The sequence below is a fragment of the Sorangium sp. So ce176 genome (genome assembly GCF_051519835.1).
Lineage (GTDB): Bacteria > Myxococcota_A > Polyangia > Polyangiales > Polyangiaceae > Sorangium > Sorangium cellulosum_G.
Map to the genome: position 1 here is coordinate 7,016,242 of NZ_CP150371.1, position 57,671 is coordinate 7,073,912.

General features: G+C 71.8%; 41 protein-coding genes (2 of these 41 only partly in view). 13 read left to right on the top strand and 28 right to left on the bottom strand.

The window, feature by feature from the left end; translation table 11 throughout:
- Positions 1-353, bottom strand: partial view of a CBS domain-containing protein gene (locus WMF42_RS26235; protein WP_061610184.1) — the start only. It extends 769 nt beyond the left edge of the window; 353 of the gene's 1,122 nt are visible here — the first part of the coding sequence; its start codon is at positions 351-353; its stop codon lies off the left edge, out of view.
- Positions 354-748: 395 nt separating this feature from the next.
- Entirely contained in the window at positions 749-1,930 is a 1,182-nt protein-coding gene (locus WMF42_RS26240; protein WP_437685461.1) for a mechanosensitive ion channel family protein, read from the bottom strand.
- A 397-nt stretch (positions 1,931-2,327) separates the two neighbouring features.
- On the opposite strand from WMF42_RS26240, the gene WMF42_RS26245 reads away from it, so the two are divergent.
- From WMF42_RS26245 to WMF42_RS26260, 4 genes are all read left to right on the top strand, one after another.
- Positions 2,328-2,918 carry a hypothetical protein gene (locus WMF42_RS26245; RefSeq protein ID WP_061610186.1) on the top strand — a complete coding sequence of 197 codons (591 nt, stop codon included), beginning with the start codon at positions 2,328-2,330 and terminating at the stop codon, positions 2,916-2,918.
- Positions 2,919-3,448: 530 nt separating this feature from the next.
- Positions 3,449-9,307 carry a HAMP domain-containing protein gene (locus WMF42_RS26250; protein ID WP_437685463.1) on the top strand — a complete coding sequence of 1,953 codons (5,859 nt, stop codon included), beginning with the start codon at positions 3,449-3,451 and terminating at the stop codon, positions 9,305-9,307.
- Between the two features lie 257 nt (positions 9,308-9,564).
- Entirely contained in the window at positions 9,565-10,065 is a 501-nt protein-coding gene (locus tag WMF42_RS26255; RefSeq protein WP_437685465.1) for a hypothetical protein, read from the top strand.
- Positions 10,066-10,348: 283 nt separating this feature from the next.
- Positions 10,349-12,145, top strand: coding sequence for a protein kinase domain-containing protein (locus tag WMF42_RS26260; RefSeq protein ID WP_437694351.1), 1,797 nt, complete (start codon positions 10,349-10,351; stop codon positions 12,143-12,145).
- A 226-nt stretch (positions 12,146-12,371) separates the two neighbouring features.
- Here the strand turns inward: WMF42_RS26260 and WMF42_RS26265 are convergent, their stop codons facing one another.
- The 7 genes from WMF42_RS26265 to WMF42_RS26295 form a co-directional block, all read right to left on the bottom strand.
- A complete protein-coding gene (locus WMF42_RS26265) occupies positions 12,372-12,743 on the bottom strand; it encodes a hypothetical protein (protein WP_437685467.1) in 372 nt (123 codons plus the stop codon).
- 218 nt (positions 12,744-12,961) lie between these two features.
- Positions 12,962-14,089 (bottom strand): phospholipase D-like domain-containing protein, encoded by a 1,128-nt coding sequence (locus WMF42_RS26270; protein ID WP_437685469.1) that lies wholly within the window; start codon positions 14,087-14,089, stop codon positions 12,962-12,964.
- Between the two features lie 496 nt (positions 14,090-14,585).
- Positions 14,586-16,070, bottom strand: a complete 1,485-nt coding sequence (locus WMF42_RS26275) for a DUF2330 domain-containing protein (protein ID WP_061606901.1) — start codon at positions 16,068-16,070, stop codon at positions 14,586-14,588.
- Between the two features lie 195 nt (positions 16,071-16,265).
- Complete coding sequence (trmFO, locus tag WMF42_RS26280; protein ID WP_437685471.1) at positions 16,266-17,678, bottom strand: methylenetetrahydrofolate--tRNA-(uracil(54)-C(5))-methyltransferase (FADH(2)-oxidizing) TrmFO; 1,413 nt, start codon at positions 17,676-17,678, stop codon at positions 16,266-16,268.
- A gap of 39 nt (positions 17,679-17,717) precedes the next feature.
- Positions 17,718-20,315: a type I DNA topoisomerase gene (gene topA / locus WMF42_RS26285; protein ID WP_437685473.1), complete on the bottom strand. Its 2,598-nt coding sequence runs from the start codon at positions 20,313-20,315 to the stop codon at positions 17,718-17,720.
- A 129-nt stretch (positions 20,316-20,444) separates the two neighbouring features.
- Positions 20,445-21,500 (bottom strand): DNA-processing protein DprA, encoded by a 1,056-nt coding sequence (locus WMF42_RS26290; RefSeq protein ID WP_434041303.1) that lies wholly within the window; start codon positions 21,498-21,500, stop codon positions 20,445-20,447.
- 58 nt (positions 21,501-21,558) lie between these two features.
- A complete protein-coding gene (locus WMF42_RS26295; RefSeq protein WP_437685475.1) occupies positions 21,559-22,425 on the bottom strand; it encodes a hypothetical protein in 867 nt (288 codons plus the stop codon).
- Positions 22,426-22,504: 79 nt separating this feature from the next.
- Here WMF42_RS26295 and WMF42_RS26300 point away from each other — a divergent pair, with 79 nt between their 5' ends.
- Together WMF42_RS26300 and WMF42_RS26305 are read left to right on the top strand one after the other, a co-directional pair.
- Positions 22,505-23,509, top strand: coding sequence for a hypothetical protein (locus tag WMF42_RS26300; protein ID WP_061611199.1), 1,005 nt, complete (start codon positions 22,505-22,507; stop codon positions 23,507-23,509).
- Positions 23,506-24,291, top strand: coding sequence for a glycerophosphodiester phosphodiesterase (locus WMF42_RS26305; RefSeq protein ID WP_437685477.1), 786 nt, complete (start codon positions 23,506-23,508; stop codon positions 24,289-24,291). The genes WMF42_RS26300 and WMF42_RS26305 overlap by 4 nt, the downstream gene beginning before the upstream one ends.
- 13 nt (positions 24,292-24,304) lie before the next feature.
- Here WMF42_RS26305 and WMF42_RS26310 read toward each other — a convergent pair whose 3' ends face one another.
- The 3 genes from WMF42_RS26310 to WMF42_RS26320 all read right to left on the bottom strand — a co-directional run bounded on the left by WMF42_RS26310 (position 24,305) and on the right by WMF42_RS26320 (position 28,922).
- Positions 24,305-25,807, bottom strand: a complete 1,503-nt coding sequence (locus tag WMF42_RS26310; RefSeq protein ID WP_061611201.1) for a serine/threonine-protein kinase — start codon at positions 25,805-25,807, stop codon at positions 24,305-24,307.
- Between the two features lie 133 nt (positions 25,808-25,940).
- Positions 25,941-26,828: a hypothetical protein gene (locus WMF42_RS26315; RefSeq protein ID WP_061611202.1), complete on the bottom strand. Its 888-nt coding sequence runs from the start codon at positions 26,826-26,828 to the stop codon at positions 25,941-25,943.
- Positions 26,829-27,023: 195 nt separating this feature from the next.
- Positions 27,024-28,922 (bottom strand): HTH domain-containing protein, encoded by a 1,899-nt coding sequence (locus WMF42_RS26320; RefSeq protein ID WP_437685479.1) that lies wholly within the window; start codon positions 28,920-28,922, stop codon positions 27,024-27,026.
- Between the two features lie 750 nt (positions 28,923-29,672).
- On the opposite strand from WMF42_RS26320, the gene WMF42_RS26325 reads away from it, so the two are divergent.
- Positions 29,673-30,065 (top strand): hypothetical protein, encoded by a 393-nt coding sequence (locus tag WMF42_RS26325; protein WP_061611204.1) that lies wholly within the window; start codon positions 29,673-29,675, stop codon positions 30,063-30,065.
- Between the two features lie 145 nt (positions 30,066-30,210).
- Here the strand turns inward: WMF42_RS26325 and alaS are convergent, their stop codons facing one another.
- From alaS to WMF42_RS26340, 3 genes are all read right to left on the bottom strand, one after another.
- Positions 30,211-32,964, bottom strand: a complete 2,754-nt coding sequence (gene alaS / locus WMF42_RS26330; RefSeq protein ID WP_061611205.1) for an alanine--tRNA ligase — start codon at positions 32,962-32,964, stop codon at positions 30,211-30,213.
- Between the two features lie 197 nt (positions 32,965-33,161).
- A complete protein-coding gene (locus tag WMF42_RS26335) occupies positions 33,162-34,001 on the bottom strand; it encodes a HEAT repeat domain-containing protein (RefSeq protein WP_434041311.1) in 840 nt (279 codons plus the stop codon).
- Positions 34,002-34,257: 256 nt separating this feature from the next.
- Positions 34,258-36,519 carry a TIGR04551 family protein gene (locus WMF42_RS26340; protein ID WP_437685481.1) on the bottom strand — a complete coding sequence of 754 codons (2,262 nt, stop codon included), beginning with the start codon at positions 36,517-36,519 and terminating at the stop codon, positions 34,258-34,260.
- Positions 36,520-36,973: 454 nt separating this feature from the next.
- Between WMF42_RS26340 and WMF42_RS26345 the strand changes: the two genes are divergently transcribed.
- Both WMF42_RS26345 and WMF42_RS26350 read left to right on the top strand, forming a co-directional pair.
- Positions 36,974-39,115, top strand: a complete 2,142-nt coding sequence (locus tag WMF42_RS26345; protein ID WP_437685483.1) for an OmpA family protein — start codon at positions 36,974-36,976, stop codon at positions 39,113-39,115.
- Positions 39,116-39,250: 135 nt separating this feature from the next.
- Positions 39,251-40,042 carry an OmpA family protein gene (locus WMF42_RS26350; RefSeq protein ID WP_437685485.1) on the top strand — a complete coding sequence of 264 codons (792 nt, stop codon included), beginning with the start codon at positions 39,251-39,253 and terminating at the stop codon, positions 40,040-40,042.
- Positions 40,043-40,472: 430 nt separating this feature from the next.
- On the opposite strand, the gene WMF42_RS26355 is transcribed toward WMF42_RS26350, so the two are convergent.
- Positions 40,473-41,000: a hypothetical protein gene (locus WMF42_RS26355; RefSeq protein WP_437685487.1), complete on the bottom strand. Its 528-nt coding sequence runs from the start codon at positions 40,998-41,000 to the stop codon at positions 40,473-40,475.
- A 147-nt stretch (positions 41,001-41,147) separates the two neighbouring features.
- Between WMF42_RS26355 and WMF42_RS26360 the strand changes: the two genes are divergently transcribed.
- A complete protein-coding gene (locus WMF42_RS26360; protein WP_437685489.1) occupies positions 41,148-41,486 on the top strand; it encodes a hypothetical protein in 339 nt (112 codons plus the stop codon).
- 522 nt (positions 41,487-42,008) lie between these two features.
- Here the strand turns inward: WMF42_RS26360 and WMF42_RS26365 are convergent.
- The 3 genes from WMF42_RS26365 to WMF42_RS26375 form a co-directional block, all read right to left on the bottom strand.
- Complete coding sequence (locus tag WMF42_RS26365; protein ID WP_437685491.1) at positions 42,009-42,170, bottom strand: hypothetical protein; 162 nt, start codon at positions 42,168-42,170, stop codon at positions 42,009-42,011.
- 141 nt (positions 42,171-42,311) lie between these two features.
- Positions 42,312-42,857 (bottom strand): hypothetical protein, encoded by a 546-nt coding sequence (locus WMF42_RS26370; RefSeq protein ID WP_437685493.1) that lies wholly within the window; start codon positions 42,855-42,857, stop codon positions 42,312-42,314.
- Positions 42,854-43,063 carry a hypothetical protein gene (locus WMF42_RS26375; protein WP_437685495.1) on the bottom strand — a complete coding sequence of 70 codons (210 nt, stop codon included), beginning with the start codon at positions 43,061-43,063 and terminating at the stop codon, positions 42,854-42,856. Before WMF42_RS26375 ends, WMF42_RS26370 begins: the two co-directional genes overlap by 4 nt.
- Before the next feature lie 1,128 nt (positions 43,064-44,191).
- On the opposite strand from WMF42_RS26375, the gene WMF42_RS26380 reads away from it, so the two are divergent.
- Both WMF42_RS26380 and WMF42_RS26385 read left to right on the top strand, forming a co-directional pair.
- Positions 44,192-44,422, top strand: coding sequence for a hypothetical protein (locus WMF42_RS26380; RefSeq protein ID WP_437685497.1), 231 nt, complete (start codon positions 44,192-44,194; stop codon positions 44,420-44,422).
- A gap of 82 nt (positions 44,423-44,504) precedes the next feature.
- A complete protein-coding gene (locus WMF42_RS26385; protein ID WP_437685499.1) occupies positions 44,505-45,224 on the top strand; it encodes a hypothetical protein in 720 nt (239 codons plus the stop codon).
- 210 nt (positions 45,225-45,434) lie between these two features.
- Here the strand turns inward: WMF42_RS26385 and WMF42_RS26390 are convergent, their stop codons facing one another.
- The 5 genes from WMF42_RS26390 to WMF42_RS26410 form a co-directional block, all read right to left on the bottom strand.
- Positions 45,435-45,845 carry a hypothetical protein gene (locus WMF42_RS26390; RefSeq protein ID WP_437685501.1) on the bottom strand — a complete coding sequence of 137 codons (411 nt, stop codon included), beginning with the start codon at positions 45,843-45,845 and terminating at the stop codon, positions 45,435-45,437.
- Positions 45,846-46,485: 640 nt separating this feature from the next.
- Complete coding sequence (valS, locus tag WMF42_RS26395) at positions 46,486-49,197, bottom strand: valine--tRNA ligase (RefSeq protein ID WP_437685502.1); 2,712 nt, start codon at positions 49,195-49,197, stop codon at positions 46,486-46,488.
- A gap of 165 nt (positions 49,198-49,362) precedes the next feature.
- A complete protein-coding gene (locus WMF42_RS26400; RefSeq protein ID WP_437685503.1) occupies positions 49,363-50,100 on the bottom strand; it encodes a ferredoxin--NADP reductase in 738 nt (245 codons plus the stop codon).
- A gap of 220 nt (positions 50,101-50,320) precedes the next feature.
- Positions 50,321-50,527 carry a hypothetical protein gene (locus tag WMF42_RS26405; protein WP_155798137.1) on the bottom strand — a complete coding sequence of 69 codons (207 nt, stop codon included), beginning with the start codon at positions 50,525-50,527 and terminating at the stop codon, positions 50,321-50,323.
- 823 nt (positions 50,528-51,350) lie between these two features.
- On the bottom strand, positions 51,351-52,067 hold the full coding sequence (locus WMF42_RS26410; RefSeq protein ID WP_437685505.1) for a hypothetical protein: 717 nt from the start codon (positions 52,065-52,067) through the stop codon (positions 51,351-51,353).
- A gap of 164 nt (positions 52,068-52,231) precedes the next feature.
- Between WMF42_RS26410 and WMF42_RS26415 the strand changes: the two genes are divergently transcribed.
- Positions 52,232-53,350, top strand: coding sequence for an alkaline phosphatase D family protein (locus WMF42_RS26415; protein ID WP_437685506.1), 1,119 nt, complete (start codon positions 52,232-52,234; stop codon positions 53,348-53,350).
- A 54-nt stretch (positions 53,351-53,404) separates the two neighbouring features.
- Here WMF42_RS26415 and WMF42_RS26420 read toward each other — a convergent pair whose 3' ends face one another.
- From WMF42_RS26420 to WMF42_RS26435, 4 genes are all read right to left on the bottom strand, one after another.
- The gene (locus tag WMF42_RS26420) at positions 53,405-55,243 is read right to left on the bottom strand and encodes an ArnT family glycosyltransferase (RefSeq protein WP_437685508.1); all 1,839 of its coding nucleotides are present in this window, start codon (positions 55,241-55,243) and stop codon (positions 53,405-53,407) included.
- 177 nt (positions 55,244-55,420) lie between these two features.
- Positions 55,421-55,852, bottom strand: coding sequence for a CBS domain-containing protein (locus WMF42_RS26425; protein ID WP_437685510.1), 432 nt, complete (start codon positions 55,850-55,852; stop codon positions 55,421-55,423).
- 263 nt (positions 55,853-56,115) lie between these two features.
- Complete coding sequence (locus WMF42_RS26430; RefSeq protein ID WP_437685512.1) at positions 56,116-57,216, bottom strand: lipase family protein; 1,101 nt, start codon at positions 57,214-57,216, stop codon at positions 56,116-56,118.
- Between the two features lie 348 nt (positions 57,217-57,564).
- Positions 57,565-57,671 carry the 3' portion of a ComEA family DNA-binding protein gene (locus WMF42_RS26435; protein WP_061606824.1) on the bottom strand. 133 nt of this gene lie beyond the right edge of the window, so 107 of the gene's 240 nt are visible here — the last part of the coding sequence; the start codon falls outside the window, past its right edge — the gene reads right to left on this strand; its stop codon occupies positions 57,565-57,567.

Below are 57,671 nucleotides of genomic sequence, written 5' to 3' on the forward strand. Positions count from 1 at the left end.
GCGCCGACCGCCACGAAGAACAGCGCCGCGAGCGCGAAGTTCGCTGCGAGGCCGAGCGCGCCGCCCTGCATCCACCCGGCGACAGGGCGCGCGCGCCGCGCCACCGCGCCGAGCGGCGAGAGCAGGACCTCGCTCAACCCGAGCCCGAGCTGCCGCGCCACCACCCCGTGCACGAGCGCCTGCAGCGCCACGCACGCGAGCAGCGCCGCGCCGAGCGCGCAGCCGAAGAGCGCGCCGCCCCCGCCGTGCCGCGCCCCCCACTGGAGCGCCCCGAGCGGGATGAGCAGGCCGAACGCCGCGTGGGCAACGACCTCAATACCGCCAATCCGCGTGACCCTGATGACCGAGTTCATGGCGCATTGCTCCTGGGTTCTCGCGCAGACCGCTGCGCATGGCGGGAGGGCCGTTCCGACCTGCCACCCCCCCCTTCCCCCCGGGGCTGTGGCGAGAACCTCGTCGCGCTGTCGACGGCTGACGGGCAATGTCGCGGACTTTTCTGCGCTCACTGCAAAGCATGTGCCGTTTTCCTGCTCCACGTAGGGAGCAACACACGGCTTCGCGCCGGGCGTCGCCCGCGGCCGGCGGCTGTCAGGCGTGATTCCCTGCTCCGCACCTCGGGCTGTCCTCAGAGTCGACGAGCGTGAGGCGGGGAGTTCAGCGGGCCGCTGCGCGCCGGATGAGCACGCAAACGGTGCGGCACGCCTGGATGCCGCGGTGTGGCGTTACGCTACGTAGCAGGCGCGCTCCGTCACGTCGTCACATCGGCGACCCCATCCATCCCTCCAGCCCGCCGCGCGCGGCCCGAGGCCGGACCACGCCGCTCGGCCTCCTCGGAGACGGGGGACGCCCGCGTGAAGCGCTCCTGCGGCAGGAACAGGCCGTCCTCGAGCTCGCGGACCCAGCGGAGCATCTCCTCGCGCACCCAGCACCGCAGATCGAACAGCTTCCCCGAGTCGCTCGACGAAACGAGAAACCGCACCTCGATGGTGCGCTCTGACACGTTCGTGACCTGAACGGCCTTCACCCGCCCATCCCAGAGCTCGCTGTTCGGAAGGATGGACTCGAAATGCTGGCGGATAGCTTCCACCGGCGTCCGGTAATCGACGTAGATCTCGATGGTGCCGAGCTTCTCCGCGCCGTGCTTCGTCCAGTTCTCGAACGACTGGTCCAGGAGCCGCGCGGTCGGGATGATGAGCCGCCGCTCGTCCCAGATCTTCATGACCACGTGCGTCAGGCGGATCTCCTCGATGGTCCCGAACTGTCCGTCCACCACCACCTTGTCGCCGAGGTCGATGGGGCGCGTGAACAGGATGTGGAGGCCGGACAGGATCGCGCCGACCGGCTTCTGCGCCGCCAGGCCGAGCACGACGCCCGCGATGCCGGCCGACGCCAGGAGCGACACACCGACGTTCCGCACGGTCTCGAAGTTCAGGAGCACGAGCGCGCCCGCGACGATCACGATGATCACGCGCGCGACCCGCTCGAGCACGCGCGCCTGGGTGCGCAGCCCGCGCGACGACTCGCTCCCCTCCTCGAGGTGCCGCACGGCGCGCGCGTCCAGCACCTCGGAGAGGATCCCCACGATGCGCATGAGCAGCCACGCCACCCCGCCGATGAACAGCGCCGAGAGGAGCGGCCGCAGATCGGCCACGAGCACCTGGCCGAGCGCCGTCATCCTGGCGAGGCCAGCCGTCAGGATCACGCCGAGGCAAAGCGTCATGGGGCCAATTGCCGCGTCGAGCGTCTTTTCGTCCCAGGGCGTCGATGTCCGCCGCACGACGAGCGAGGCGGCGCGCCGGAAGGCGTGCACCGCGAGCCGCGCGAGCCCGAGGCCGACCGGAACGCTCGCCGCCACCATCACCCACTGCCACGGGCCATCCGTCGGGATCCCCAGCCGGGCACCCAGCGATTCGAAGACCGAGTTCTGCATGAATCTGCTCCTTCAATCCGCCGATCTGCGGCGCGCCCCTGGCCCGGACCCCGGGCGCCAGACGCCTGACGCGCTCGCCGGCCTGGCGGAAGGTTCGTGACGCAGTGAAGCGCGCCGGGCTCATCCATCGTGTGTGCGGCCTCGCATGGCACAGGCCGTGCCGCCGATTCCGCCCCCGCGCTTTCTCGCCGCTTTCCGCTCGTCGCGCTGGCCTACAGCAGAGATCGCGATTACAGCGTGGAGGCACCTTTGCCATGACGCGGCAGTTCGCCACACAGTCGCTCTGCTCCGCCTTGCACGTTCCGTTCAGGCGTCCTGTGCTCGCTCGGCATGTGATGTGCACGGATGCGAGTCAGAGAGTCGAGATAGGCTGATAAACGCAGCAAAGGACTCGTTTATGTCAGAGCGCAGAAGCCAGGTCGATGATTTCGCGCGGCTCACGGAGGAGACCGAGCGGCTCGCGAGGCACGTCGAGGATCTCCGGCTCCGGATCGCGGCGACGACCGCGAAGCGACGCGCATCGTCCGGCATGCACCCTGCGCAGCATGGCGCCTCGCTCGACGGGGCGCAGGGCGCGCTCACCGAGCGGCCGCCGCAGGGGCCGTCGTCCGATCGCCCGCCGTACGGCACGCCGTCCGAGCGGCCGCCGCACGGCTCCCCGTCCGAGCGGGCGCTCGAAGCCGTCGCGGCCCTGGAGCGGCCGGTCGACGCAGGCCTGGAGCGGGCGCACGACGCGGGCACGGAGCGCCCCGACGACGCGATCCCGGAGCGGCCGCGCCCCCGTCAGTCGCCCTTCCCCGAGCGCCCGTCGTGCCTCGCGAGCGTGTCGCGATGGCTGCCGCCGCTGAGGCCGGGGCGGCACGCCATGGAGTCGGGCGTCCACGAGAAGGCCGGAGAGGCAGGGCGTTACTGCATCGTCACGCCGCGGCAGAAGAAGCCGAGCTCTCTCCCGCCGAAGCGCCGCACGCCGAAGGCCGACGTGGCCTGAGCCAAGGCGCCTCGACCCGCCCCTCTCCCCCCCCGCGCGCGGCTGCCGTCACGGTGCGCTGACAGCGTGGCTGCGCAGGCCTGCTCGCCACACACCCGGCCCCGACGGCGCAGCCGGGCAAGGCGCGCCACGCGCGCGGCGCGAAGCTTGCCCGGCTGCGCGCCTGCGTAGTATACGAACTCATGTTGTCGTGCGGTGGGTGCGGACGCGCATCGTTCACCGAAGCCTGAACATCGATGAGACCCGACGGAATCTTCGCGGTCGGGGATCGAAAGCCCTGTCTTTCAGCGGCCCGAAGAGGCCCGCCCTCCTCGCGGCGATCGAGGGTTCTGCCCACCAGGCGAGAGGGCCTGTCCTCCAGCCGTCCTCTCCCCCGCCTCGCTGCGAGGCGCGGGCCCCCTGCGGGGGCCACGCGCAGGCTTCCGGCCCCACCGCTCGCGGCGCTCCGGGACACCTCCGTGTCCGGGGCGCGCTCTCGTTTCCCTTGAAAGAGCAGCCCCGCTCGCAGGCGAGGCCAGGAGAACAGCGGCATGGAGCAGCGAAGCGACCTCGACAAGGCGGCCCGCAAGACGAGAGCCGGCAACGGCAAGACAAAGAAGGGCGCGTCCGGGGACGGGCTGCACGGCGCCGCGCGCGCGAAGAAGGCCCCCGCGGCCAGCGTCGCCCGCGCCGCGCCGGCCGTCGAGCAGGGCGGGATCGACAGGCGGACGCTGCTGCTGTCGCTGACGGCGCTCAAGAAGGGCGATTTCTCGGTGCGGCTGCCCCCCGATCTGGAGGGGCTCGACGGGAAGATCGCGGACACGTTCAACGACGTCGTCGAGCTCAACGACAGGATGGCGCGAGAGCTCCAGCGCCTGAGCCGCGTGGTGGGCAAGGAGGGCAAGCTCTCGCAGCGCGCCTTCATCGGCGAGGTGAACGGGGCCTGGGCCGAGGAGATCGCGTGCATGAACGCGCTCATCGGCGATCTCGTCCACCCCACCGCCGAGACGGCGCGCGTCATCGGGGCGGTCGCCAAGGGCGACCTCTCGCAGACGATGGCCCTCGAGGTGGACGGCAGGCCGCTCGACGGCGAGTTCTTCCGGACGGCCAAGACCGTCAACACGATGGTCGAGCAGCTCGGCACCTTCGCCTCCGAGGTCACGCGCGTCGCGCGCGAGGTAGGCACCGAGGGAAAGCTCGGCGGTCAGGCCGACGTCAAGGGCGTCGCCGGCACCTGGAAGGATCTCACCGACTCCGTCAACTCGATGGCGGGCAACATCACCGCCCAGGTGCGCAACATCGCCGCCGTCACAACGGCCGTCGCCCGCGGCGACCTGACCCAGAAGATCACCGTCGATGTCCGCGGCGAGATCCTGGAGCTGAAGGACACCTTCAACACGATGGTGGATCAGCTCCGGTCGTTCGCGTCGGAGGTGACGCGCGTGGCGCGCGAGGTAGGCACCGAGGGCAAGCTCGGCGGCCAGGCCGAGGTGAAGGGCGTCGCCGGCACGTGGAAGGATCTCACCGACTCCGTCAACTCGATGGCGTCGAACCTCACGGTCCAGCTCCGCGACGTGTCGAAGGTCGCGACAGCCATCGCGAACGGCGATCTGACGCAGAAGATCACCGTCGATGTCCGCGGCGAGATCCTCCAGATCAAGGACGTCATCAACACGACTGTCGATCAGCTCAGCTCCTTCGCGGCCGAGGTGACGCGCGTCGCCCGCGACGTAGGCACCGAGGGCAAGCTCGGCGGGCAGGCCGAGGTGAAGGGCGTCGCCGGCACGTGGAAGGACCTGACCGACTCCGTCAACTCGATGGCGTCGAACCTGACCGCGCAGGTGCGCAACATCGCCGCCGTCACAACGGCCGTCGCCCGCGGCGACCTGACCCAGAAGATCACCGTCGATGTCCGCGGCGAGATCCTGGAGCTGAAGAACACCTTCAACACGATGGTGGATCAGCTCCGCTCCTTCGCGGCCCAGGTGACGCGCGTGGCGCGCGAGGTAGGCACCGAGGGCAAGCTCGGCGGCCAGGCCGAGGTGACAGGCGTCGCCGGCACGTGGAAGGACCTGACCGACTCCGTCAACTCGATGGCGTCGAACCTGACCGCGCAGGTCCGCAACATCGCCGACGTCACAACGGCCGTGGCCAACGGCGACCTGTCGAAGAAGATCACCGTCGATGTCCGCGGCGAGATCCTGGAGCTGAAGGACACCTTCAACACGATGGTGGATCAGCTCCGCTCGTTCGCGTCGGAGGTGACGCGCGTGGCGCGCGAGGTGGGCACCGAGGGAAAGCTCGGCGGGCAGGCCAGCGTCCCCGGCGTCGCCGGCACGTGGAAGGATCTCACCGACTCCGTCAACTCGATGGCGTCGAACCTGACCGCGCAGGTCCGCAACATCGCCGACGTGACCACGGCCGTGGCCCGCGGCGACCTGTCGAAGAAGATCACCGTCGACGTCAAGGGCGAGATCCTGGAGCTGAAGAACACCTTCAACACGATGGTGGATCAGCTCAGCTCCTTCGCGGCCGAGGTGACGCGCGTGGCGCGCGAGGTAGGCACCGAGGGGAAGCTCGGCGGCCAGGCCGAGGTGAAGGGCGTCGCCGGCACGTGGAAGGACCTGACCGACTCCGTCAACTCGATGGCGTCGAACCTGACCGCGCAGGTCCGCAACATCGCCGCCGTCACAACGGCCGTGGCCAACGGCGATCTGTCGAAGAAGATCACCGTCGATGTCCGCGGCGAGATCCTGGAGCTGAAGGACACCTTCAACACGATGGTGGATCAGCTCCGCTCGTTCGCGTCGGAGGTGACGCGCGTGGCGCGCGAGGTGGGCACCGAGGGAAAGCTCGGCGGGCAGGCCAGCGTCCCCGGCGTCGCCGGCACGTGGAAGGACCTCACCGACTCCGTCAACTCGATGGCGTCGAACCTGACCGCGCAGGTCCGCAACATCGCCGCCGTCACGACGGCCGTCGCCAACGGCGACCTGTCGAAGAAGATCACCGTCGATGTCCGCGGCGAGATCCTGGAGCTGAAGAACACAATCAACTACACGATGGTGGACCAGCTCAACGCGTTCGCGTCGGAGGTGACGCGCGTGGCGCGCGAGGTGGGCACCGAGGGAAAGCTCGGCGGGCAGGCCAGCGTCCCCGGCGTCGCCGGCACGTGGAAGGACCTGACCGACAACGTGAACTTCATGGCCGGCAACCTGACGAACCAGGTGCGCGGCATCGCCAAGGTCGTGACCGCGGTCGCGAACGGCGATCTCAAGCGCAAGCTGGTCGTCGACGCGAAGGGCGAGATCGCGGCGCTGGCGGACACGATCAACGGCGTGATCGAGACGCTCGCGACCTTCGCCGACCAGGTGACGACGGTGGCGCGCGAGGTAGGCGTCGAGGGCAAGCTCGGCGGGCAGGCGAGCGTCCCCGGCGCGGCCGGCACGTGGAAGGACCTGACCGACAACGTGAACCGGCTCGCCGCGAACCTCACCACGCAGGTGCGCGCGATCGCCGAGGTGGCCACCGCCGTGACCAAGGGCGACCTCACCCGGTCCATCAAGGTCGAGGCGCAGGGGGAGGTCGCGGCGCTCAAGGACACAATCAATGAGATGATCCGGAACCTCAAGGACACGACGCTGAAGAACAGCGAGCAGGACTGGCTCAAGACCAACCTCGCCAAGTTCTCGCGCATGCTCCAGGGGCAGAAGGATCTGCTCACTGTCGGTCGGCTCATCCTGTCCGAGCTCGCCCCCGTTGTCACGGCGCAGCAGGGCGTCTTCTACATCATGGACGCTTCCCGGGACGAGTCTGTCCTGAAGCTGCTCGCGAGCTACGCGTTCAAGGAGCGCAAGCACGTCGACAACCATTTCAAGCTCGGCGAAGGGCTCGTCGGGCAATGCGCGCTCGAGAAGGAGAAGATCCTCCTCGTCAACGCGCCCCCCAACTACATCACGATCACGAGCGGGCTCGGCGAGGCGCCGCCGGTCAACATCATCGTCATCCCCGTGCTCTTCGAGGGGCAGGTCAAGGCGGTCATCGAGCTCGCGTCGTTCGAGCGATTCAGCCCGACCCACCAGGCGTTCCTCGACCAGCTCACGGAGTCGATCGGGATCGTGCTCAACACGATCGAGGCGAACATGCGCACGGAGGACCTGCTCAAGCAGTCCCAGTCCCTCGCGCGCGAGCTCCAGAGCCAGCAGGAGGAGCTCCAGGAGACGAACGCGGCGCTCGGCGAGAAGGCGCGGCTGCTCGCGGAGCAGAACGTCGAGGTCGAGCGGAAGAACCACGAGGTCGAGCAGGCCCGCCAGGCGCTCGAGGAGAAGGCGCGGCAGCTCGCGCTCACCTCCAAGTACAAATCGGAGTTCATGGCCAACATGTCCCATGAGCTCAGGACGCCGCTGAACAGCCTCCTCATCCTCTCGGACCAGCTCTCCAGGAACAACGACCAGAACCTCACCCCGCGGCAGGTCGAGTTCGCGAAGACGATCCACGCGTCGGGCACCGACCTCCTGGCGCTCATCAACGACATCCTCGATCTCTCGAAGATCGAGTCGGGCACCGTCGTCGTCGACGTCGGGGAGATCAGCTTCAAGGACCTCTCGGACTACGTGCAGCGCACGTTCCGGCACGTCGCCGAGGCGAAGAAGCTCGAGTTCGAGCTCGCCTTCGCGCAGGAGCTGCCGCCGTCGATGCTCACCGACGCGAAGCGGCTGCAGCAGGTGCTCAAGAACCTGCTCTCCAACGCCTTCAAGTTCACCGAGCGCGGCCGGGTGATCCTGGAGGTGACAGTGGCCCGCGAGGGCTGGAGCCGTGAGAACGATGTGCTCAGCCGCGCCGACGCGGTGATCGCGCTCTCTGTCCACGACACCGGCATCGGGATCGCCCCGGACAAGCAGCAGATCATCTTCGAGGCATTCCAGCAGGCGGACGGGAGCACGAGCCGGAAGTACGGCGGTACCGGGCTCGGGCTCGCGATCAGCCGGGAGATCGCGCGGCTGCTCGGCGGCGATCTCGTGCTCGTCAGCGCGCCGGGCCGCGGGAGCACGTTCACCCTCTACCTGCCGCGCAGCTACCGGCCGGTGCGGGCGGCGCGGCGGCAGCCGGCGCACATCCTCGACGCCCCGGCGATCAACGAGGAGCCCATCCACAGCAGCCGTCCGTCCGATCGCCTGTCCACCGCTGCCGACGCCCAGATCGTCGACGACAGCGACAACGTGCGCCCGGGCGATCGCGCGCTCCTGATCGTCGAGAACGACACAGCCTTCGCGCGGTTCCTCGTGGACGTCGCGCGGGAGCACAACTTCAAGGCGATCGTCGCGGTCCGCGGCGCGACCGCGCTCTCGCTCGTGCGCGAGCTCAGGCCGCTGGCGATCACGCTGGACATCAACCTGCCCGACATCGACGGGTGGCGCGTGCTCGACTGCCTGAAGCGCGATCTCCAGGCGCGGCACATCCCGGTCCAGGTGATCACGACGGAGACGGAAGAGGAGCGGTGCCGCGCGCGGCGGATGGGCGCTGTGGGGCTGCTCAACAAGCCGCTGAGCAGCAGGACGGCGCTCGACGACGCGTTCGGGCGGCTCGACGGGCTGGTCAACTCGCCGCGGCGCCGGCTGCTCCTGATCGAGCCGGACAGGGCCGCGGGCGACCCCGTGGCCGAGCTGCTCCAGGACGAGGGGGTCGCGATCACCAGCGTGGAGACGGGCCAGGCGGCGCTCGCGGCGCTCCAGCACGAGGGGTTCGACGCCCTCGTGCTCGGGCTGCGCCTGCCGGACATGTCCGGCCTGGAGCTCATCGACCACCTCGACCGTGCCGGGCGCTTCGCCGAGCTGACGGCGATCGTGTACACGCCGGCCGACATCGCCGGGGACGACGAGGTGCAGGTCGCCCGGCTGGCGCAGCGGCTCCCGGTGAAGCACGTCCAGTCGCGAGAGCGCCTCTACGACGAGGTGACGCTCGCGCTGCACCGCCGGCTCTCGGACCTGCCGGAGCCGAAGCGGCTCATCGTGGAGCAGCTCCACGAGCCGACCGCCGCGCTCTCCGGCAAGTGCGCGCTCATCGTCGACGACGATTTCCGCAACATCTACGCGCTGAAGACCGTCCTCGAGAGCCACGGGATGACGACCCTCGCCGCGGACACGGGCAAGGCCGCCATCGAGCGCCTGGAGCGGACGAGCGGTATCGATGTCGTCCTCATGGACATCATGATGCCGGAGATGGACGGATACGACACCATGCGCGCGATCCGCAAACGGCCCGTCTTCCAGACGCTGCCGATCATCGCTGTCACGGCCAGGGCGATGAAGGGCGACAGGGAGAAGTGCCTCGAGGCGGGCGCGACCGACTACATCTCGAAGCCGGTCGACACGGAGCAGCTCCTCGCGCTGCTCCGGATCTGGCTGCATCGCTGAGCTCGTCCCGGCGGCTGCTCACCAGCATCACAGCGGGCTCAGCCCCGGGCGCGACGGACAGTTCGTCTGCGCTGCAATGATGCCCCAGTGTGGCGTCTCTGCGCAGTTCCTTGCGCGACCGTCCACAGCCGACATCGCTGGATCCCCGGCATCCGCGGCGATCTTGGCTGGCACGCCGTCTGCTGATTCGTGTGGGATTCCAGAGTACAGCGAGGGATCGCGCCGCGCGGTGACGCCCCTGCGCAAAGGAGTGGTACGTGAAGGCAAAGGTGGTGACCGGTCTGCTGCAGACGCGGGCGGACGCCGAGAGGGCCGTTGAGCGCATCATGAGCTGTGGATACAGGCGCGACGCCATCAGCGTTGTCATGGGTCACGCTGCGCTCGGCCAGCATGTCGAGAGCGGAACCAGCGCGAAGGCGGCGGACACCGCCATGGGCGGGGCCGGGGCGGCCGTCGTCACGTTCGCGGCGCTCGGCACCAGCGCGGCGTTCCCCGGCCTCGGGCTCGTGGCGGCAGGGCCGATCGAGGCCGCGCTCGCCGGTGCGGGCAGCGCGGCGGGCGCGCTCGTCGCCGCCGGGATCCCCGAGCACCGCGCGCGCGTCTACGAGACCGGCTTGCAGCAAGGCGCGATCCTCGTCGGCGTTCACGCCCAGTCGCAGCGAGACGCGGAGATCCTGGAGATGATCCTCGAGTATGCCGGCGCCGAGAACGTCCGGAGCGACAGCGCGCTCAAGCGTCCCTACGACAGCTTCATCTAGGGTGCTTTGCGGGCACGGCGCTCGCGTGCCTCGACCGCGCCCGGGCGCGTGGCAACTTGCCTCGCTGAGGCGCGCTGCCGCTCACGCGCCCGCGCAGGGTTTCAGGCGTTCCCCGAGAGCAGACTTCTGGCATGGGCGATGCTCCAGGTTTCGATGTGGAACGCGTGGCGTGGCGAGGTGAGCGGCGGGATGCCCCGAGCAGGCGGCAGGAGAGCGCATGTCGAGCAACATGACCCAGGGTTACGAGCACACCTTAGGGGAACTCTTCGAGGTCGGCACGTTGGTGGGCGACAAGTACCAGCTCCTCCGTAAGGCGGGAGAGGGGGCGATGGGCTCTGTCTGGGTCGCCGCGAACACCGCGCTCGAGGCGAACGTGGCGCTCAAGGTGCTGCGACCGGAGATGCGCTCTCCGGCGATCGCGGAGCGGCTGCTCCGTGAGGCGCGCGCGGCGGCGAAGCTCAGTCATCCGGGGATCGTGCGCGTCTTCGATCTCGGCAAGACCGCGGGCGGCACGCCGTACATCGTGATGGAGCTGCTCGAGGGCGAGGCCCTGAGGGACGTGCTCTGCCGGGAGCAGCGGTTCTCGCCCGAGTCGGCGATCGCGATCCTGCTGCCTGTCGCGAGCGCGATGCACGCGGCGCACGAGCGCGGCATCGTCCACCGGGATCTCAAGCCGGACAACGTGATGCTGGCGGATCATGGCGACGGCAGGCTCCAGCCGAAGGTCGTCGATTTCGGGATCGCGAAGGTCACCTGGACAGAGCCCGAGTCCGGCTCGACGGGCGCCGCCGTGATCGGGACGCCGCAGTACATGCCGCCCGAGCAGGCGCTCGGGCAGGGCCAGCTCGATCATCGCGCGGACATCTGGGCGCTCTGCACGATGCTGTACGAGGCGATCTCGGGCGAGACGCCGTATGCCGGGGAGCAGGGGTTCGGGACGCTGCGCGCGATCCTCCAGGACCCGGTGCCGTCGCTCGTCGAGCGGTGCGGCGCGGACCCGGCGCTGTGGTCGATCATCGAGCGCGGCCTGCGCAAGGACCCGGAGGAGCGCTGGGGGAGCATGCGCGAGCTCGGCGTCGCGCTCGCGACGTGGCTGCTCTCGCGCGGCGTCTCGGAGGACGTGTGCGGCGCGTCGCTGCGCGCGCAGTGGCTGGACGAGCGGTCCAGCCAGGTCCCGGCGCCGTCGCCGCGACCGATGGTTGTGAGCTCCGCGCCGACGCTGCACTCGCGCCGCGCCGACGATCCCATGGAGCTGCAGCTCCCGATGGCGTCCGCGCGGCGGGCGCCGGCCGAGGCGGAGCCGAGGGCGCCGATGGTGGCGGGGCGCAAGCCGCTGGAGGACAGCGGCGAGCGCGCGTGGTCCGAGGCGACGGCGATGGGGAACCTGCGGGGGACCGGGGAGCCGTCGCCGCGGCCCTCGCTGCGAGAGCGCTTCCCGTTCCGCCGCGTCGCGGCGGCCGGGTTCGTGCTGATGGCGGGGGCGGCGGCGTGGAGCGTGGCGCCGGTCACGACGGGCCCTGTCGCCGAGCTGACGCCGGTGCCCCCGGCCGCACCCGCGACGACGGTGGCCGAAGCGCCGGCGCCGGCGCCGACGCAGCCGGCGGCCGAGGGGAGCTCCCTCACGGCGAGCATGGCGCGCGGGCTCGTGGTGACGCCGGCGCCGCCCGTGGCGCCGCGCCCGGCGCGCGCCGCGAAGCCCGCCCCCGCCGCGGCGCCGGCCACGGCGGCCGCCCCCGCGCCCGAGAAGGTCCCCGCGCCGGCGGCGACCGCGCTGCCGGAGCTGCCCGCGTCCGACGCGGGCGTGGAGGCGCCGCTGCTCGTGGCGCAGGCGTCGCCCACCGCACCGTCCCCCGAGGCCGCCGGGTCCTGCCTCGTGGATGGGGGGCAGGCGGGCGGGGAGACGGCCTGCCCGCCGCCGCCGGCGGCCGAGGGCTCGACGAGCACGGTCGAGCCCCACGAGGACACCGCGGCGGCCAGGCGGGAAACCGACGCGCAGCGGCCGACCGAGGAGGCGCCGCCGGCGCCGGCCGCGGATGCCGGGGCGGCGGAGTGGTCCCCGGACGCCCCGGCGGCGCCCTAGCCTGGCGGCCGATCCGCTGAAACAGCCAAGAATGAAGAGAGTTGAACCACAGAGGCACAGAGGGCACAGAGGAAGAGAGAAAGAGAAGAGAGATCAGGACGACCTATTCTATCTCTTCCTCTCTCTTTCTCTTCCTCTGTGCCCTCTGTGCCTCTGTGGTTCATTTTCTCTGGGTTTCGGCCTGTTCGCTGCTCTGGAGGACCGGCGTCGACGAGCTGGCCACGGCTCACCGCCTCGCGCGCAGGCAGGCGGCGAGCTCCGGCGTCGGACGCCAGCCGCACTGGCCTGCCGCGTCGCGCTCGCAGACGCCGTACGACGCATAGCAGGCGTAGGCCTCGCGCCACTCGCACGTCGTCGTGGTCGGCTTCTCGGCGCAGAGCTGCCGGCTGCATCCGGTCACGAGGCACCTGCCGGTCGCGGTGGCCTCGGCGCTCCCCTCCCCCAGCGCCTCGTCACCGCCCTCCGCCGCGCCCGGCGGCTCGTCGTCCGCGGCCCTCCCGGGGGGGTCGAGATCGGCGCAGCCGAGCAGCGCGAGCAGCGCGCCGGCGACGCCCGCCGGAACAACGCCCTTCCAGGGCTGCATGATACGACGTTTCATCCTGCTCTCCCCTCCTGCCCTCGGCGGCCGCGGGCGCCACGTGACCCATCGTCTGGGCCTGTCCCTGCTGGGGCCGAGACGCCGTGGCGCCAAGCGGCGCGCCGCGGGACGTCGCAGGGGCGGCCGTGGAGCGCTCTGGAGATGAGCCGCGATGCGCCGGGAGGCGCTCGACCCGATCGAGGGCCGTTGTTCTGCCGGCCTGGCGGCCGTGGGCCTCACTAGACACCGAGCGAAGGCAGCAACCCGCCGTCGCGCTCGGGGAGCGCGCTGTGCCAGCGCACGCCCGCGTACCGCGGCTCCAGCAGATCGAGGCCCATGCTCCACAGCGCGTTCCGCAGCCGCGCCAGCGGCCCCAGCCTGGGGAGGTTGTTGAGGCACACCGCCTCGCTCTTCTCGAGGTCCCGCTCGAAGACCAGGGCGGCGTCCCTCACGAAGGCAGGCTGCTTGACGATGAGGTTCGCCTCGCTCACCCACCTCAGGCTGGTCGGGTTCACGTTGAAGGTCCCCACCGTCGCCCAGTCGTCGTCGATGACCGCGAACTTCGAGTGGAGCATCGAGGGGAGGAACTCGTAGATCTGGAGCCCGTTCTCCAGCCACGACCTGTACCGCGCGAGGCTCGCGTTGCGGATGACAGGGAGGTCGGAGCTGCGCGGCACGATGATCTTCACGTCGATGCCGCGGCGCGCGGCCTCCATGAGCTCGCGCTCGAGCCCGCGGGGCGGGCAGAAATACGCGTTCTCGATCCACACGCGGCGCCGCGCCGCGCGGATCCGCTCCAGGTGACGCTCGTAGATGACCGCGGGCGGCCTGGGCGCGTCCGTGATGAACTCCACGTCATCGTAGACGCCGCCGGTCCAGTAGTCGAAGGATCGGCCCGCGGCCTCGTTGGCGAGCATCCAGCGGCACTCGAACACCCGCTCCATGTCGGCCACGCACGGCCCCATCACCCGGCTACAGACCTCGTGCCAGCCGCCGCCGCCCTGATCGCGCGGCAGCCACTCGTCGGCCCACGCGGCGCCGCCGACGTAGCCCGCGCCGTCGATGACCACGACGCGCGAGTGCTCCCGCGGAAACAGCGCGCCCCCGCGGAGCACCGTGCTGAGCGGCCGGTAAGCGCGGGCGCGGATGCCGCGAGCCCTCATGTCCTCGAAGAAAGGCGCAGGCGTGGTGTGGCTGCCGAGCGCATCGTAGAGGAGCCGCACGTCGACGCCGCGCCGCGCGGCGTCCGCGAAGGCGTCGGCGAAGCGGTGACCCATCAGGTCGTTGCGGTAGATGTATGTGGAGACCCAGATCTTCTCCCGGGCGCGCGCGATGTCGTCGAAAAGCGATTCGAGCACCGTCGCCATTCCAGGCAGGAGACGCGTGGCGTGGGGCGCAGGCGCGTTGCCCGCCGTCGCGTGACCTGGTCTGGAATGCGCCCTGGAGCCTGAAAAAGTCAGCACCGAGCAGGTCATGTCGAGTCCTGAGCGCCGGGCGGCTGCAGCTCGATTGCCGCAGTGGCCCGCACGCCCTCAGCACAACGGCTGAAGCAGCCCGTATGCCACCTCGCCTCGGCGCGAACCCGCCAGGACGGCGGCAGAAGGAGACTCGCTACGTGGCAGACTGCCTCGCTCGACCGCCTCGCCACAGCGCCGCCGAGGCAAGCGGCCTCTCCGGCCGATCCCGGCGCCGTGTCCGCGAGCGCCGGCGCGGCATCCGATTTGAACGGCAGTGGAGAGCGCCGGCGCGCGAGCCGCCGGCCGCGCCGGCCACGCAGCGGCGACCTCACCATCATCCCGGAGCAGGGGCACGGCCTGCCCGTGTCGCGGACCAGGGACCGGGAGGCGGGGGTCTGAGCGCGGGTCAGGCGGGGCGGGAGGCGAAGCGGCGCGCGCCGCGGCGGACGACGGCGGCGGCGAGGGCGAGGGCGCCGAGCGTCATGCCGACGAGCGCGCCCTGCCCCCGCGAGCGCGACGCGCGGTCGACGTCGAGGACCGGGAGCGCCGCGCCGCAGAGCACCTCGGCGTGGACGCTCACGCGGGCGCGCAGCCAGTTGTCGACCCGCTCCTGCGGCCCGGGGTTCAGGACGAGGTCCGTGTCGAGCGCGGCGCGCGGCAGGTTCGCCTCGAGGCGCGTGAGCCAGACGTCCTTCGGGTGCAGGCCGATCATCGCGACAGCGAGGTCGTCGAGCGGGCCGCACGCGAGCTCGCGCGCGTCGATCTGGCCGGAGGCGACCTCGTCGCAGCTCGGGTCGGAGAGCGGGACGCCGGCCGGGCACGGGTTGCCGACGGCGCGGCCCTCCGCCGCGAGCTGGGCGAAGCGCACGGCGCAGGCGGTGTCCTGCGTCTCGCCGTTCGCGAGCCCCTGCTGCGCGAACGCCGCGGCGATCGTGTCGACAGGGGCCGTGGTGCCGCTCGTCGTGTACTGGACGCCGAACGGCGCCGCGGGGCTCGACACGGGCGAGAACAGCGAGCCCTGCTGCGCGTAGGACGTGAGGAACGCGCGGCCGCCGTCGGCCGCGGAGAGCGCCTTCTCGCGGAGCACGCCGTAGTTCGACTCCTGCGAGGCGAAGTCCCACGCGAGGAGGTCGTGGGGGACGGCCGCGGCCTTGAACCCCTCGGGCGTGAGCCGCGCCTCGCTGATGGTGAAGAGCGTGATCGCGACGTTCGCGCCGGTGCCGGCGGCGACCATCCGGAGCGGGAGCGTGGGGTTCGCCCCCGGCATGACGACCCGCACCGGCGTCATCTCCTTGACGTCCTTGCCCGGCTGGAGCTTGAGGGCGATGAAGTCGAAGTTCTCCTCGACGTAGGCGTCGATGACCGGCTTCGTGGACGCGTCGACGCCGAAGCCGTTCGTGTCGAGCCACTTGTTCAGCGCGCCGGGCGTGTCGGTCGTGAGCGTCACCGTCTCGTACGGGCCGACCGTGCCGCGGTGGAGCACCGTGACCTGCTCGCCGCCGAACGCGTCGCCCCCGAAGGAGGCCGAGTCGCTCGCTGCCAGACTGCCGCAGCCCGCGCCGTTCGAGGCGCACGTGGAGCTCGGCGCGGTGATGCGCACCGACGTGGCCGCGTCGAGCGTCTCGAACCACGCGTCCGAGCCGACCTGGAGGGTCGCCCCGCGCTTGACCGGGAGCACCCAGGCGAACTCGCTGGGATCGCCGGCGTACTGGATCTGATCCCAGAGCACCGACTGGACGGGCGATACGGAGAGCACCATCCGGTGCGCGTTGACGACGGTGGTCTCGGTCGCCGGGGCGAAGCACCCGCCGCACGCGAGCGCCTCGCGCGGTGGCAGGAGCGTCGCGGCAGGGGCGGCGAGCGCAAGGAACGCGAGCAAGCGAAGTCTCATCGGCTACCTCCATGGGGCGCGGGCCCGCGCACGGGCGGGCTCCTGGAGCGCGCGGGCGGCGCGCAGCGCACCAGCGCCAGGGTATCGAAGCCCGCGCCCGGCGGGCGGCCCGCGCACGATTGGCGCGCCGCCGCGGTCGCCCGCCGCGCGCCGGGGCCGTCCGTCAGCGCGCCCGACGCGCGCCGGGGCCGCCCGTCAGCCCGCGGCCCACCACGCGTCGAGGTCGCGGAGCGCGCGCTCGGCCATCGCCTCGTAGCGGGCGCGCTTGCGCAGCTTGCCCTGCGCGGGATCGAGCGGCGCGATGTGCGCCCAGGTGATGTTCGACGGCTGATACGTGGGCTGCTTGCGGCCGAGGTGCGTGAGGATGCCGCCGAGCGCCGTCGTGGGCGGCGGCGGCCGGAGCGGCTCGTTCCGCAGCTTCTGCGCGAGGAGCATCGCGCACACGAACCCGGCCGCGGCGCTCTCCACGTAGCCCTCCACGCCCGCGATCTGGCCGGCGAGGTGCACGCCCGGCAGCGCGCGCAGCTCCATCGCCGGGCCGAGGAGCGCCGGCGCGTCGACGAAGGTGTTCCGGTGGACGGAGCCCATGCGGAGGAAATCGGCCTCCTCCAGGCCGGGCACCATCCGGAACACCCGGAGCTGCTCGGCGTACTTCATGCGCGTCTGGAAGCCGACCAGGTTGTACGCCGTCGCCGCCTCGTCCTCCGGGCGAAGCTGGATGACCGCGTAGGGGCGCCGGCCGGTGCGCGGGTCGGTGAGCCCGACCGGCTTCATCGGCCCGAAGGAGAGCGTCTGCTCGCCGCGCGCGGCCATCACCTCGCACGGCAGGCACCCCTCGAAGTAGCGCACCTGCTCGAAGTCGCGCGCCTCCACCTTCTCGGACTCGACCAGCGCCCGGACGAACGCCTTGTACTGCGCCTCGTCGAAGGGGCAGTTCACGTAGGCCTCGTCGCCGACCTCGGCGTCGTCGCGGCGCTCGGCCGCGTCCTCCGGCGGCGCGGCGCGCTCCGGCTCCGCGGGCCGCTCGCCCCGGACGACGCCCTTGCCGTAGCGCGACTGCTTCCACACGCGCGACCAGTCGATCGAGTCGGCGCTGACGATGGGCGCGATCGCGTCGTAGTAAGCGAGGTGCTCGGCGCCGACGGCCGCGGCGAGGCTCGCCGCGAGCGCGTCCGAGGTGAGCGGGCCGGTCGCGAGGATCACCGGGCGCTCGGCGGGGATCTCGGTCGCCTCGCGCCGGTCGACGGCGATGCGCGGGTGGGCCTCGATCGCCCGCGTCATCGCCTCCGCGAACCGCTCGCGGTCGACCGCGAGCGCGCCGCCGGCCGGCACCGAGGTCTCGTCGGCGCACCGCAGGGCGAGCGAGCCCACGCGCCGGAGCTCCTCCTTGAGGAGCCCCACCGCGTTGCTCAGCGCCGCGCCGCGCAGCGAGTTCGAGCACACGAGCTCGGCCAGCCGGTCGCTCGTCTGCGCGGGCGTGCGCCGGTGCGGCTTCATCTCAATGAGGCGCACGCGCAGCCCGCGCTGCGCGAGCTGGTACGACGCCTCGCAACCGGCCAGGCCGCCTCCGACGACGACAACGTCGCACGGGCTCTCCGCTCCGCTCATACAGCTCACCAGGGATGGTTGGGGTGTCTCGCGACCGTCTTAGCTCGCCGTGCGGCGTGCGCGCACGGGCTTCTCCGCTGCCCCCTGGGTCGCCCCGGGGCTCGGCGCGGCGGTCTCGGGTCGCTCGGTCGAGGCCGGCGCGTCGCCCGCCGGCTCGGGCCGGGCGGCCGGCGCGGCGGCGCCCGCGCTCGCGACGATCGACGCGACGTCCGGAGCGCCGGAGCCGTCCGCGGCGCCGTCCTCTCCTTCTCCCTCGACGATCTCCTGCTTGAAGCCGCAGTCCTTGGTCGCGCAGACGAGCATCGCCTTCTTGCCGGCGGTGCGGGTGACGAACTTCGCGCCGCACTGCGGGCACGGGACGGGCACCGGCTTCTGCCAGAGCTTGAAGTCGCACTTCTGCTCGGCGTTCCAGTTCGAGCAGCCGTAGAAGGTGCGACCGCCCTTCTTGCGGGGCCTGATCTCGATGAGATCACCGCCGCAGTTCGGGCACGGGACGCCGAGCGGCACCGGGCGGGTGTTCTTGCAGGTCGGGTACCCGGTGCACGACAGGAAGTCGCCGAAGCGCCCCGTCTTGATGATCATCGGCTTGCCGCACTTGTCGCACGAGATGTCGGTCTCGCGGACCGCGGCGCTGCCCCGCGCGTCGGACAGGTCGCGCGTGGCCTTGCACTTCGGGTAGCGCTCGCAGCTCAAGAACCAGCCGTTCTTGCCCCACTTCTTGAGCATCATCGACCCGCACTCGTCGCAGACGAGGTCGGTCTTCTCTGCCTCGGGCTTCCACGGCGCGAGCTTCTTCGACTTGTCGAGCTGCTCCCTGAACTTCTTGTAGAAGCGCTTGAGGAGCTGCTCGCGCTTCAGATTGCCGGCGCCGACCGCGTCGAGCTCCTCCTCCATCTGCGCCGTGAAGTTCGGGTCCATGATGTCGAGGTTCGATCGGACGAGCCCGTCGACGACGAACTTCCCGAGCAGCGTCGGCTGGAACGCGCCCCCTTCCCGCTTCTCGACGTAGGCGCGCTGCTGCACCTTGCTGATGATCTCGGCGTACGTCGACGGGCGGCCGATGCCGCGCTTCTCCAGCTCGCGCACCAGCGAGCCCTCGTTGTAGCGGGGCGGCGGCTGCGTGAACTTCTGGTCGGTGACGATCCCCGGCGGCGACACGGAGAGCGCCTCGCCCTCCTTCATGTCGGGCAGGAGCGCCTCCGAGTCCTCCTCGGCCGGGGCCCCGGGCGCCGCCCGCTCCGCCTCGGCGGCGCTCGCCTCGGCGGGCGTCGGCGCGGCGCCGCCGCCCTCCGCCGCGCCGCCGGCGCTCTCCTCCTCGCCGGCGAACTCCTGCTGGCCCTCCGTCACCTGCAGCCAGCCGGCGAACTTCAGGATCCGACCGCTCGCCCTGGCGAGGTAGCTCCGGTACGCGGGCGCCGCGATCGCGGGCGTCGCGTCGATCTCGACCGTCGTCCGATCGTAGACCGCCGGGTTCATCTGCGAGGCGACGAAGCGGTTCCAGATGAGCTTGTACAGCTTGTACTGCTCGTCCTTGAGGTACTTCTTGATCGAGTCCGGGTGGATCTCGACGCTCGTCGGCCGGATCGCCTCGTGCGCGTCCTGCGCGTTCTTCTTCGACTTGTAGACGTTCGGGCGCTCGGGGACGAACTCCTTGCCGTAGCGCTTCGCGACCACGCCGCGCACCTCGGCGATGGCGTCGTCGCTGACGCGGGTCGAGTCGGTACGCATGTACGTGATGAGGCCGACAGGGCCGCCGTCGCGCTTGAGGTCGATGCCCTCGTAGAGCGCCTGGGCGATCTGCATCGTCCGCTTGGCGCCGAAGTGCAGGTAGTTCGTCGCGTCCTGCTGGAGCTTCGAGGTGGTGTACGGGGCGGGCGGGTTGCGCTTCTGCTCGCGCCGCACGACCTTCGCCACCCGGTAGCGCGCCGCCTCGAGGTCGGCGCGCACCTTCGCGGCGACCTCGCCGTTCGTCACCTCGAGCTTCTTGCCGTCCGCGGCGGCGAGCTTGGCGACGAACGGCGCGCGCGTCGGCGGGCTCGCCGCGGTGAGGCCGACAGCGATGTTCCAGTACTCCTCGGGGACGAACGCCTCGATCTCGCGCTCGCGGTCCACGATGAGCCGCAGCGCGACCGACTGCACCCGCCCCGCCGAGAGGCCGAACGCGAGCTTCGACCACACGAGCGCCGAGACGTCGTAGCCGACGATGCGATCGAGGACGCGGCGCGCGCGCTGGGCGTCGTACAGGTTCTCGTCGAGCTTGCGCGGGTTGTGGACGCCGTGGTCGACGCCCTTCTTCGTGATCTCGTGGAACTCCACCCGGGCCACCTTGAGCCTCGGGTTCTTGATCTCCTCCGAGATGTGGAACGCGATGGCCTCGCCTTCGCGATCGGGGTCGGTCGCGAGGAGCACCTCGTCCGCCCTCTTCGCGGCCGACTTGAGCTCCTCCAGGACCTTCTCTTTGCCCTCGATGACCTCGTAGGTCTCGGCAAAATCGTTCAGCACGTCGACGGCGTTCTGCTTCTTGGGCAGATCCTTGACGTGCCCCTTCGAAGCGAACACCTCGTACCCGTTGCCGAGATACTTCTTGATGGTCTTCGCCTTCGCCGGCGACTCCACGATGACGAGCGTCTTGGCCATCACCACCTTCTGAGCAACGTGTCGGGGCTTTGTAGAGGATTGAAGGGCTAACCTTCGTGCGAGGGAGGCCCCCCCGCGAGGAGGCGGCCACCCAGAACCGCACTGGGGAGGGTGGACCGGCGTGCCCCTTCAACGAAGAGCCCGCCGAAACAACCCGGCGGGCCCCTCTACTACTACGGCCTGGAGCGTCAACGTCAAGAGTGCCTCCACGGCGCGCCTGGGCGGAAGCCCCGTCCGCTCGCAGACCTCGTCCACGTGCGCCGGGTGGGCGTCCAGGGCGTGGAGGACGGCGCGCTCTTCCGCGGTTTCTGCGATGATTTCGGCGCTTTGAGCGCGAGCTCCCGCGCTGCCCTCGCGGCCCTCCGCGCGCTCCCCGCGGGCCTCCGCGTCGATCGCCCGGGCCAGCGCGCTTTTCTCGCTCGAGGCGGCCGTGCGGGCCGCGAACGCCGCCTCCGGCAGCGGCAGCGTGCCGTCGGCGGGCGAGCTGTTGCGCGGCGCGCGCCGCGCGCGCCGTCGGGGCGGCGGCGCCGGCCCGCCGAGGACGTCGATCACGTCGGCCGCGCGCGTGATGGGGCGCGCGCCGCCGACGAGCTCCAGCGCGCAGCCGACGCCGCGCGGGCTCCACGGCGCGTGCGGGACGACGCAGAGGTGGCGGCCGAGGCGACGGGCGGCGGCGGCGGCGGACCGTGCGCCGCTCTCGATGCCCGCCTCGACCACGACGGTCGCGCGCGTGAGCGCGGCGAGCACCGCGTTGCGCTGGAGGAACAGCGCCGGCAGCGGCGGCGTGTCGTCGGGGACGCGCGCGAGCAGCGCGCCGCCCGCGGCGACGACGCGATCGAAGAGCGCCGCGTGCTCCCGCGGATAGGGGTGCGCGTGGCCGCCGCCGCTGACGACCACGGTCGGCGCGCGCGCATCGAGCGCGCCCTCGTGCGCGGCGGCGTCGACGCCGCGCGCGCCGCCCGACCAGATCGAGTAGCCCGCCTCGCCGAGCGCCGCGGCGAGCTCGCGGGTGAACCGGAGCGCCTCGTCGCTCGCGGCGCGCGTGCCGACGATCGCGATGCCAGGGCGCGCGGGGAGCGCGCCGCGCAGGTAGAGCGTCGGCGGTGCGGCCTCGGACTCGGTCACGAGGGCCCAGAGCGGCGCGGGGTAGGATGGATCGGAAGGGTGGATCTCGATCGACGCCATACGCGGCGTGTCGACCGGCGCCCGGGACGAGTTGCGCGAAATGACGAGCGCGCCCGGGCTACCGGGGCGGCGCGTCGCGCGCGGGGCCGGGCGGCGCGGCGCTCGGCGGCGCCGCGCGGTGCGGGTTCGCACCTGGCGGCGCGGCGCTCGCGTCCGTGCTGGGCGGGGTCGCGCTCGGCGGCGCCGTGTTGGGCGGGGTCGCGCTCGGCGGCGCCGCGGGGGGCGCGGGCGGGCGCGGGCCCCGGTAGCCCCGCACGAGCACGACGCCCGCGCCGCGCCGCACCTGCGCGTGGAGGTTCACCGCGACCGGCGCGGCGCCGGAAGCGGGCGCCGCGCCGGGAGCCGGCGCCGCGCCGGGAACGGAGAAGCACGCGCCCCTGCCGCCGATCACCGCGACCGGCCCGCTGTCCGCGTCCTGGGCGGCGATCGCGAGCGCCGGCGGCGCGCCCCTCGTGACGAAGAGGTCGACCTCGATCACGCCGAGGCCGCCCTGCGCGATGAACACAGCGCACTCCCCCGGCGCGACGCGCGCGGGGATCGCGGCGCTCTCCCCTTCCGCGATCTGGAGCGACACGACCTCGCCCTGCGGCGCCATCCCCCTCGCCTCGCCGCGCGCTGTGTTGTCGAGCGCGAGCGCCGTCACGCGCGGCACCGGCGCGCTCGTCGGCGGCCGCTGCTGCCCCACGCGGCTCAGGAACAGGCGCGCCGCTTCCGGGTCCGGCTCGGGCGCATCGCTCGGCGGCGGCGGGTTCCGCGCCTCGGGCGCGGGCGCCGGGGCCGGCGCGGGCGGCGGGCTCGGTACCAGGACCTCGGACCCGGACGCGCCCGCGCCGCAGCCCGCCGCGGCGAGCGCGAGCGACGCGGCGAGCAAGCGGCGCGCCGGCCTGAACGGACGCAGATCGAGGAGAGCGAGCGCGCGCCGCACGGCGCGGAGACTACCAGAACCGCCGCGCGATGCTCGGCCCGCGAGCGGCCGGCCATGCGGCGTGCTACCCCCTCGCCCGATGAAGCCCAGGGACATCGTCGTCGCGACGCACGGCCACTGCTTCGACGGCATGGCGAGCGCGGCGCTGTTCACCCGCCTGATGCAGGCGCTCCACCCCGGCGAGCCGCTCGCCCTCCGGTACCGCTCCTGCGGGTACGGCCCGGGCATGACGATGATCCCGCCCTCGTGGCTCGACGGCGACGAGAACGCGATCCTCGACTTCCGCTACACGCCGACGAAGAAGCTGACCTGGTACTTCGACCACCACATCACCGGGTTCGGCTCGGACGACGAGCGCGACGCGGCGCTCGCCGGCGCGGCGCAGTCGAGGAGCGCCGGCGACGCCCCGCACGTCTTCTACGACGCCGCGTACGGCTCGTGCACGAAGCTCATCGCGGACGTCAGCCGCGACCACTTCGGCGTCGAGATGTCCGGCGTCGACGAGCTCATCCGGTGGGCCGACGTCATCGACACCGCGCGCTTCCCTTCGGCCGAGGCCGCGGTGAGCCGCGAGGAGCCGATCATGCAGCTCGCGTCCGTCGTGGAGCACCACGGGGACGGGCCGTTCCTCGCCTCGGTGGTGCCCCGGCTCGTCGATCAGCCCGTGAGCGAGGTGGCGCGCGCGCCCGACATCCAGGATCTCTGGCGCCCGCTCTCCCTGTCGCGGCAGACGTTCGTCGCGCGCATCGAGCGCGGCGCGCGCAAGCTCGGCCGCGTCGTGCTTGTCGACCTCTCCGACGCGCCGCTCGAGGCGGTCGGCAAGTTCATGACGTACGCGATGTTCCCGGACTGCGTGTACTCGGTGACGCTCTCCCGGCAGAAGCAGCACTACAAGCTCTCGGTGGGCTACAACCCGTGGTGCGGCGTCCCGCGCGATCGCGATATCGCGCCGATCTGCCGCCGCTATGACGGGGGCGGGCACCCGGCCGTCGGCGCGGCGTCGTTCCCGCTCGCGGCGCTGGAGCGCGCGCGCGAGGCGGCCCGCACCATCGCGGAGGAGCTCAACGAGGAGCCCGCGCGGTGACGTGGGCCGAGCAGCGCTTCCGCCGGAGCGCGCGCAGCCCGGCGGCGGCGTCGCCGGGCGGGGCCGCGCGCGCGCCGCTCGTCCTCGGGCACCGGGGCGTGCGCGGCGAGGGCGCGCCGCCGGAGAACACCCTCGCCGCCTTCGAGGAGGCGGCCGCGCAGGGGGCCGACGGGATCGAGCTCGACGTGCGGGTGTGCGGCTCGGGCGAGGTCGTGGCGCTGCACGACCCGGACCTCGAGCGGGTGACGCGCGGCGCGGACGCGCGCCATGCCGCGGCGCTCCGCTGGGACGAGCTCCGGCAGGTCGATCTGGGCGGCGACCGGGTGCCGCTCCTCTCCGAGGTGCTCGCGTTCGCGCGCGGGCGGCTCGCCGTCAACGTCGAGATGAAGCGGGACGTGCCCGACCGCGCCGCCGTCGTGCGCGCGACAGCGCGGCTGCTGCGCGCGTGGGATCCCCGCCACGCGGTGATCGTGTCGTCGTTCGATCCGGTCATGCTGGCGTCCTTCGGGGTCCTGGTGCCGGCCGTCCCGCGCGCGCTCCTCGTGCACCGCAGCCGCTACCACGACGCGGCCGTGCTCCTCGCGCCGGCGCTCGGGGCGCTCGCCGCGCACATCGAGCGGACGATCGCGTCGCCCGAGCGCATCGCGCTGCTGAAGCGGCAGGGGCGCGTCGTCAACGTGTGGACGGTGAACGATCCGCGGGAAGCGCGGGACCTCGCGGCGCTCGGCGTCGATGGGCTGATCACGGACGCGCCGCGCCGCATCCGCGACGCGCTCGCGTGACCGACGGACGGCGCTACCTTCCGCGCCAGGGATCGACGATCTCGGTCGCCCGGCGCGGGCTCCGGCGCGGCGACGGGCGCGGCAGCGAGGGCTGGGGCGCGACGGCCGCTTCGGGCTCCGCGGGGCGCGAGGGCGACGTGGTGTTCGCGACAGGCACGCCCTCGACCACGGGCACGGGCACGCGGTCGACCACGGGCATGCCATGGACCACGGGCGGGCGGCCGACAGCCGGCGTCGATGCGCGGACCACCTCCGCCCGCGGCGCGGCCGCGCTCACGGCCGCGGAGTGCACCGGCGCCATGGCGGGAGCGCCGCCCTCCTCGACGACAGGTCGCACCGCCGTGATCGCGATCGTCCCGCTGACCACGGAGAGCGCGCCGCACGCCAGCAGCCAGCGCGTCGCGCTCGCGCGCGGCCTCGGGACGTCGTGGACCTCCCCGGACGCGGCGGCCGTGAGCGTGCCGGGCTGCGACGGATCGGGCAGCGGCGTGAGCGCGTCCCTCGGCGGCCGCGGCGCCTCGTCGCCACGCCAGGACAGCGACAGGAAGTCGCCGGGCCCCTCGGGCTCGGCGGTGCCGCCCGGCGAGAGCCCGAGCAGCGTCCCCGTGCGCGACGCCGACGGCGGCGGCCGGGGCGCGGAGGGCACCGGCAGCGGGACGCCGATGTCGCCCGCCGCGGCCACGAAGGCGAGCACCATCTCCTGCGCCGACTGGAACCGCTGGGAACGATCGCGCGAGAGCGCGCGCAGGAAGAACCCGTCGAGCTCCACGGGCAGGTCGGGCGCGATCTGCGTCGCCACGGGGATCGGCTCGACGAGGATCCTCGACAGCACAGCGCCGAGCACGTCGCCCTCGAACGGGAGCTTGCCCGTGACAGCGCGGAAGAGGATGACCCCGAGCGACCAGAGGTCGCTGCGCGCGTCGAGGTCCTTGTCGCCGCGCGCCTGCTCCGGGCTCATGTAGAACGGCGAGCCCAGGAGCTCGCCCGTCTTCGTTGTCTCGTCGCTGAGGAGCTTGCCGGTGAGCTGCTTGGCGATGCCGAAGTCGAGGACCTTGACGATCTCCTCCTCGTCGTCGACGCGCGAGAGGAACAGATTGCCAGGCTTGAGGTCGCGGTGGACGAGCCCGGACTCGTGCGCGCGGCGCAGCGCCTTGCCTGTCTGGATCGCGACGCGCGCGGCGTCGGCGAGCGCGAGGCGCCGGACCCTCCTCAGCCGACGGCTGAGGTCCTCGCCCCGGAGCAGCTCCATGACGAGGTACGGGACCGTCCCCTGGATGCCGTAGTCCTGCACGCTCACCACGTGCGGGCTCTCGAGGTTCGCCGCCGTGCGCGCCTCGCGGTAGAAGCGCGCGCGGAACTCGGGCGAGGCGGCGTGCTCCGGATCCATGAACTTGATGGCCACCGGCGCGCCGAGCTGGAGATGCCGGGCCACCCACACGGAGCCCATCCCGCCCCGCGAGAGCGGCCCTTCCAGCCGGTATTTTTCGCCGACGATCGTTCCCGGCTCGACGTCCATCGCCGACTCCTCCCGCCAAGGCGAGGTGGATTGTGCCTTTCTAGACGTTCGCGACGGCGGCGTCCACGCGTAACCACGCGTGAGACGAACGAGGATGGACGCAGCCCCTCAGGAATAACCTGAGCGCACCGATTCAGTCCTGGCAGTCGACATAACGACGGATGACCCCGCCAGGGACCGGCTGCGTGAATGCCCCCGAGATGAGGGGCGGATTCCACTTCGCCTCCTTGTATTGAAAGATGACGTCGTCCTCGGTGTTCGGCACCCGCATGCGGATCGACAGCGGGACCTCGGCGTCGCAGACGCCGCCGCTCGGCGGGATCGGATCGTCGATCCCCTCCGGATCGACGCGCGGCGGCGCGGTGTGGATCACCTCATGATGGCTCAGCTCGGCGTGATAGAGGTTGACCCCGCGCTGCGCGACCCGGACCTGCCTGACGCGCAGGCGCTGCTGGCTCCACGGTAGGCGCCAGTCGTCCGGGCGGGGCTCGAGGTGGATCTCCTCGGTCGCGTCGCGGGTGCTCTCGATCAGCACGCGATAGAAGCCGTCGCCGTCCCACGCGATCGAGGCGCTTCGCGGCTCGTGAACGAGCACGGGCGCCTCGCCGCGGAGCAGCGAGACGAGCGCGTGCCCGGGGATGGGCACCTGGGTGAGCCGCGCCAGGTTGCACGCGCTCGCCGGCCCATGCAAAAGCTGCTTCTCCCCGACGTCGAGCATCTGGAACAGGGTTCCATTCGACGTGAGCGTGAAGAGGTTTGCGCCGAAGGGGCTCACGATATCGAAGCGGACCCGATCGGGATTGACCGCCAGGATGTACACGTCGCCGCGGATCCGCCCCTGGCGGGAGAAGTGGTCGATCTTGGCGGTCCCCTGAATGCCGTTCACGCAGGCATACGTGTCCTTCATCCGGCCGAGCGCCGCGTCGGCGGTCGGGAACCGGGATGCAGGGGGGGCCACGGAAGCACAGCCGGTCACGAGCACGGCGAGGGTCGCGACCCAGGCGATCGCGCGATGGCGCATGGGCGCGGACGCTGACAAGGATCGACGAGCCCGTCAACCGCGGAAGCGTCGAGGGTGACGCAGGCGAGGTGCGAGGGCGCGTCGAGGAAGGCGCCAGCGGAGGCGGCGCGCCGGGGGGGCGCCGGCGAGGCAGGGAACAGGAGGGCGCGGCGCGTCCGGCCGGAGCGAGCCCCGGCCGGACGCGCGCGACAAGGATCAGGACGCCCGGAGCGCCTCGAGCAGATCGACGTCGGGGATCGCGATCGGGAGGCGGGCGCGGAGGACAGCGACATCGTTGTCCTCGCAGAGGCGCGCCACAGCGAGGCCGTCGAAGAGCGAGATCGGCGCGGTTCCCGGGATCGCCGCCTCTTCACGCGCGCCGGAGAGCATCTGACCGGTGGTCAGGATCCAGCCGGCGGTGGCGGGGCCGTAGTGGTGGAGCGAACCGCGGAGCTCGGTGACCCGCTCGCGGCCGACCTCGCGGCCGTCCCGCCGGACGACCAGCGCCAGCTTGATATCGTCGCCCGCCGTGCGGAGCGCCCCGGAGAAGTGGCTCTCGCCGCCCGGCGCCCCGGCGCGGCGCACGGCGCGGAGCTGGCCCAGCCCGATGCGCTCGAGGGCGAGGACGCAGATCTCGACGAACGCATGGCCCGGGAGCTCGGAGAGCTTGCGCACGAACGCGCGCCGCGCGGCGTCGCGGTAGCGCTCCACCGCGGCGAGCGCCTCCTGCTCCAGCCGCGCGAGGTCGCCCGGCAGCAGCCAGTCCGTCAGCGCGATCCGACCGCCGGCGAAGCGGAAGCGGGGCCGCTGCCCCGCCGCCGTGCGGCGCGCGTTGTCGGCGCGCACGGCGGCCGCGACCTGGGACTGCACGAGCTGCACGTCGCCGACCAGGCGACCGCGGCGCTGCGCCGTCTCCGCGATCTGCCGGAGCGAGACAGCGCCCGCGTTCCGATCGAAGGTCGAGAGGATGCCCGCGATGGCGTCCGCGAGGTCGCGGCCGGCCAGGTCGTCGAGCGCGTGCCCCTCACCGCCCGTGAGCTCGATCACCTGCGGGCCTCGGTAAACGGGCTCGGCGCCGAAGCTGTCGACCCGATCGGTCCGCTCGGTGCGCTCGGTCCGCTCGGTGCGCTCGGGCCGATCGATCCGCTCGGGCCGATCGGCGCGCTCGGGCCGATCGATCCGCTCGGCGCGGTCGGGGCGGTCGAAGCGCTCGGTGCGATCGGAGCGCGGCGGCTCGGCGCGGCCGTTCTCGCGCCGCGCCTCGAACACCGGCGTCGCCACGTAGGAAGGCAGCGCCCCGGCGCTCACGTTGGCCTCGGCGGTCCCGCGGCCGCGGCGGCGGCGGCGGCGGCGGCGGCGCCCCTCGCCCTGCTCGCCCGACGAGCCGGGGGTCGCGCGGTCGTCGCCGCCGAGGATCGGCTGGTCGTCGTCGTCCTCCTCGTCGAAGAGCTCCGCCGCTCCGGCGACGGCCTCTGCCCGCATCGCCTCGTCCGGGCCCGGCGGCTCCGCGTCCTCGAGATCGACCTCTTCCTCGTCGATGTAGGCGCTCGCTGCGCGCGGGGAGGAGGGCGCCGGCGGCGGCACGGGCTCGCGCGTCCCCGCGATCTCCACGCCGTTCATCCCGGCCGCGACGGGCGCGCCGATCGCGTCCTCGTCCTCGTCTCCGTCGTCGCCCGCGGGCGCGGCCTGCGCCTCGTCGCCCGCTGCCTCGGTCTCGGCCAGCTCGGCCCCGGCCGCCGGAGCGCCCGAGTCGCCCTCTTCCGCCGCCTCGTCATCCGCGGCCGCCTCGAAGAGGGTCGGCTGCTCCTCGTCCTTGCGCGCCTTGACCGCCTCGGGCTTCCCGCCGCGCTTCGCCTTCTTGCCGTCGAGCCCCGACTTGATCGTCTTCTCGTCCCACTCGCGCAGCGCGAAGACGCCCGGCTTCACCCGCACCAGGGGGTTGTCCGCCGTGTCCTTCTTGAGCGTCGCGGCCAGGCGGGCGCCCATCGTGACCTCTGGGCTCTTTCCAACGTGGCTAAGGAGGTTCTTCTCGATCGCGATATCTGTGATCTCTTTATAATGAAGCGGCCTGCCGACGAGGCGAAGCACCTCGGCGGCTGCATCCGTGAACGTCATTTTGTTCGCCCTTCGGGCGCGCCGCCCGGCGGGCGCCCTCGTCGTCCCCATCGCGGCCGCCCCGTCCAAACTGGCTGACGAAGCGCGCGGGATACCCCACCGCAGCCGGGAAACGCACATTCGCTCCCACTCGGCCACGACGCGCGGAACGGCGTGCTCGTAGCATGCACGGGAACGGCGGTCAACGGGCAGCGCGATCTGGCTCAGGACAAGCCGCTGACCGGCCTGAGGAGCATGGGCCTGGGCGACGGCGGCGCCAAGCCCGGATCGGCCGCGCGCCGTCGCGGGCGCGCGGCCCTCGCGGCGCGCGGCGCGGGAAGGAGGCGCGGGCCGGCCTCGCGCGAGCGCCACGAGCATCGATGTGGCTCGTGAGCGGCTGTCCGCCAGTCCGGAGCATGGGATACGACGGAGACGGGAGATCGGTTGAGCTCTCCTCGTCTGACCAACCTGGCTGCGCGCGGGGCCGCGTGGTCGCGGCGCGATCATGGGATGTTGGAGAGCGCGATGGGGACGAGTCGCGCCGCCAGCGCGCGTCACGCCGGCCGCCGACCGCCGGGCGCGCGGAGCGCAGGAGAGCACCCCCAGCGCAGAGCGCTCCTCCGGGGCCGCGGCCTCGCCTGGGCGCGCGGCGAGCGGGCCGGCGGGCGTGGACACCGCGCTGGCGGCCGGCGCGCCGCGCGCTGGCGGGCGCGGCGCCAACATCGCTTTTGCGCTTTGCCATCGCCCGGATAAGGGGGTTACGCTGCGTGGGTGGAGCTTTCGCGGTTGCTCGACGAGCTCACCCTGGCGGCCAACAGGGTCGGCATCGCCGTCAGGATGGAGGCGTTCGATCCGCACCTGTCGGACGCGCGCAATCCGCGCGGCGGGCTCTGCACGGTGCTCGGCAGGCGGCTCATCCTTGTCGACGCCAACGCGTCGCTGCCGGATCGCATCGCCACGGTCGCGGGCGCGCTCGCGCGCGTGGACATGGAATCCGTGTTCCTGCCGCCGATCGTGCGCGCCACCATCGGCGCCCACGCCCGCGGCGCGCGGCCGCGCCCGGCGGCGCCGGGCGAGCCCGTGCGGCTGCCGGTGCGGCGCGCGAAGGGCGCAAAGGCCCCGCGGCTGCTCCCGCTCGCACGCACCAAGTGGCGTGACGCCTGACCGCGACGGCGCGCCGCCTCGCCGGCCGCCGTGATGCCTCGTGCGTGAAGGGTAGAGAGAAGAGGGTAGAGCCGCCGGGAGCGCCGGGACCGGGAGGAGAAGGTCTTCGCGTCCTGCCGCTCCCGGCCCGACAGCTCGCCGGGCATCACGAGGCGAGCGACCGCTCCACCTCGACGTAGATCGCGGCGATCGCCGCGTCGAGCTGCGCGACGTCGGTCCCGCCGGCCTGCGCCATGTCGGGGCGGCCGCCGCCCGAGCCGCCCACGATGCGGGCGATCGGCTTGATGAGCTCCCCGGCCTTGAGCCGCTCGGTGGCCGACTTGGAGACCATCACCGCGAGCTGCGCCTTGTCGCCCACGGCCGCGCCGAGCAGCACCGCCGAGCGGTCGCCGAGCTTGTCGCGCAGCTTCTCCGCGAGATCGCGCAGCGCCCCCGGGTTGGTGCCGTCCGGCACCCGCCGCGCGAGCACCTTGATGCCGCCGATCTCCCGGGCGCCCTCCAGCATCGCGTCGATGCCGCCGCCGCCGCCGCCCTGCGCGGGGCCCGCGCCCTCCAGGATGCGCCGCTCGAGCTCCGCGATCTTCTTCTCGAGCTCCCGCTCGTGCGCGACGATCTTCCCGATCTTCTCGGCGAGATCGCCGCCCTGCGCCTTCGCGGCCTGCCGCGCCCGCGCGAGCTCGGCCTCGACGTTCCGCGCGTACGCGAGCGCGTTCAGCCCCGTCGACGCCAGGATCCGGCGCACGCCCGCGGCCACGCCGCCCTCGCTCGTGATCTTGAACAGCCCGATGTCCCCCAGCGCGCGCGCGTGCGTGCCGCCGCAGAGCTCCACGACCTCGGGCGTCATCGTGAGCATCCGGACCGTATCGCCGTACTTCTCCTCGAAGATCGCGACCGCGCCGCGCCGCCGGGCCTCGTCCATGGGCAGGATCTCGGTCGTCACCCGGGCGTTCGTGAGCACCTTCTCGTTCACCAGGTCCTCGATCCGCGAGATCTCCTCGCGGGTGAGCGGCCGGTTGTGCGTGAAGTCGAAGCGGAGCATGTCCGGCCCGACGCGCGAGCCCTTCTGCTGCGCGTGCTCGCCGAGCACCTTGCGCAGCGCCCAGTGCAATACGTGCGTGGCCGAGTGGTTGCGGCGCGTCGCCGAGCGCGCCGCGTGGTCCACCGTCAGGCGCACGCGCTGCCCCACCGCGATCGCCCCCTCGCGGACAACGCCCTCGTGCACGACAAGCCCGACGAGCGGCTTCTGCGTGTCCTTCACCTCGACGCGCACCCCGTCCGCCGTCACCTCGCCGACGTCGCCTACCTGGCCGCCCGACTCGGCGTAGAACGGCGTCTCGCGGACGACGATCTCCACCGCCGACCCCGCCTCCGCGCGCTCGACAAGCGCGCGGGTCTTGCGCGCCTTGTCGCCCTCGCCCTGCGCCTCGACCCGGATGATCGCGACGATCTCGCTGTCGCCCTCCTCGTGCTCGTACCCCGTGAACACGACCGGCTGCGCGAGCGCCGCGCGGGCCGAGCGGTGCGCGACATCCACGGCCGCTGTCGGATCGATCGGGCCGTCGGCCTCGGCGGCGCCGTGGATGACCGCCTCGGCCCCCTGGACGTCGACGTCGAAGTTCGACTCGGCGCAGATGACCTGCGTCAGGTCGAGCGGGAAGCCGTACGTTGTGTAGAGATCCGCGGCCGCGGCGGCCGGGAGCGTCCTCTCGCCCGACGAGCGCATCTCGGCGAAGCGCTCCTCCAGGATCTTCATCCCGCGCTTCAGCGTGGAGCGGAACCGGACCTCCTCGTCCTCGGTGACGCGGGCGATGAGCTCCCGCCGGTCGCGGAGCTCCGGGTACGTCTCGCCCATCCGGCGGACCACCTCGAGCGCGACCTCGTGCAGGAACGGCCTGTCGATCCCGAGCCGGTGGCCGTGGCGGATCGCGCGGCGCATCACCCGGCGGAGCACGTACTCGCGCCGCTGCCGCTCGGGCATCACGCCCTCGGCCATCAGGAACGCCGTCGTGCGGGCGTGATCCGCGATGACCCGCATCGACACGTCGTCATCGGCGTTGCTCCCCGTGTACGGCTTGCCGCTGAGCTCCGCGGCCCTGTCGACGAGGCCCCGGAGCAGGTCGGTGTCGTAGTTCGACGTCACGCCCTGGAGCACGCTCGCGATGCGCTCCAGGCCCATGCCTGTGTCGATGCTCGGCGCGGGCAGCGGGACGAGCGGGCCGTCCTTCTCGACGCGCTCGTACTGCATGAACACGTTGTTCCAGATCTCGGTCCAGCCGGTGCCGTCGATGCGCGGCTCCTCGCCGAAGCGCGAGACGTCGGGCTCGCCGCCGTGGAAGAAGTGGATCTCCGAGCAGGGGCCGCACGGGCCGACGTCGCCCATCGTCCAGAAGTTGTCGGCCAGGCCGAGCCGCAGGATGCGGTCGTCGCCGAACCCGGTGACCTTGCGCCAGATCGCCGCGGCCTCGTCGTCGGCCGGGAAGCCCCCCTCGCCGTTGTAGATGGTGACAACGAGCCGCGAGGGAGAGATGTCGTAGACCTTCGTCAGGAGCTCCCAGGCGAAGGCGATCGCGTCTTCCTTGAAGTAGTCGCCAAAGCTGAAGTTGCCGAGCATCTCGAAGAACGTCTGATGGCGCGCGGTGACGCCGACGTTCTCGAGGTCGTTGTGCTTGCCGCTGATCCGGATGCACTTCTGGCTCGAGGTGGCGCGCTGGTAAGGGCGCTTGTCCTTGCCCGTGAAGACGTCCTTGAACGGCACCATGCCCGCGTTCACGAACATCAGCGTCGGGTCGTTCTGGGGAACGAGCGGCGCGCTCGGGACGATCTCGTGGCCGCGCTGGCCGAAGAACTCGAGGAACGTGCGTCGGATCAGGTCGGAGCTGGCAGGCGTTGCGATGGACATAGGAGGACGCGCGGTCTAGCACGACCGCGGAGCGGCTTCCCCCCGCTCGAGGGGCGCCGCGCCGCCGCCGCGGAGGTCGCGCGCGCCGGGCTCGCCTGTTGGGCTGACCGGCGGCTGCGGCGCCGGGGAGGCCCCCCGGGGGGAGCCACCGCGAGCGCGCCGCCCCGGGGGCACGGCCGCCGCCGGCGCCTCGGAGGTCAGCGGCCGGAGGGGACCACGCTGCTCCCGGAGGCGGCCTCCAGGGCGAGGGGCGTCCTCTGGAGCGCGCTCTCGATGGCGCCGGCGACAGCGTCGCTCTGGAGCTGGGCGAGCTCGCGCCGGCCCTTGGCGCGCCGGGCCTCGGCGAGCGCCTGGGCCGAGCCGATCATCGAGCCCTTCAGCGTCTGGCTGGGCATCTCGCGGATCACGTACTCGACCTTGGCCGCGAAGCCGATCCCGTCAGCCCCCTGGCGCTTGCTGAGCTGGGTGACCGAGCCGTCCAGCGTGAACGCCGGCAGCTTGCGGCTCTTGCCCGCCGCCGCCACGTCCGTTCCGTCGGCCACGATCTCGATGTCGGCGAACTGCGCGACGCGGCTCCGCGTGTGCTGCCGGAGCAGCGACCCGAGCATCGCGTCCTTCACGCCGGAGCGGTTCTCGAACTTGCCCAGGCTGACGAGGAAGCGCGCCTTCGAGGACGACTTCGAGAGCCGCTCGATGGCCGCCTGGATCTGGCGCTTCAGGCTGGGCGCAGGCTCGGTGTCGAGCGCCGCCTTGAGCGCCGGGACGGCCGCGGGGTTGCCCATCGCCCCGAGCGCTGTCGCGGCCGAGGCGCGCACCGCCGGGTGCGCGTCCCGGAGCGCCTTCTCGAGGGCCGGCCGCGCGCCCGGGCTCTTCGACCTGCCGAGCGCCAGCGCCGCCGCCACCCGGAGCCGGTAGTCCTTGCCGACCGCGATGTCGCGGAACGCCGAGGTGTCGCGGTCCTCGGCGATCGACGGGGACGTGCCCCCGAGGATCATCGAAGTCGCCAGGAGCATCGCAATGAAGAGACGACGAACCATCACGTCCCTCCGGGGAACGGCGGCCTTCGCCGTCCGTTCACCTCGGTAAACCACTCAGATCTCGTGACGCGCCCGGCGTCCAGACGGTCTTATCCTTGGCCAGGACGGTCGCGAGATCAAGGCCTGTTTGGCCCCGAATGGCTCATGCAGGACTCATGACGAGCACGGTAGACGTGGTCGACACGGGCAATTTTGCCGCCCCGAGCGCTTATTTCCAGACACACTGCTACGGATGAGCCCGGGTCGGCTTATCAGCTCAGAAGAGGATACCGAGATACCAGCGCACCGTCTGCGCTGTCTGCAGGTCGACCTCCTGGAGGGCCTGCTCCCCCGGGAGCTGGCCGAGGCCACCGAGCGGAAACAGCACGCCGTACTGCACCGCCGTGTAGAAGCCGCCCATCTTGTCGGGATCGTCGTTGAGCGTCCCGTCCTTCGACTGGAAGTAGAGCTGGCCGTTCAGCTCGACGCCGAGATCCCGGGAGTTTCCGGGCGCCTGGACGAACTCCGAGGCGCGGCTCCAGATGAGCGAGGCGCCCAGGCCGGCCCGCTGGCCGTTCTTGTCACGAGCGAAGTCCCAGTCCACGCCAGGGCGGAAGTAATACGCCCCCTGGACCCGAGACAGGATGTTCCTGAAGAGGATCTGGTCGACCCGGTAATCCGGGTGGAAGCGGAAGGTCGAGTAGGTGCGATCGGTCGAGTTCTGGGGATCCATGGCCCCGATCGCGGTGCCCCGGGGCTCGAGGGAGGGCGCGTCGTCGTCGCCGGTCGCGTAGCCGAAGCCGAAGTGCAGCCGCAGCCGGCCCTCCATCTCGATGAGCTCGGCCTGCGTCGCGAGCCCGAACTGCCGGATGCCCCAGCCCGTGTCGTCCTGCGAGAGGACGTTGGCGTAGTCGCTCTCGTCGTTCCCGCGGACGTCGAGGGAGCCGTAGATCATCGCGGCCTCGAGCTCGAAGCGGAACTTCTTGTAGAGGAGCTGGAACCACACGTCGGGGATGACCATCTCCGCGCCCCGGTGCACGTACCCCGCCGCGACGTTGTCGGCTGTCTGCCCGAGCGAGGCGCCCGGCCTGGCGTCGTTGCCGGCGTTGTCGTTCGCCAGCGTCTGCTGCCGGTAAGCGAAGTAGACGCCGCCGTTCATGACCATGTTGCCGCGGGCGAGCTCGAGCTTCTGGAGCTCCGGGTTCTTGCGGCGGACGGCGACGAACACGTACTGATCGACGTCATCGGCCTGGGCGAGGTCGTACGGCTGGCCCTCGAGATCCTGGAGGGAAGCGCTCGTCGCGCCCTCGTTGGTCCAGTCCCAGGCGCCGGCAAAGTAGAGGTCGTATTTCTTGATGCCCGTGACGAACATCAGCCGGTCGACCGTCGACTGGTAGTCGGAGTCGTACCCGTCGCCGCTGTTCGCGACCATGCCGAGGCCCCAGTGGTTCGGCATGCGGCCGAAGCGGAGGAGGCCGATGGGGGTCATGTACTCACCCCAGACCCGCTTGACGGATATCGAGTCCTTCGGCGAGTTGATGCCGGCGCTCGGCGCCCACTGGGTGCCGGCGAAGGCCCCGAGCGGCGAGTAGCCGCCCCGGCGGACGACCTCGTAGCCGTTCGCGCTCGGCCGGTTCGCGTAGCCCTCCGGCGTCGAGCCGAGCACCACGTTGTCGAGGAGATCGACCTGCGAGAGGATGCGCAGGTTGTCGCTGATGTGCAGCTCGGGGTTGAGCCGGAACCGCATGTTCGCGCCGGCCTGGGTGTCGTTCTCGCACGGGGCGAACGAGCGCGAGCCGCCGCTCGTGCCCTCGCTCGGGTTGCAGAGATCGACAACGTGGGACGGGTTGTAGGAGTTGTCGGCCGGCTGGGGCCAGAGCGCCTGATTGCGCGGATCGACGCGGCCGAGGGCAAAGCTGTTGAAGAGCTCCCACCGGAGCCGGTAGTAGCCGTGGAGCTCGAACGTCGGCCGCGCGTGAGACCACCAGTCCTCGGCGTAGACCTCGCTGGGCCGGGCGCCGATCTCACCCTGGGTGGCCTGTCGCTCCTGCGGCTCGGTCGTCCCGGCCTCCGCCGGGCCTGCCGGAGCCGCGGGGCTGGCCGGCTGCGGGGCCGAGGGAGCGGCCGTACCGGCCGGCGGCATGAGCGGCTCGGCCGCCGGCGCGGAGGGATCGAGGGCGTCCACGCCGTCGCCGGCGCCGCCGACCGGCGCCGCGCCGGGCTGCGCCGGGGCGGGCTGCGCCGCGCCGGGCTGCGCCGGGGCGGCCGGCGCCGTGCCGGGTTGCGCCGGGGCGGCCGGCGCTGCGCCGGGCTGCGCCGGGGCGGCCGGCGCTGCGCCGGGCTGCGGCGCAGGAGCGCCCGCCTGTCCGGCAGGCGGCTGCGCTGGGGCCGCCGGCGGCTGGGCCGGCCGGCGCGCAGGCTGCTGGGCGGACGCGGAGGACGCGCCCAGCACGAGCGCGAGCGCGAGGCCCGACCGGAGGCGACGGCGAGGGGTGCCAGGGCTGCACGACGTTCCCGGAGACCGCGACGAGATGGGCATCTGCTTGGTTCGTTCGCGCGTTTTCTGCCCCGCGCGCAGGAAGAGGTTGAAGTTCCGAGCTCTCGGTGACCCGGAGGCCGGGGGCCATGTCTCATGCCCGGCCTGTGTGGTCAAGGCGCCGCTCGGCCCCGACCCCTGGAACCTGGGCCGGGGAATGCATCCGCGTCCCCCCTCCGGGCAGCGCCCGAGCCGGCGCCCTGATGCGCGCACGCCCGCGCGGCGGATGCCGGGCTGATCCGCGCGCCCCCGCGCGCGGCGCGCGGATCGAGCCCCCTTGGAAATCTGCGCGCGATCCGGGAAGATTCGACCACGTTGCGGTGGGTGCCGCCGCGCGCCTCGGCTGCCGTACTCGCCTCACCGTCCGCGCGGAGCGCCTCTGTACCCAGCGCACGTCGGCCCTGCAGCGCGCCGCGCGTGCAGGACGCTCACCGGGAAGATGCCTGAAAGGGGTTAGATGAGAAGGCTGCGAGCGCTGTGTCTGCTGTCGATCGTGGGCGCCGGGGTGGGGCTCGTCGCGGGCGTGGCGCGCGCACAGGAGGCGGTCCTCGACGGGGAGTTCTCGGCGCAGCGGTTCGAGCCGGCGCCGGGATCGAGGAACTACCTGAGCGTCGAGGGCGCCCGGATGGAGGCGTCGCTCGGGGTCACGGCGGGGCTCATGTTCGACTACGCGCGGGATCCGTTCGTCGTGGAGAGCTGCGTCTCGGCGACCGACTGCTCCGCCCCCGACGCGCTGAACAGGCGCGAGGTGCCTGTCATCTCGGACATGCTGACCTGGAACCTGCTCGCGTCGATCACGCCGACGCCGTGGCTCCAGGCCGGCCTGCGCTTCCCCGTCGCCTACGTGAGCGGCCAGGGCATCGACGCCGCGACGGGCGCGCCGGCCGCTGAGGGGCTGAAGGCGTTCGGCGCGGGCGACCCGACCCTCGAGGCGAAGGTGCGGTTCTTCGGCGGGCCGCGGGATCCGCTGGTGCTCGGCGCCGCGGCCGACGTGAGCTTCCCGCTCGGGCACGCGACAAGCGCGGGGAGCTACCTCGGCAGCTCGTCGCCCGTGACCGCGGGGCTGCGCCTCATCGTGGACGGCAGCTCGGGGCCGCTGTCGTTCGGGCTCAACCTGCGCGGCAAGCTGCTGCCGGAGACGGCGCGCATCGCGGCGACGGAGGTCGGGCCGGTCGAGCTCCGGTACGGCGCGGGGCTCGGCTACCGGATCACCCCGGCGGTCCGCGTGCTCGCCGAGGGGCACGGCGCGACCGAGTTCAGCGCGCAGGGCGGGACGAACTCGCTCGAGGTGGACGGCGCGCTCCAGATCGCGCCGCGCGACCTCGGCCTTGTGTTCACTGTCGGCGGCGGCGCGGGCGTGGTCCAGGGCATCGGGGTGCCCGCCGCGCGCGCCATCGCGGGGATCCTCTTCGTGCACGAGCCCGGAGACGAGGACGGCGACGGGGTCCGCGACGCGGCGGACAGGTGCCCGGCGCAGCCCGAGGACAGGGACGGGATCGCCGACGAGGACGGCTGCCCCGAGGACGACGCGAACTCGGACGGCGTGCCGGACGAGAGCGACCGCTGCCCGCTCAAGGCGGAGGTCATCAACGGGCTCGACGACAAGGACGGCTGCCCCGACGAGCTGCCCGACCGCGACAAGGATCGGGTCGCCGACGCGCGGGACAAGTGCCCGGATCAGGCGGGGCGCGTGCTCACGCCGGAGCACTACGGCTGCCCTGACACGGACGAGGACGGCGTGCCGGATCCGGTGGACAGGTGCCCGGACGCTGTCGAGGACACCGACGGGTTCGAGGACGAGGACGGCTGCCCCGACCCGGACAACGACCGCGACGGCATCCTCGACCAGCAGGACGAGTGCGTCGATCAGCCCGAGGTCAAGAACGGCTTCAAGGACGAGGACGGCTGCCCCGACGAGCTCCCCGACGCCGACGGCGACGGCATCCCGGACGAGCGGGACAAGTGCCCGACGCAGCCGGAGAACCTGAACGGCGTCGAGGATCTGGACGGCTGCCCGGACCGCGGCGCGAGCCTGGTGCAGGTCGGCGAGGAGAGCATCACGATCCTCCAGCGGGTCGAGTTCGCGCTGAACAGCGACAAGATCCATGGCAGGCAGAGCTTCGCGGTGCTCGACGCCGTGGTCTCGGCGCTGAAGCTCCACCCAGAGATCTTCAAGGTGGAGGTGGCAGGCCACACCGACAACGCCGGGCCGGCGGACATGAACCGCACGCTGTCGCAGAAGCGCGCCGAGGCCGTGGTCGCCTACATGACGAGCAAGGGCATCGATCCGAAGCAGCTCGTGGCGAGGGGCTACGGCCCGGACAGGCCGATCGAGGACAACAAGAGCGCCCTCGGGCGCCAGAAGAACCGGCGCGTCGAGTTCGTCATCCTGCACTCGGTCGGCAAACCGCTGGCGCCGGGCGCGACGGAGGCGGCGCCGGCGGGCGCGGCGCCCGCGCCGGGCGCGGCGCCCGCGCCGGCGGCGGGTGCGCCAGCGGCATCGCCTCCGCCGGCAGCCCCGCCTGCGGCATCGCCGCCTCGAGCAGCGCCGCCGCCGGCGGCCCCGCTGCCGCTGGCGCCGCCGCCGCCGAAGCCCTGAGGTCACGCCCTCCGCGCCCGGCCGCCAGGACGGCCGGGGCTCGCCGTCCTCCCCTCTGGATCTCTCGGCCGAGCTGAGCGAGGCTGCCGGCCGCAGCATCCCGCTCCGCCTGACAGAGCCATGGAGAAAGCGTTCATGAACCGGACACTCATTGCACTACCCCTCGCGCTGTCGTCGCTGTTCGCCGCGGGCTGCGGCCACTCCGAGCAGGAGTGGAAGGCGCAGCTCGCCAAGTACAACGACCTCCAGAGCCGGAGCCAGAAGAGGGAGGCCGACCTCGAGAAGGAGCTCGCCGCGGCGAAGCAGCGCGTCGAGGAGCTCGAGAAGCAGCTCGAGGCGCAGGGCGCCGACATCTCGAAGATGACCTCGACGCTGGAGGACCGCGAGAAGGCGCTGGCGGAGTACAAGGCGCGCGCGAAGCAGCTCGAGGCGATCCAGGCGCGGTTCGACCTGCTCCGGAAGAAGCTCGAGGAGCTGACCAAGCTCGGCCTCGAGGTCCAGGTCCGCAGGAACCGGATGGTCATCTCGCTGCCCGGCGACGTCCTGTTCGATTCGGGGAAGGACACCCTGAGCAAGGAGGGCCAGGCGATCCTCAAGAAGATCGCGGACGTCATCCGGGGCGACAAGTCGCTGGTGGACCGCGATTACCAGGTCGCCGGGCACACGGACAGCCAGCCGTACAAGAACGGCCCGTACTACGACAACTGGGGGCTCTCGCTGATGCGCGCGCGGGCCGTGCTGCTGTTCCTGATCGGCAAGGAAGGCCAGCTCCCGACGCGGCACTGGAGCGCGGCAGGGTTCGGGGACACCGACCCCATCGCGAACAACGCCACGCCGGCCGGCAAGCAGAAGAACCGCCGGTGCGACCTGATCGTGATGCCGGACGTGGACGAGATGCTCGACCTGACGAAGCTCGCCACGAAGTGACGGCGGGCGGGAGGGGTCGAGCGGGGGGCGCGGGTGACGAGGCTCGCCGGGGCGGCGCCGCGGGGCTCCGGCGGGCGACGGTGTGAGCCAGCTCACGTTGAACCCTAAAAGACAAGCGACTTCGTACGGTTAGCGCCTGGGTCGACCAGAACGCGTTGTGGTGCCCGGCGTCCGGGGACGCCGGCGACCACAACGCGTTCTGGTACCCGGACGTCCGGGGACACCGGCGACCACAACGCGTTCTGGTACCCGGGCGTCCGGGGACGCCGGCGACCACAACGCGTTCTGGTACCCGGACGTCCGGAGACGCCGGCGACCACAACGCGTTCTGGTACCCGGACGTCCGGGCACGCCGGCGACCACAACGCGTTCTGGTACCCGGGCGTCCGGGCACGCCGGCGACCACAACGCGTTCTGGTACCCGGGCGGCTCAGCCGTCGAGCCACTGCCGCGCGAGATCGAGCGTGCGGGCGTTGTCCGGGACGTCGCGGAGGAGGCGCTCGCGCCAACCCGGATCGCTGAGCTTGTCGGCGCGCGCGAGCAGCGCCGCCCTGGCCGACGCGATCGCGGCGGCGGCCTCGCCCTGCCTGCCGCCCGCGGCGAGCGCCTCGGCGAAGGTCAGCCGGACCAGCGACTCGCCCTCTTCGAGCGTGCCGAACGACTCCAGCATGGAGCTCGCCTCGGTGGCTGTCCTGACAGCCCCGTCGATGCGCCCGAGCCCCAGCAGCGCGCGCCCGAGGAGCGCGAAGGCCTGCACGCCGAGCGTCGGCGCATTCGGCGAGAGCGCCACCGCGGCGCGCGCCTCGCGCTCGGCGGCGTCCAGGTCGCCCATGGCAACACTGGCCCTGGCGAGGTAGCAGCGGGCCAACAGCTCGGTGCGCACGAAGCCCGCTTGCCGGCTCGCCGAGGCGGCCGCCTCGGCGAGCGCCCGCGCCTCGACGAGCTGACCGCGATACACGTGTGCGGCGTCGTATCCAAGGGAGGCGCGGGAGGAGGCTCGGGCGGGGCCGGCGGCTGTGGTGGTCGAGGGGGCCGCGGGGGAGCGAATGCTCATCCGGCGATCGGCGTCGTCGCGCTTCACGCCCGCTTGACCGTGCGCGACAGCATGATCATGACGGGTTACGGCGGCACGGGCGGCAACGGCGGGCCGCCCCAGCAGGGCGGCGAAGGAGGCAGAGGCGCACCGGGCGCCGCCCTGCTGGACGTCTTTCAGGCCTGCATGGGTGGACGTGGCGGCCAGGGAGGGCCTGGCGGCTACGGCGGCCCGGGGCGCAGCGGCGACTCGATCGGCGGCGCCTACCTCGACGAGGATCAGCTCACGCTCGAGGGCGTCACCTTCGAGATCGGACGGCCGGGCAAGGGCGGCACAAGCTGGAACCACGATGGCAGCACGACGGTGGGGGAGAGCGGCGAGGCCCACGAGACGCTTCGCTTTCCCGAATAGCCGCAGCCACGTCACGGGCGGACGGCGCAGATCTCGGCGACGGCTACGAGAAAGCTTCGGCATCCAACTCGAACGCTAGGGCCGGGCTACGCCGGATCCACCCAAGTCCAGACATCCGAGATGAACTCGAACGCAGCGTCCGCCGCGTTGACGAAACTTATGACAGAAGATCCCCTGCGGGAGATCGTAGTCCATGCGGTTTGCGACCGGGTCGACTGCGACGCTTCGCTCTCGGCCAGGTGGACATCGACGTTGCCGAGCTCGCCGGCATCCACCTCGACCCCGTTGCCGCTCCCCCGCCTGGCGCCGCCCCAAGCGAGCGGCGCCCTCTTGCAGGGTACAAGCCGCCTACCACGTCAGCGACGGCGCCGGATGCCGAGAACGACCGCGGCGCCCGTGCCAACGAGCACGAGCAGGGCCACGCCGACCCACACCCAATCCCAGGGATCCGAGCTAAAGGAGATGGCCACTGCGCCGCACCCGGGAGACCACGCTCTTCTTTTCATCAGGCAGCCCATCCTCTCATCGACCGCTCCCTTCCGTCCGCCGGAAGGTGCGGACTCCGCCGCGGTGCTCCTCGACGCCGCGGCCCGCTATCTGCTCGGGCGCCGTGTACGTTAGCGCGATCGCGAGGTCGCCGGCGTCCGCCGCGACGTGGCCGAACTCGATCAGGTGGACGGCCATAGCCCCCGAGCACGCCGACGTGCGCCTCGACCTCCGCGCCCGCGCCGCCGCGGGGCGAAGCCGCCGAGCTCGCTTCGAGCTCCTCGCCGGCGGCGCGGCACGAGCTCGGCCAAGTCGACGGCGGACGCCCAGGGGAAAGGGCTACACCGGATCCACCCAAGTCCACACGACCGAGAAGAGGCAGATGTAGATCGTCGCCTCGCCCATCAACACCGTGTCCATCGCCACATCCGGCACCACCTCGTTCCCGAGCTCCGCCGGGATCGGTCGGTAACCGGGGTAGGTAGCCTCGATCTCCCGAGCGATCTCGCGCGCCACCGGCTCCTCCTCGGGGATGCCGGGGAGGTGGATCCCGTAGTATGGCCCGAGCAGGGACACGTGGAAGCTGAGCGCCGTTTCGTCAGTGAGCCAGATGCGGGCCGAGTACGCCGGGTCGCCCCCTCCCGCCAAAAGGTGGAGCGACTCGTTTTGAAGGCCGTATCGATCCCCCAGGCGGCGGATCATCGCTTTCCACGTTGGGTATTCCGCTCGCCCTCGGTTCGCGGCTTCCACCAGGCGGCGGTGCTCCTCCGTGTCGTCGTAGAAGGCATCATTCGGAGGTACGTTGCTGCGATCGGTGCAACGTACGCCCCGCGGGTAGAAGTGATAGACGACGTCGAGCAGCTCGGAGCGAGTTATCACCTTCATTTCGTCACCCTGGCGCCGAGTCGCTTATACTTAGACTTGAACGCGGCGTCCGCCTCGTTGCGAAATGTGTCGCAGAACGTCTCCTGCGGGAGATCGTAATCCATGCGGTTCGCGACCTCCTCCTTGATCTCTTCGCTGAGGCTGGTCGCACGGTCGGCATCGATTTCTCCATAAATCTCAGTCCGGAGCGGCATGCCGATGGTCAAAGGGCAGGACCAGCTCTTGGTCCCGAGCTTTCGCTCGGGCTCTCCTCCTCGTCGTCGTCCGTTTTGTTGCACTGGATCTTGCGCTCGCTGCCGTCCTGCGGGCCATCCGGCGGCGCAGCCCCGAAGTCACCCGATGCGCTGGAGCTGAAGATGGGAACGGACGGCCCGACTGGGCCACCCGCACCCGCACCCCTCTCCCACTCCTCGCGTGGGTAGCAGTCTCCTACCGTCCAGTTGCATGCCGTCAGCACGCAGATGGCGATAGCCAGGATCGGCAGCAGGATTCTTTCTGTGTTCATCTTGCACTCCATCGAAGCACGGGACCGGCAACAACGAGCACCGACACGCAGCCTGGAAGCACAAGGCTGCTCCCACCGATCCAATCCACGTTGGCGCTCGCCGACACGCCGAGCGGTCCGGCGACGTACGCGTTGGCTTGCGTATGCGCGCCTGCCGCCACCCCGGCAACGTGCCCACACAATGCACGTCCGCAAGCCGGCATGAAGTAGACCGCGACCGATGGCCCCGCACTCAAGTCGCCATTCTCCCAATTGTATCCGAGGGCAACGATGGTACTGTTGTAGACGGCCGACCACCTGGACGCCCGATCTCGCCGGGACCAGTCGACATCACGGCCGCGCTACGTCTCATCGCTGTTCCTCTCCTGTGCCCATCGGCGCCGCCCCTCGGCACGCCGGCGGCGGCGTTGAAGCTTGGAGCGCGGCGCGTTCGGTGTTTAGACCCGGGGCGCGGCCTCGTCGAGGGCTGAGCATGGGCGAGTTCGGGATCGCCCCGGCGGCGAGGTCCACCCGGATGAGCGCGGCGCGGCCTGGCCGATGTCCACCAGGGCGAGCACGGTGCAGGGGACAGGGCGGACGAGCTCGGCGCCGCCGCAGCGGTGGCCCGTCAAGGCGGCCGGCGTCGAGCTCCTGGAGCACCAGAGCGCCGCGGCCCGTCGATGTGGCCGGCGTCGAGCTCGACGCTCGCCGCAGCTCCTGCTTCCCCGGCTCCCCCCATCGCGTAGGACCAAGGTCCTATAGCCGACGGCGCCAGCCTAGATTACGGCTTCACCGCGGAGCCGATGATGGCTTCACAAAGCTTTCACCAAGCTGCACCAGGAGCTATCCCATGACGACGACCATGAAGGCCGAGAGGCCCTTGAACCGGAAAGCTGCCGAGCGCGTGAAGAAGCTCCGCGAGACTTTGTTGGGCGCGCGCACCGACTCCCGCGGGGCAAGGGCGCTGCAGAAGAACCGCGCAGCGAACCCTCTCTTGGCGATCCCTGCCGCGCGCAGCATCATCCTCGTCACGCTCGCCGGCACCCCGAAGCGGGACCGCGCCGGCGTGGAGAGTACCTGACGCTGACCCGCGACGGCTATCTCGTCATATGAGGTGACAGCACCGCGACGATACTGCACTCAGAACAAGTGAGGTTCCTGTAATGTACACCCAAGAACGCAAAGCCATGGCCGATCTGGTGGCTGGTGGTCCGACGCCGGTGAACAGTTATGACAACAGTATCGTGGCAGCATTGGTCGAGAACCGGCCGATCATGCTCGTCCACGCCTTCAACGGCGGCTACCTGCGGCCCGTCGAGCTGAAGGCGGAGAGCCACGACAAGGGGGTCAAGCTGGCCACCGCGCTCGACCCGGCCACGAAGGAGGCGGAGGGCCACCTCTGGTACATCACTGCCGCCGGCTTCTTCGGGCAGCGGCCGCTGTACGTCATCGAAAGCGCCGCGGGCCAGGCGTCGCCCCAACCCGCCGGTGCGGGCGAAGTCAACGCCGAGCGCGGCGACGAGGGCACGCCCAAGCCGCAGCGAAGGCGCATCACCGTCCACCAGGACGCTCCCCAGAGCGGGGCCGACACCGTCCAGGTCGGCCTGATCGACAAGGTCGGCGAGAAGTGGCGCGGGAAGAACGATGCGCCCGAGGACACCCAGCTATGGGTCGCCACGGTGACGCCGTGGGGCGGTATCACCTTCGTGCCGATCACCCACCCCGACTCCATCCTCGGGTTTAAGGACCAGGCGGTGACGGCCGACAGTGAGGTGCGCGTCACCCCTAACTGGGGTGGGGACTTCACCGGGACGGTAATCAACACGTTCTACCCGCGGCTGCCCAACGAGTGGGGCGTCCCGTACCACCACGTCTTCACGTGATCCGCGGCCACGAGCTGAAGGTGAACGCCGAAGGCCCCTACCGGCGCACTCCCCAACTCGCCGCCATCCACCTGGACGTCAGCCACGCCGAGCGCAGCAAGGCGGCGCCTCGGCAGGCAACCGAACCATAGCGGCGCGCGTGCCAAGTTCCGCACCGGATCTAAGTTCTCCCGTAGCTGTCTGCTCCGGAGCCTACCATTGACTCTTGGTCTATTGACAATGCGATGAGGGTGATGCAGCCGCCTGCCAGTGGGAGGAGGCGGCCAAGTGGGGCCGTTCAGTGGTGGGGACGATCACGGCGGTCGCGGCGGGCTCGTCCACGCAATGGCGCCACTCGGTCGAGAGCTGCGAGAGCTCGCGCTCCCGCCCCACGCAGGGCGTCGCCTTTCCGAGGAGCCTGGGGACGGCGACCGGCTCCTCCCTGGGGCCGCGAAGCCAGCATCCCTCGGGCTCCTGCGTCGTGTCGAAGCGGCTGGCGAGCAGGCCCGCCGTCGCGCTGTCGAGCAGGATGCCCGACCCCGACGCCCGGCCTCGCTGCGGGAAGAGCTGCACGACGCGATCGAGCAGCGCGCCGACAGGCAGCCTCCCTGCGACCTCTGCCAGCCCCATCGCGATGGACATGGGCACATCCCCGAGCTCTGCGCGGAGGGCGAACGCGCAATGGGCCGCGCGGGCGGCGAGATCCGTCGGGGATTCGGCGCCGGACAGCGCGATGAGCAGCCATTGCGACCGCAGGAGCTCGAGGCGCCCGCCGTGGCGCCCCGCGATCCGGCGCAGCGCCTCCGCGTCCGGGCGCGGCGGCTCCGTCCCCGAGCCGCCCTCGTTCTCCGTGAGCGTGGCCGCCGCCGCGCGGCCGTCTAGACGTCCCCCATCCCGCCGGATCCGGCGAGCCGCTCGATCTCGAACCGATCCTCGATGACGTCAGGAGCGCACATCGCTGCCTTTGTGGACTCCGGGCGCCCAGCCCATTTGCTGGCTTTCGCCCGCGTTGCGCTTCAGCAGCTTCGCGGGCGCAAGCGGCAGCTCATGAGCTGTTTCATCGGCAATTGCCGGGCCCCTACGCCTGCCCGCGCGCGCCGGAAAATTGACAGGGAGACAGGGAGACGGGGAGACGGGGAGACAGGGAGGAAGATCCAGGAACACTCCCTGTTTCCTTGCCTCCCTGTTCACTTTTCCCGCTGAAAAGGGCCGCAACAAGGAGGGGATTCCTCAGGTGCCGGAGCCGATCGGCATGAGCCCTGCGAACCCCCGTGGAGGGCCTCTACTCCTCCGTGGCCGCCGCAGCCCCCGCCCCCGCAGCCGCCGCAGCCCCCGCCCCTGCCGGCTCGACCTCGCAGCGCACGACCACGACCTCGCCGTCCGCGAGCTCCGGCCGCTCCACGAGCTCGTGCGCGCTCGCCCGCACCGACGTGAGCACGTCCCCCAGCGCCGGCCGCAGCCGCGCCAGCGTCGCGGCGTTCGCCCCCAGCGCGAGGTCCGCCACGACGCGCCCCACGCTCGCGCCGAGCTCGCTCTTCCGCTTGTTGACCGCCGCCATCGCCGCCGCCGCGAGATCCAGCAGCGCCGGATCCGCCGGCGCCGCCACCTCCGCGAAGTCCGCCGCCGACGGCCACGGCGCCCGGTGGATCGACGGCTGCCCGGTCTCGTCCGCGTACACCCAGCGCCAGACCTCGTCGGTGATGTACGGGAGCATCGGCGCGAACAGCCGCAGCACCACCGAGAGCCCGAGCCGCAGCGCCGCCACCGCCGAGCCGCGCGCCGCCTCGCCGGAGCCGGCTTCACCCCGCGAGCGCGCCTTGGTGAGCTCCAGGTAGGCGTCGGTGAACCAGCGCCAGAAGAAATCCTCCGTGCGCTCGAGCGCCGCCGCGAACTCGTGCTCATCGAACGAGCGCGTCGCGTCCGCGACGACAGCCGCGAGCTTGTGCGCGAACGCCCGGTCGAGCTCCTCCGAGATCGGATGGACCTCCGCCGACTGGCTGAGCACGTACTTGCTCGCATTCCAGATCTTCGTGACGAGGCGCTTGCCGATCTTGAGCACCTTCTCGTCGAACGCCGTGTCCGTGCCGAGCCGCGCGCTCGCCGACCAGTAGCGGACAGCATCGGAAGAATACGTGTCCAGCAGGTGCATGGGCGTCACGACATTGCCCTTGCTCTTCGACATCTTCTTGCGATCGGGATCGAGGATCCACCCCGAGATCGCGACGTGGTGCCACGGCACCGACGACTCGTGCAGCATCGCCTTGGCGATCGTGTAGAACGCCCACGTCCTGATGATGTCGTGCGCCTGCGGCCGCAGATCGGCCGGGAACAGCCGCGCGTGGCGCTCGGCGTCGAGCCCCCAGTGCGAGCTGATCTGCGGCGTCAGCGAGCTCGTGAACCACGTGTCGAACACGTCGCTCTCCGCCGTGAAGCCGCCCGGCTGATCGCGCTGCGACGCCTCGTACCCGGACGGCACGTCGACCGTCGGGTCGACAGGGAGCATCTCGCGGGTCGCGAGCAGCGGCCGGCTGTGGTCGGGGTTGCCCTCGGCGTCGAGCGGGTACCAGACAGGGAACTGCACGCCGAAATAACGCTGGCGGCTGATGCACCAGTCGCCCTGGAGGCCCTCGGTCCAGTTGCGGAACCGGAGGCGCATGTAGTCCGGGTGCCACGCGATCTTGTCGCCGTACTCGAGGAGCTCGGCCTTCTTGTCGGCGAGCCGCACGAACCACTGCCGCGTGGGCACGAACTCGAGCGGCTGGTCGCCCTTCTCGAAGAACTTCACCGCGCGCTCGATCGGCTTCGGCTCGCCGCGGAGCGCCGGGCCACGGCCGGGCGCCGCCGCGTGCTCCTCGCGGCGGAGCAGCTCGACCACCGCCGCGCGCGCCTGCTTCACGCCCTTGCCCTGGAGCGGCGCGTAGGCGGCGTTCGCGGCGGCCGGGTCGCGGCTCTCGAAGGCGCCCTCGCCGAACGTCACCGGGACGACCCGGCCGTTCTTGCCGAGCATCTGCCGGAGCGGGAGCTTCTGCTCCCGCCACCAGATCACGTCCGTCGCGTCGCCGAACGTGCAGACCATCAGGATGCCCGTCCCCTTCTCGCGATCGACAAGCGGGCTCGGGAAGATCGGCACCGGCGCGCGGAAGATCGGCGTGAGCGCCGTCTTGCCGAAGAGGTGCTGGTACCGCGGATCCTCCGGGTGCGCCGTGACGCCGACGCAGGCAGCGAGCAGCTCCGGGCGCGTCGTGGCGATGATGAGCTCCTCGCTCGCCCCCTCCACCGCGAACGCGATGTCGTGGAACGCGCCGGACTGCTGGCGATCCTCGACCTCGGCCTGGGCGACAGCGGTCTGGAAATCGACGTCCCACATCGTGGGCGCGAAGACCGAGTAGAGGTGGCCCTTCTCGTGGAGATCCAGGAACGAGAGCTGCGCCGTCCGGCGGCAGTGATCGTCGATCGTGGCGTACTCGTGCTGCCAGTCGACCGAGAGGCCCACCCGGCGGAAGAGCGCCTTGAACACCTGCTCGTCCTCGCGCGTGACCTTGTGGCAGAGCTCGATGAAGTTCGGCCGCGAGACGATGCGCGGCGGGTCCTTCTTCATCGCCTCCGGCGTCGCCTGCGACAGCGCGAGGCCGCGCTCGTACGGCGTGCGCACGTCCGTGCGGACGTGGAAGTAGTTCTGCACGCGCCGCTCGGTGGGCAGGCCGTTGTCGTCCCAGCCCATCGGGTAGAAGATGTTGAGCCCGCGCATGCGGCGCTGCCGGACGACGACGTCCGTGTGCGTGTAGCTGAAGACGTGGCCGATGTGCAGCGAGCCCGAGGCCGTCGGCGGGGGCGTGTCGACGACGAAGGTCTCCTCGCGGGGGCGCGACGGGTCGTAACTGTACGTCCCCTCGGCCTCCCACGCCTCGGCCAGGCGCTGCTCGGCGACAGGCGAGTCGAAGTGCTTCGGGAGCGTCGCGGGATCGATGGTGCGGAACGTCTTCTTGGTCGTCACGTGGTCACCTGCAGAACGGACCCCGCAGGAACCGCCCGCGGGGTCGCACATCCTACGTCGTACCCAGGGTGCCGCTCAAGGCGCGGCGCGCCGTTGCTCGGCGATCCACGCCGCGCGCCACGCCACGCCGCGCGCCACGCCGCGCGCGCGGCCGCGCCCGGCGGCTCAGTCGTAGCGCTCGACGTGGACGTGCTTGCGGGGGACGCCGAGCTCGCCGCGGGCGAGCTCGCGCACGGTCGAGACCATCCGATCGAGGCCGCAGATGTACACGTGCGGGGCCGGGTCGCCGCTCGCCGCCGCGAGCTCGCGGTAGAGCTCGGGCACGTGCGCCTGCACGTAGCCGCGGCGGCCGGCCCAGGACGGGCCGCCGCGCGACAGCGTGATCTCGTGGCGGATCCGATCGGAGCCGCGCGCGAGCGCCTCGAGCTCGTCGCGGTAGATGACGTCCTCCTCGAAGCGCGCGCCGAACAGGATCCACAGGTGGGGCGCCGCGAGCCCCGCGCGCAGCGAGGCGTGCAGCATGCTCCGGAGCGGCGTGACGCCGGTGCCGGTGGCGACGAACAGGGAAGGCGCGGGATCCGCGGGATCCCGGGTGAAGAGCCCGTGCGGCCCGACGGCGCGGAGCGCGGCGCCGGGCTCGAGCCGGTGCAGGAACTCCGAGCCGGCCCCGCCCTCGACGCGCGTGACCGCCAGATCGAAGCGCGGCGAGCCGCCGGGGGCGGAGGCGATCGAGTAGGCGCGCTTCACCTCGCCGCCCGGAAGCGGGAGGACGAGGTTGACCCACTGCCCGGCCTCGAACTGGAACGCCTGCCCGTCGGCGCGCTCGAACGAGAGCTCGCGCACGAGGGCGCTGAGAGGCCGGGCGGCGACGAGGCGGGCTTCGAACGGTTCGGCGTGGATCATGTCGGGGGCTTCTGCGGGCTCGGGCAGCGCGGCCGCGGGGCCGCGCCGCCGGTGAGGTCTTACCGCAGCCTTCGCCCCGGCCCAAACACGATCCGAGCCGGCACGGCCGCGCCGGGGGCGACGCGGACTCGCGGAAGTCTCGGCCTTCCGGCTCGACACCGCCGGAGCGCGCGGCCGGGCCGTCGCTCCGGCGGCGCGAGCGCGGCCGACGGCCCGGGAGCTACCGCTGCACGCCCATGCGGCGGCGCTGCGGGATGTTCACCGCCGGCCGCGAGCGATCCACGTTGGGGAGCCTGGCCGGCGGGCGGGGCTCCCTGTCCATGGGCTTCTGCGCGGGCAGCGGCCCTTTTGGCGGCGGGCGCCGCACGGGCGTCCTGGCCGAGCCGAGCTCCAGGTGACCGTCGGGGAAAGGGGCTCGTCGTTGCATGGAATCCTCCATTCGATCGCTCGTCTCCGTCATCACCACGGCAGGAAGAACACCCAGCGAAACCATCGAAGAAACGGCTCTCATACATCCTCCATTCGTCGCATGACCCCGGATTGCAGGCAGACCGATGCAGCGATGGACGTCGACGCAGGAGGCCTCTCCCACGTCGCCCGACTGGCGCTCTCTCGACGCACCTCGGCCCTGCGTCGGGACGGGACGGTCCGGCGCGCCACACGCCCTCTGCCGAGGCGCCTCAGCGCCGCGACGTCAGGAGAGATGGCGAGTCGGCCCGCCGCGCCACGAACCCTCGGGCCCAGCGCGTCGAGCGAGCGGCCAGCGGTCGAGGGGCGACCACCAGGAGCTCAGTGACGTCCAGGTCAATGAGCTCCAGCGCCTCGGACTCGTTCGCTTGTCGGCCCCGCTCCGTCCCCGCAGCGCACGACGCTGCGCTCGCGCGGGGTTCCGCGGTCGCCGTCGTGGCTGCTCGCGCGCGGCAGCAGGGGACGCCGTGCCAACCTGGGCAACAGGCGCTCAACCCTGATCGGGCCGCGTGACGGAGCGGTTGTGTTAGCGCTCGATTTCCATGGTCGACGCGGGCGACGCGTCGGCAGGAACACTAGCACTCAGCCGGGAGCTTGCACAGTATTTTTGTGTCGGTCTTGTCGGTGGAGCAGGGCTGTCGTCCTGCTGGCCTCGCGGCGACGCACGGCCGCGCGCCGTGCGGGAGACCTGACGGCCGAGCTCGATGAGCTGGAAACACCGGCGATCACGGCGGTATGGGAGCGCGTCAACGGGTGGTGAGCGCGCTCCTGGGGCGCCGCTGTCAGAACGCGACGCGCAGCCCGAGGCTCAGGGGGCCCGCGCCGGGCGACGCGGCGACGGCGCCCGGGCCGACGAGGAGGCGCGCGGCGACAGGCCCGCTCGACTCGAGGTCTTTCCGCACCCGCCTCTTGCCGATCACGTAGAGCGGCAGGCCGACGCCGAGCCCGGCCACGCCCCCGGCCGCCGTGACGAGCGCCGCCGTGTACCGGCCGCGGGCGTCCGCGCCCGTGTCGTCGTGGTTCGCGACGACCAGGACCAGGCCGCTGATCAAGGCGACGCCCCCGAGGCCCGAGAGGACGATCCCCGAGACCATCATGAAAGGGCTGTTCCGCTCCGTCGTCCGCTCCTCGAAGTCGCGGTAGGCCCGCCTCGTCGCCTGGAGGTCCAGCTCGATCCGGCGCAGCTCGTCCTCGGAGCCGCGCGTCGCGGCGGAGCGCGCCTGGCGCTCGAGGGACGTGATGCGCGCCTCGTAGGCAGCGACCGTCTCGTCCCACGTGGCGCCCGGCGGGAGCCCCGGCAGGCCAGGCGGCGCGGGCGGCGGCGGCGGCGCTGTCGCCACGCGCGCCGCGCCTTCCGCCGGCGCCTGCGCGACAGCGGTCGACGCGGGGGCCGCGACGGCGAAGGCCAGCGCCCACGCGACGAGCCGACGGCGCGCCGCCGCCCGGCGAGGCGCAGAGGGCGCGCGCGGAGGGGTGAGACGGGAACGAGCCTGATCCATCAGCGCGGCGTCATACATCAACAGCGCCGGGGGTCAACGCGCGTTGCTCTCGCCATTGCGGAACCAGCGCGATCGTTCCGTCTGGACTTTCCCTCCGTGCCGAGCACGGTAGCGCTGTCGGCCGACGGCGGGAGGCTCTCCATTTGCGTGTTAGCCTGGCTGCGATGCAAAAGGTCCCCACGATCCTCGGCCTTGCCCTGGGCGTCGTGCCCCTCCTCCCCACCCTCGCGTGCAGCGGCACCGACGATGCCAGTTCCAGCGATACGCCGCGAGGGGGCGCGGGGGCGGGGGGCAGCGGAGGCGCGGGCGGGGGCGGCCCAAGGTCGCTGAAGACCCGCATCGCCTTCGGCTCCTGCATGCACCAGGACAAGAGGAAGCCTGTCCTAGAGCTCGCGACGGCGAGCGCGCCCGACCTGTTCGTGTTCCTGGGCGACAACATCTACGGCGACTCCGAGGACATCGCCTTGCTGCAGGCGAAATACGACAAGCTCGCGGCGTCCCCCGAGTTCCAGGGCCTCCTCGCGGCCGTCCCCGTCATCGCCACCTGGGACGACCACGACTACGGCGCCAACGACGCCGGCAAGGAGTTCCCCCAGAAGGCCGCCACGAAGGCCCTCTTCCTCGATTTCTGGGGAGAGCCCGCGGGCTCGCCGCGGCGCACGCGCGAGGGGATCTACACCTCGTACCTCCGCGAGGAGCCCGGCGGCACCGTCCAGATCATCCTCCTCGACACCCGCTGGTTCCGCGATCCGCTCGACGCGAACAGCGATCCGACGAGATACAAGCACGATTATCAGCCGACAGCGGATACGTCCCGGACCCTGCTCGGAGACGCCCAGTGGGCCTGGCTCGAGGGCGAGCTGGAGAAGCCCGCGGACGTGCGCATCATCGGGACGAGCACGCAGTTCGGCCATGAATACAACGGCTACGAGTCGTGGACCAACATGCCCCATGAACGCCAGCGGATGGTGGATCTGATCAAGAAAACGCGCGCGGAGGCGACCCTCTTCATCAGCGGCGACGTCCACTGGGGCGAGCTCTCCCGGCTCGAGACCGACGGCGGCTATCCCCTCTACGACCTCACCTCCAGCGGCATCACCGAGACGTGGCCGGAGATCGAGGCGAACGCGAACCGGGTGGGCTCGCCCGTCGCGGAGAACAACTACGGCTTCGTGGAGATCACCTGGGGAGAGACGGACCACGCGCTCTCCCTCGGCCTGATCGACGTCGCCGGCGCGACGCGCGTGGAGCACGAGGTGAGCACGAGCGCGCTGCGGTTCTGACGGACGGCGCGCGAGCGGGCCTCTGCGGCGGCGCGCCCGCGCCCGGCGCTCCGCCTACTCGGTCACGCCGTCGCCGTCCGTCGCGTCGTCGGGGGCCTTCGCGGGCGGCGACGCGCTCGCGTCCTCCAGGCGGTACACGAGGATGTGGTGATCGACGACGGCCTCGCGCACCGCGCCGTCGCGGAGCGCCGCGCACGGCTTCCGGCGTCGGACGTCGACTGTCGCGTGGATCGCCACCCAGGCGGGGCGGGGCAGATCCCGATTGCAGCGGAGCCTCCGGTGCCGGACGCCCGCCCGTGAGAGCTCCGCGGAGGCCCAGTCGCCGTAAGGCTCGTAGTACACGGGCGACGCGTCGCGCTCGCGCAGGGCCTCGCCGAGGCTCGCGATGTCCTGACCCCAGTCCTCTCCCACCATGCTGACCCAGTGTCCGGCGCGCGCGCCCACGAGCCAGTTGAAATGGCTGAGGTGGTGGGGCGTGGCCGCCACCGCCTCCACGGCCACGAGGCCCGCGGCCCCCGCCGCCGCGAACCTGGCGAGCCTCGCGGGGACGCGCGCCGCCGCCCGCCGGGGGCGGAGCGCGAGCCACGCGCCGCCGCGCGCCGCCACCATCGCGAGGAACGGCACCACGGGCAGGACGTGCCGCACGCCCAGGTTGATCTGCGACCTCACCGCGAGCACCATGAAGAGCGCCGGAGCGGTCGCGAGGGCCACCGTCCGCAGGCGAGGCCAGCGCCGGCGCACGCGGAGGAGCGACGCGCCGACCCCGAGCAAGAACAGGAATCCAACAGGGCTCTTCAGGACGAGCAGGACAGGGAAGTACGCGGGCGAGGGGCCGTTCAGGCCGCCGAAGAAGTAGTTGCCGTGGTTCGACGTGGTGTGGGCGGCGGCGGAGAACGTCCCGAAGACATAGGTGTAGGGCAGCGGCACGCGCAAGCCGCCCGGGAGCGCCTGGAGCAGCGCCGATCGGTCGAGCAGGTTGCCCTTCTGCTTGCTGCTGAGCCAGTGCACCGGCTCGGGCTCCGCGAGGATGCGGTCGACGGTCCAGCCCGTCCGCTGGAAGCCGTACGACACGTTGATCATCAGGAGCACGACAGCGAGGACGACGGCGGCGTCGCGCGCGAGCCCGCCGGCGACGCGCGGCCAGGAGAGACCGGAGAACCGGCCGGCCCGCCGGAGGGCCGCGTACAGCGCGACAAGCGCGAAGGCGGGCGGGAGTATCAGCGCGCTGAACTTGGTGACCATCGCGGCGCCGAGCGCGAGCGCGGCCGTCACGAGCCGCAGCGGCCTGCCGCCCGTGAGGTAGCTCTGCCATTCGCACACGGCGATCACGAAGGCGACGGCGATCGGCAGATCGGTCGTCGTCAGGTGGCCGTGCGCGAGCACCATGGGGTGCAGCGCGTACAGGCCGAGCACGAGGAGCGCGCGCGTCGCACCGTGCCGGAGCGAGCGGGCGTAGAGGTAGACGCCGAGCAGCAGCGCGAGCGCCGCCGTGACCGCGCGCCCGCGCAGCATGTCCGAGCGCGCGCGCTCGTAGCTCTTTGCCCCGTACCCGCGCGCCACCTCCACGAGATCGGACTGCTCCCACCCGCGGAGCCCGGAGAGATCCACCGCTGCCCCGCGCGCAGCGCCCGGCGCGGCCTGCAGGGCGTTCGCGAGCGGCGGGTGGGCGAACGAGAGGCGGCTGTCCCCCTCCCACCACAGCGCGAGCCCGCGCGTCGTGTGGAACGGCTCATCGTACGTCGGAGAGTCGCGCGCGATGTCGACCGCCATGAGGGTCGCCGCCAGCGCGAGGATCCCGGCCGCGACGGCGTGCGCCGCGCGGCGGGAGATGCGCGGCCAGCGGCGCTCAGGCGGCGTGGCCGCGGGCTCGGGCGAGGCAGGTGTGGCGGTCATGGGGGCGTGCGGCCGCGGAATCTAGTTGCACGCCCCCCGTTTCACAACGAGATCGTCGCGCGCACGCCCGCGCGGCGCGCCGGGTCGCCTCCGGCCTCCTCGCCTGACGGAGCCCGGGAAGAGCTCGGGCGACGAGACGGCCGATGCCGGCGCGGCGCAGGCGGGAGAGCTCGCCCTCTAGCGATCTTCGGCGCCCTCGGTCACGTCGATGCCCCGCAGCGCCTGCTGGGCGATGCTCAGGAAATCGGTCTCGGTGATGATCCCGACGAGCTGCTCCTGGTCGCCGACCACGGGCAGACAGCCGATCTTGTGATCGAGCAGCATCTGGGCTGCGTCGGCGGCCGGGGTCGTCGATCGGACGGTGCGGACACGCCGGGTCATGATCGACGCGATCGGAATGGGCTGGCCGCCGAGGCTGCTCACGTGGCGGAGCAGGTCGCGATCCGAGACGATCCCGACGACGCGCCCCTTCGCGTCGACGACGGGAAGATGCCGGATCTCCGCGAGCTTCATCTCGAGGTTCGCGGCGCTGATCGTGTCGGCCTCCTTCAGCGTGATGACCGCCGTGCTCATGTAATCCTCGACCATGCGATTCTTCGTGAGCTTCATCGAACGGACTCCTTGCGCCCTCGGCGCGCATGAGCACGCCTGCCGTCGCTGCGAGCTCCTCGCCACTGCACCCGCCCGACGGAGCATGCAAGAGGCCGACCAGCGCGCGCCCGCGGCCCGCAGGCCCTGAGCCGTCGGGGCCGTGCAAGGCCTGCGGGCGCGGTGAAATTGCTGCGCTCCACGCGCCTCACCGGGCGCGCCGTCCGCCGGCGCGCAGGGGCCGCCGCCTCGCCATGGCCGGCGAGGGAGCAGAGCCGTCGAGGCTAGTCGATCCGGAACCGGAAGAGGGCCGGCTGCGCCGTGCCCTGCTGCGACGCCTCCACGTAGTTGGCCGGCGAGTGGTCGCCCCAGGAGAAGGGCACCGGGATCCACCGGATGATCGGCAGTTGCTGCTTGATCCAGGCGAAGATGCCGACCGACGCGCTCACGAGGAACGTGCGCGTCTGGCCCGCGGCCTTGCTCTCGTACGTCCACCCCTCCCCCTTCGAGCGGTACGCCCTCCCGAAGTGCGCGAAGCGGCCCGTCGAGAGCGGCGGCAGGCGAGGCACGATGTCGTTCGCGTAGACGAAGCGGAAGCACCTGTCGCCGAAGAGATCTTCGGCCCTGGACGCGAAGGCCGCGTCGCCGACCATGGGCTGCCCGAAGGTGTAGACCCCGCGCAGGAGCCGCCGGATCTCGCCGTATTTGTTGTCCGTGAACAGGCGCGCGGCGGCGAGCGCCGCCATCGCTGCGCCAAGGCTGTGTCCGGTGATGTAGAGCGCCTCCAGCTTGCCCGGAGCCTCCGGCGCTGGCCCGCCGTCCGCGCTCGACCTGACGGCGGTACACGGGGAGTCCGCGGTGCCTGGGAGCACATCATGGATGTTCTCGCCGCGCAGCGCCGCGTGGAAATGCCTGTCGATCATATCCCACATCACGTCGACGTTGCGCGCGAAGCCGCCGTGGACGCGCCCGAGCGCGTGGAATCGCTGGGACGCGACGCTTGCGTCCGTGAGCCAGTTGAAGATGTTCCCCGGCTCGGTCCCCTTGACGCACAGGATGAGCAGGCGCCTGCACCTGCTCTGGATGAAGCACACGTCGCTCGCCAGGAAGAGCGCGTTGTTCTCCACGCTGACCCGCACGAAATTCCATTCGCCGTAGACACACAGCGCCTTCCTCAGCGTGTCCGGATCCGAGTACATCCACGCCGACGCCAGGGACAGGATCAGCGTCGCATCGCTGTCCGGCTCACGCGTCGCGGGATCTACCCGCAAGAGCCGCTGGATCGTGCCTCGCTCGGCGGATGTGTCGCCGAGCGCGTCCGCCCCAGAGGCCGCCGGCGGGACCAGGACGTCCAGAGGCGGCGTAGCAACGATGGAATCCGTCATGAGTCCTCCCCTCATCAAGCTGCCTGGCATGCCCGGACGCCTCCTCGTGCGGGCCGGACGGGCAGGCCTCATGGCGCGAGCCCTGAGCGCGCTCTCGACAGGTCTACCGCCGGCGAGCGCCCGGTGCCAGAGCGCGACCTGCGCCCGCCGCGGCGCGTGCCGACAAGCAGGGCGTATGGGCGACATGGATGAACCCGCCCCGCGACCGTGTTGAACGGAGCGCCTCGCTGCCCTCGACGACAGCCCGCCATCGCTGCGCCGCGGGGCTGCCCCACACGGCGCAAGCCTGGTGCGGCGTCCCGACGCGTGCCGCCGTCGAGAACAGCATCAGGCCTCCCGTCCGCCGGCTCAGGCGTGCTTCGCCGAGGGCGGCGGCACGAAGCCCTTCCAGACCTTGAAGCCCCCGTCCTTCAGGCTCTCCACCATTGCATCGTCGATGCCGGCCACCTGCTTGA

What these genes read in the sequence shown, in the direction of transcription:
- WMF42_RS26240 (WP_437685461.1), bottom strand. Translation starts at nt 1,930, where the DNA reads ATGCAGAACTCGGTCTTCGAATCGCTGGGTGCCCGGCTGGGGATCCCG.
- WMF42_RS26245 (WP_061610186.1), top strand. Translation starts at nt 2,328, where the DNA reads ATGTCAGAGCGCAGAAGCCAGGTCGATGATTTCGCGCGGCTCACGGAG.
- WMF42_RS26250 (WP_437685463.1), top strand. Translation starts at nt 3,449, where the DNA reads ATGGAGCAGCGAAGCGACCTCGACAAGGCGGCCCGCAAGACGAGAGCC.
- WMF42_RS26265 (WP_437685467.1), bottom strand. Translation starts at nt 12,743, where the DNA reads ATGAAACGTCGTATCATGCAGCCCTGGAAGGGCGTTGTTCCGGCGGGC.
- WMF42_RS26270 (WP_437685469.1), bottom strand. Translation starts at nt 14,089, where the DNA reads ATGGCGACGGTGCTCGAATCGCTTTTCGACGACATCGCGCGCGCCCGG.
- WMF42_RS26275 (WP_061606901.1), bottom strand. Translation starts at nt 16,070, where the DNA reads ATGAGACTTCGCTTGCTCGCGTTCCTTGCGCTCGCCGCCCCTGCCGCG.
- trmFO (WP_437685471.1), bottom strand. Translation starts at nt 17,678, where the DNA reads ATGAGCGGAGCGGAGAGCCCGTGCGACGTTGTCGTCGTCGGAGGCGGC.
- topA (WP_437685473.1), bottom strand. Translation starts at nt 20,315, where the DNA reads ATGGCCAAGACGCTCGTCATCGTGGAGTCGCCGGCGAAGGCGAAGACC.
- WMF42_RS26290 (WP_434041303.1), bottom strand. Translation starts at nt 21,500, where the DNA reads ATGGCGTCGATCGAGATCCACCCTTCCGATCCATCCTACCCCGCGCCG.
- WMF42_RS26300 (WP_061611199.1), top strand. Translation starts at nt 22,505, where the DNA reads ATGAAGCCCAGGGACATCGTCGTCGCGACGCACGGCCACTGCTTCGAC.
- WMF42_RS26310 (WP_061611201.1), bottom strand. Translation starts at nt 25,807, where the DNA reads ATGGACGTCGAGCCGGGAACGATCGTCGGCGAAAAATACCGGCTGGAA.
- WMF42_RS26315 (WP_061611202.1), bottom strand. Translation starts at nt 26,828, where the DNA reads ATGCGCCATCGCGCGATCGCCTGGGTCGCGACCCTCGCCGTGCTCGTG.
- WMF42_RS26320 (WP_437685479.1), bottom strand. Translation starts at nt 28,922, where the DNA reads ATGACGTTCACGGATGCAGCCGCCGAGGTGCTTCGCCTCGTCGGCAGG.
- alaS (WP_061611205.1), bottom strand. Translation starts at nt 32,964, where the DNA reads ATGTCCATCGCAACGCCTGCCAGCTCCGACCTGATCCGACGCACGTTC.
- WMF42_RS26335 (WP_434041311.1), bottom strand. Translation starts at nt 34,001, where the DNA reads ATGGTTCGTCGTCTCTTCATTGCGATGCTCCTGGCGACTTCGATGATC.
- WMF42_RS26340 (WP_437685481.1), bottom strand. Translation starts at nt 36,519, where the DNA reads ATGCCCATCTCGTCGCGGTCTCCGGGAACGTCGTGCAGCCCTGGCACC.
- WMF42_RS26345 (WP_437685483.1), top strand. Translation starts at nt 36,974, where the DNA reads ATGAGAAGGCTGCGAGCGCTGTGTCTGCTGTCGATCGTGGGCGCCGGG.
- WMF42_RS26350 (WP_437685485.1), top strand. Translation starts at nt 39,251, where the DNA reads ATGAACCGGACACTCATTGCACTACCCCTCGCGCTGTCGTCGCTGTTC.
- WMF42_RS26360 (WP_437685489.1), top strand. Translation starts at nt 41,148, where the DNA reads ATGATCATGACGGGTTACGGCGGCACGGGCGGCAACGGCGGGCCGCCC.
- WMF42_RS26365 (WP_437685491.1), bottom strand. Translation starts at nt 42,170, where the DNA reads ATGGCCGTCCACCTGATCGAGTTCGGCCACGTCGCGGCGGACGCCGGC.
- WMF42_RS26370 (WP_437685493.1), bottom strand. Translation starts at nt 42,857, where the DNA reads ATGAAGGTGATAACTCGCTCCGAGCTGCTCGACGTCGTCTATCACTTC.
- WMF42_RS26380 (WP_437685497.1), top strand. Translation starts at nt 44,192, where the DNA reads ATGACGACGACCATGAAGGCCGAGAGGCCCTTGAACCGGAAAGCTGCC.
- WMF42_RS26385 (WP_437685499.1), top strand. Translation starts at nt 44,505, where the DNA reads ATGTACACCCAAGAACGCAAAGCCATGGCCGATCTGGTGGCTGGTGGT.
- WMF42_RS26390 (WP_437685501.1), bottom strand. Translation starts at nt 45,845, where the DNA reads ATGTCCATCGCGATGGGGCTGGCAGAGGTCGCAGGGAGGCTGCCTGTC.
- WMF42_RS26400 (WP_437685503.1), bottom strand. Translation starts at nt 50,100, where the DNA reads ATGATCCACGCCGAACCGTTCGAAGCCCGCCTCGTCGCCGCCCGGCCT.
- WMF42_RS26405 (WP_155798137.1), bottom strand. Translation starts at nt 50,527, where the DNA reads ATGCAACGACGAGCCCCTTTCCCCGACGGTCACCTGGAGCTCGGCTCG.
- WMF42_RS26410 (WP_437685505.1), bottom strand. Translation starts at nt 52,067, where the DNA reads ATGGATCAGGCTCGTTCCCGTCTCACCCCTCCGCGCGCGCCCTCTGCG.
- WMF42_RS26415 (WP_437685506.1), top strand. Translation starts at nt 52,232, where the DNA reads ATGCAAAAGGTCCCCACGATCCTCGGCCTTGCCCTGGGCGTCGTGCCC.
- WMF42_RS26420 (WP_437685508.1), bottom strand. Translation starts at nt 55,243, where the DNA reads ATGACCGCCACACCTGCCTCGCCCGAGCCCGCGGCCACGCCGCCTGAG.
- WMF42_RS26425 (WP_437685510.1), bottom strand. Translation starts at nt 55,852, where the DNA reads ATGAAGCTCACGAAGAATCGCATGGTCGAGGATTACATGAGCACGGCG.
- WMF42_RS26430 (WP_437685512.1), bottom strand. Translation starts at nt 57,216, where the DNA reads ATGACGGATTCCATCGTTGCTACGCCGCCTCTGGACGTCCTGGTCCCG.